The sequence below is a fragment of the Methylobacterium indicum genome, assembly GCF_001043895.1.
GTDB classification, from domain to species: domain Bacteria; phylum Pseudomonadota; class Alphaproteobacteria; order Rhizobiales; family Beijerinckiaceae; genus Methylobacterium; species Methylobacterium indicum.
In genome coordinates this window covers 1-43,641 of sequence record NZ_JTHF01000207.1, presented here as the reverse complement: position 1 = coordinate 43,641, position 43,641 = coordinate 1, and the positions used below count along the sequence as shown (strand labels likewise).

Sequence of the window (43,641 nt, the reverse complement as noted above, 5' to 3'; positions counted from 1 at the left end):
CATTTTCTTCCGAATCCCCCCGGCGGGCGGCGATCCGGCCGCCGCTCAGCGCCGCGCGCGGGCGGGAGACGGGGCCGGCGCCGAGGCCGGACGGGGCGGGACCCGGCCCGCGGGGCGGGGCCGCCGGGCCAGGGCGGACAGGCCCTGCTGGAGCGCGATGAAGACGAACAGCAGGCCCCCGGTGGCGATCTTCGCCCACCAGCTCGACAGGGTGCCGTCGAAGGTGATGTAGGTGCCGATCAAGGCCTGGATCATCACCCCGAGGAAGGTGCCGACCATCAGGCCCTGCCCGCCGGTGAGCAGCGTCCCGCCGATCACCACCGCCGCGATGGTGTCGAGTTCGACCCCGACCGCGGAGAGCGAATTGCCCGACGAGGTGTAGAGCGAGAACACGATCCCTGCGAGCCCCGCCAGCACGCTCGACAGGGTGTAGATCGCGATCGTGGTCGCGCCGACCCGCAGGCCCATGAGACGGGCCGAGACGCGGTTGCCGCCGAGCGCGTAGGCCGCCGTGCCGAAGCGCGTCAGGTGGAGGAGGAGGCCGCCGCCGACGAAGACCGCCAGCATGATCGCCGCCACCACGGTGAGCCGGCCCCCGCCGGGCAGGCGCAGGCTCGCCTCGCCCACCGCCGCATAGAACGGCGCGGTGATCGGGATCGATTCCGTGGAGAGGAGGAAGCTCGCTCCCCGCGCCAGGAACATGCCGGCGAGGGTCACGATGAAGGGGGGCAGGTCGAGGGCGGCGATGATCCAGCCCATCGCCGCCCCGAAGGCGGCGGCGATCAGGAGCGCCAGGGCGAAGGCGGCGAGCGGTGGCAGGCCCCATCGCTCGATCGCGAGGGCGAGGAAGACGCTCGTGAAGGCGATCACCGAGCCGATCGACAGGTCGATGCCGCCCGACACGATCACCACCGTCATGCCGACCGCGACGATGCCGAGGAAGGCGCTGTCGGTGAGGAGGTTGCCGACGACGCGCGTCGACAGGAAGGCCGGGAACTGCACGGCGCAGAGCGCGTAGGCCGCCGCGAAGACGAGGGCCGTGGCGAGGACGGGGAGGTATCGGGTCACGCCGTCCTCCGCCGGACCAGCAGGGACAGGCCGGCGAGCCGGGGCGACTGGACGAGGAGCACGGCGAGGACCACGACCGCCTTGACGAGAAGGTTGAGCTCCGGCGGGTAGCCGGAGAGCAGGATGCCGGTGTTCATCGCCTGGATGATGAAGGCGCCGAGCACCGCGAGCGGCACGCTGAAACGGCCGCCCATGAGCGAGGTGCCGGCGATCACCACCGCCAGGATCGCGTCGAGCTCGAGCCACAGGCCGGCATTGTTGGCGTCCGCCCCCAGGATGTCGGCGGTGGTGACGAGGCCGGCGAGCGCCGCACAGAACCCGCTCCAGACATAGACCGCGAGCGTCGTCGTGCGCGTGCTGACGCCGGCCAGCGCGCTCGCCCGCGCATTGGCGCCGGTCGCCTCGATGAGGAGGCCGAGCGCCGTACCGCGCACGACCAGCACCGTGACGGCGAGAACGACCACGGTCAGGACGACGGGGGCGGGCAGGCCGACAACGGCACCGTTGCTGACGGCAGCGAGCCCCGGGGCGCTGAAGGTGACGATGCGCCCCTCGGTCAGGAGCTGCGCGATGCCGCGCCCCGCCACCATCAGGATCAGCGTCGCGATGATCGGCTGGATGCCCAGCACTGCGACGAGGAACCCGTTCCAGGCCCCGCACAGGATGCCTGCGCCGAGCGATGCCGCCAGTACCACCGGCAGGGCGTGGGTGTCGGCGAGGCTCGCCGCGACTGCGCCGGCGATCGCCATGACGGCGCCGACCGACAGGTCGATGCCGCGGGTCGCCACGACGAGGACCATGCCGATCGACAGGAGCGCCACCGGCGCGCCCCGGTTGAACACGTCGATCAGGCTGCCGAACAGCCGCCCGCCCTGCATCCGCAGGTCGAAGAATTGCGGCGAGACGAGCCAGTCGACGAGCAGGATCGCCGCGAAGGCGAGGAGCTGCGGGGCACCGCGCCGGGGCAGGCGAAGGGCGGGGAGGCGACGGGACGGGGCTTGCATCGATCAGGCGGCCTCCGCGGGCTCGTCGCCGGCGATCGCCTTGAGGATGGCGGTGACGTCGACGGCCTCACCCTCGAGCGTGGCGATCTGGGTCCGATCGCGCATCACCACGACCCGGTCGGCGTAAGTCACGATCTCCTCGAGCTCCGAGGAGATGACGACGAGGGCGAGCCCCCCATCGCAGAGCTGCCGGATCAGCCGGATGATCTCCGCATGCGCCCCGACATCGATGCCGCGGGTCGGCTCGTCGAGGATCAGCACCTGCGGCTCGGTGGCGAGCCAGCGGGCGAGCAGCGCCTTCTGCTGGTTGCCGCCGGACAGCAGGCCGATCGGGCGCTCCGGGTCGGGCGGCCGGATGTCGAGCATGGCGATGTAGCGGCGCGCCAGCGCCTCCTGCTCCCGCCGCGGGATCGGGCGGAACGGCCCGCGCCGGGCCTGGAGCGCCAGGACGATGTTGTCGCGAACGGACAGCTCGGCGATGATGCCCTCCGTCTTGCGCTCCTCCGGGCAGTAGCCGAAGCGGTGGCGGATGGCGTCGCGCGGCGTGCGCAGCCGGACGGGCGCGCCGTCGATGCGGGCCCGGCCCGTCTGCGCCATCTCGGCGCCGAAGAGGAGGCGGGCGGTCTCGGTGCGGCCCGAGCCGAGGAGTCCGGCGAGGCCCACGACCTCGCCGCGCCGGAGCGTCAGGTCGAAGGGCGCGACATAGCCGGGCTTCCCGAATTGCTCGTAGACCGCGATCTCGCTTCCCTCGGTGGCGCCGGATCGGTGCCGGTCGGCGGGCGCCGCCTCGGCCGTGGCCTCGCCGAGCTCGCGCCCGAGCATCGCCTGGATCAGCCTCATGCGCGGAAGGTCTGCGGTCGCCCAGGAACCGACGAGTCGGCCGTTGCGCAAAACCGTGATCCGGTCGGTGACGGCGTAGACCTGATCGAGGAAGTGGGTGACGAAGACGATGCCCAGCCCCTTGGCGGCCAGGCGGCGCATGACGCGGAACAGGATCTCGACCTCGTGCGCGTCGAGGCTCGCCGTCGGCTCGTCGAGGATCAGCACCCGGGCCGACAGGTCGACGGCGCGGGCGATGGCGACGAGGTGCTGCACGGCGACCGAATGGTCGCCGAGCGGCGTGCCGGGATCGATCGCGAGGTCGAACCCGGCGAGGATCGCGGCCGCGCGCCGCCGCATCTCGCCGTGGCGCACGAGGCCGAACCGGGTCGGCTCGCGGTTCAGGAAGAGGTTCTGCGCCACCGTGAGGTTCGGCAGCAGGTTCACCTCCTGGTAGACGGTGGCGAGGCCGGCCGCTTGCGCCGCCTCGCCGGAGCGCGGCGCGATCGGCGTGCCGTCGAGCGTCACCGTCCCGGCATCGCGCGTCACGATCCCCGTCACGGTCTTGATCAGCGTCGACTTGCCGGCACCGTTCTCGCCGAGCAGCGCGTGGATCTCGCCGGCCTCGAGCGTGAAGTCCACGCCTTGCAGCGCCGGGAAGCCCGCGAAGCTCTTCGTGAGCCCGCGGATCGCGAGAAGCGGCGCATCGTTACTGTGTGCCGAAGACATGCAGTCGATCCCGACAAGTATAGCGCGGGTTTCTCCCTCCCCCTCTGCGGGGGGAGGGTGGCGAGCGTCAGCGAGCGCAGCGGGACGAAGTCCCGCCGAGAGGGGCAGCGCGACGATGCCGGGTTTGGCGCCCGTCATCGCGGTCGCGACTTCTCCGGAAGCGTCGCCCCCTCTCCCGCCCGGCGCACGATTGCTTCGCAATCGCAGCCGGGCACCCTCACCCGCAGAGGGGGGGAGGGAGAAACCCGTGCCATCCTTGTCTCTGGACAGCTCTGCCCGAACGGGACGGCGGATATAAACCTAAATTTTAATCGAGAGCCCCGAGCAAAACTCGCCTCAATACCCAAGCCCCTTCTTCGAATCATACACCGCCTGCGGGTTATCGGCGGCGGTGAAGAGCTTCGATTCCGTCTGGATCCATTTCGGCGGGACGGTGCCCTTGGTCTTGTAGGCGATGACGGCGTCGAAGGCCGGGCCGGCCATGTTGGGAGTCAGCTCGACGGTGGCGTTGGCGTCGCCGGCCATCATCGCCTTGAAGATGTCCGGCACGCCGTCGATCGAGACGGTGAGGATGTCCCGGCCGGGCTTCAAGCCCGCTTCCTTCATGGCCTGGATCGCGCCGACCATCATGTCGTCGTTGTGGGCGTAGACCGCGCAGATCGCCTTGCCGCCGCCCTCGGCCTTGATGAAGCTCTCCATCACCTCCTTGCCCTTGGAGCGGGTGAAGTCGCCGGTCTGGCTGCGCACGATCTTGATGGTGGGCGTACCTGTGATCGCCTGCTCGAAGCCCTTCTTGCGGTTGGTCGCGACGCTCGCCCCCACCGTGCCCTGCAACTCGACGACGTTGCAGGGCTTCGACCCCACGGTCTTCGCCAGCCACTCGCCGGCGACTTTGCCCTCGTGGACGCTGTCGGAGGTGACGGCCGTGAGGGTGAGGTCCTTGCCCGAGGGGTCGATGTCGCGGTCGAGGAGCACGACCGGGATCTTCGCCTCCCGCGCCTCCCTCAGCACCGCGTCCCAGCCCGTCGCCACCACCGGCGCCAGGAAGATCGCGTCGACGCCCTGCGCCACGAAGGAGCGGATCGCCTTGATCTGGTTCTCCTGCTTCTGCTGGGCGTCGGCGATCTTGAGCGTGACGCCGCGTTTCTGCGCCTCCGACTTGGTGACCGAGGTCTCGGCGGCGCGCCAGCCGGATTCGGACCCGATCTGCGAGAACCCCACCGTCAGGCCGGCGGCCGAAGCGCCCGGGGCGGCCATGGCCGTGAGGACCGTGGCGGCCAGAAGAAGGCGATGCATCCTGGCAGCGAGCATGGGCGTCTCCCTCGATGTTTTTCGGCGCATCTGCGTGCGTGACTCGAACATGCGGCAGCCCCCATCCGGACGCAATAGTCATATTGTAAGATTTTTGTCGGAGGTTCGCTGGGGAAGGTTCCGGTTGATCGACCGACCGAACGAACAGGGGGCATCCGTTTCTCACGGGCTTCCGGCGCAGCCGGCGCCCGACGCGGCGGACGTCACGATTCCCCACGTGACGAGCGACACACGCTACAGATGATCGCGACTGATTGAGTCGCGTGTTAGACACCTTCGCAAATTGTTGCAAAATGGACACTTTCCCACGGCGAATCCCTTTGATCGATACTCTAATTTAAATTAGATAATTTAAAATTTTTGCCGAAGACGATGCTTTTATCGAAGCTTGGGGGGATCGACAGTTATTTTAATTCATTCTCATCTATAATAAATTAAATCTACAAATTTTCAGGAGATTGCAGTCGAAAACGTGGCCCCATAATCGATCCTATGCCTCTCCCTGACGTTCATGAAGGATGGGGCCCATCGTCACTTCTACCGGGGCTATTCGATGCGTTGGACCCAGTTGGCCGATCGTGCAAGCCTGAGCCTGTGCGCCTCTCTCGTGACGGGAGTTGCCATCGCGGGCCTCGCAGCCGGGTTGCGCGACGCCCAGGCCCAGGCCTCGAAACCGCCCGGGGCATCGAACACGCCGTCCCCGGCCCAGCCGGCCGACGGGGGCGCCATTTCCCTCGACGAAATCACCGTCGCGGCCCAGCACCCGACCTTCGGGACCAACGGCTTCGTCGCGACCCGCTCGACGGCCGGCATGAAGGGCAACGACTCGATCCTCGAGACGCCGGCGACCGTGAGCGTCATCACCCGGGAGGAGCTCGACGTCCGCGGCGTGCAGGACCTCAACACCGCGGTGGCCTACACGCCGAACGTCCAGGGCGTCGATTATCCGGCCGGCCAGGGCGGACCGACCTTCGTGCTGCGCGGCTACGGCGCCAACAACTTCGACAACGTCTACGAGGACGGCCTGCGCTACGGCTTCAACTCGTTCGACCAGAACGTCGAGCCCTACGCCTACGAGCGCATCGACGTCATCAAGGGCCCGATCTCGGTGCTCTACGGCGCCGGCCAGCCCGGCGGCATCATCAACCTTGTCTCGAAGCGCCCGAGCTTCACCCCGTTCAACGAGGTCTTCATCCAGGGCGGCAACCGCAACCGGATCCAGGCCGGCTTCGACCTGTCCGGGCCGGTCCAGGGAGCGCCGGACTTCGCCTACCGGATCACCGGCCTGGTGCGCAATTCCGACACCCAGGTCCGCTACACGCCGGACGACCGCACCTTCCTCGCCCCGGCGATCACCTGGCGGCCGGACGCCGACACCTCGCTCACCGTGCTCGCCAAATACGCCGAGTTCCGCGGTGGCGGCTCCGAGCAGAGCCTGCCGATCATCGGCTCGATCATCCCGAGCGCCCGCGGCTTCTATCAACCGAACGTCTTCGTCGGCCAACCGAACTTCAACACCTTCCTGCTCGAAAACAAGGAGATCGGGTACATCCTCGATCACTCCTTCGCGCCCGGCTGGCTGGTCCATTCGGCGTTCCGGATCTACGAGACCTCGACCAAGGCCGACGTCGTCGGTGCCGTGCCGGGCTTCACGCCGCCGGGCTTCCTCTCGGAAGCGGTCGTCCCCTACCTGCGCCGGCAATCGAGCTACGGCATCCTGGCCGACAACCACGTCGAGGGCCAGTTCGGCACTTTCGGCATCACGCACAGCGTCGTCTTCGGCATCGATGTCCAGGATTACCACCGCGACGATGCCCGGACCTTCCCGCTCGGCTATCCGCTGGCCGCCGGAACCCGTCTGATCGACCTCTACATCCCAGTCTACAATGACAGTTTCAGCTTCCCTAACCGGACGAACATCGCGACGCGCGCTTCGCAACGGCAGATCGGCGCCTATTTCCAGGACCAGATGAAGTGGAACGGCTTCATCTTCACTGGAAGCGTGCGCAACGATTGGGTCGATCAGCAGATCGACACCGTCAACAGCTTCCCGAACCTGCCGCTCGCCGCTGCGAACCGGGCGACCGTCAGCAAGCAGGACTTCTCGGCGCTCAGCTATCGCGTCGCCCTCGGCTACGAGTTCGACGGCGGCGTGGTGCCCTACATGTCCTACTCGACCTCCTTCAACCCGCAGATCGCCGGGCAGCGCGCCAGCGGGGCGGCCCTCGACCCGCGGGAGGCCAAGCAGATCGAAGGCGGCGTGAAGTGGCAGCCCACCGGCACCAACGCGCTCTTCACCGCCTCCTACTTCGACATCACCCAGACCAACATCCCGCTCGCCGATCCGCTCAATCCCGGCTTCTTCGTCCAGACCGGCGAGGCGGTGGCGAAGGGCTTCGAGCTCGAAGGCAAGGCCAGCCTGTTCGAGGGCTTCAACGTCATCTTCGGCTACGCCCATCTCGACACCAAGGTGACGAAGGACACGAATCCGAGGCTCATCGGCAACCGCCTGCCCAATGCCCCGGCCAACACCGTGTCGCTCTTTGCCGACTACGCCTTCCCGCTCGGATCGCCGTTCGGCGGGCTGCGGGCCGGGGCCGGCGTGCGCTACCTCAGCGCGCGGACGGATTCGACCAATGTCGACACCATCCCGTCCTACGCCGTCGTCGACGCCTCGCTCAGCTACGACCTCGCGCGGATCAACCCGGACTGGAAGGGCGCGACCCTGTCGGTCAACGCCACGAACCTGTTCGACAAGCGCTACTACACCTCCGGCTTCTACACCGGCTACGTGTTCGAGGGCTTCCGCCGGAGCGTGTTCGGGACGCTGACCTATCGCTGGTAGGCATCGCGGCCTCCGCCCTGCATCGATCGCGATCGGTGCAGGGCTGTCCGGGGGAAAACCAGTTGAAATCAGAGCCCGGGTCCCCCTCTCCCGTATGGGAGAGGGGGACGGGGAGGGAGAGGGGTGAGGGTGGAGACGGTGCCGCAAGACGACTGAGCCGGCCCACTGCGAGCACGACGCTCCGAATCTGAGAGCCCGCTTGACCTGATCGACAGTCTTCATACCCTCATCGTCATCTCGGGCTCCGCTTTCGCGGTCCTGGAATGACAAGTAGGGCGTCAAGACTGTCGTGCAAATCAAACAGGCTCTGATTGAGAACCATATCACCCTCACGCGGGGTCTTCGATCCCCCGGCCCCTGTCGCATACGGGAGAGGGGAGACGCGCCATTTCTGCCCCGAACAGTCCTGCACCCGCGGCGAGAGGAAAAAATCCCCACCTCTCCTTGAATTTAGACTTCAACCGGAAGTCCTGCTGCCGACGCGGGAAGCCGATGCACCTGTCGGTCGCGAACCGGCGTGACAGCCCCCGCGAGGAGACTCGCGGGGGCATCTGCGCGACCGGGCGTTTGTGCCGCGCCGGGCCCTGATCTCTGGCGTCGGCGAGCCGCACCCCGTCGCTGAGCGAGCGCGAGATCTCGTCGGACCGCACCGCCAGGACGGACACCAGGGTGTCGCTCAGCCCGGGCAAGGCCTCCGAGACGCCCTGCAGGTAGACGTGCGGCTCGACATCCGCGCGGGCCGACCACACGGTGGTCTCGGTCGGGCCCTACAGGGTCCAGGCCCGCACCGGCCCCGCCGATCCGGCGAGGTTCCGGGCGAGGTCGGGAGCCAGAGCCTCCCCGCCGCACCAGCGCCGGCACGACGCCGGCAGGACCCGCCCGCCGCCGAGCGGGCGCCGGGTCGTTGGGGGTGGCCTGCACCACGTCGACGTCTCGTCCCGCACCAGGGCCGCGATCGCGTCCGGGTCGCGGGCCTGCGCGCGCGAGGCGAGCACGATGCGCGCCCACGGTGAGCGGCAGGAGGAGTTCGAGCACGGCGATGTCGAAGGACAGCGACGTCAGCGCCAGCAGTCGCGGGCATAGGCCTGCTCGTTGTGAAGCGGGATGTGCTGGTAGGGCGGGGACTCGGTCGAGGTGTAGACGCCCGACGTCACCTGGCTGCGCGGCGTCGAGCCGAACTCGTAGGCCCGGGCCGATGCGCGAGCGACCCGTCCCCTCGGTCGGGAGGACCGGCAGGCCGGGAGATCGCCCTCGCGGTCACCGCCTCGGCTTCGTTCCGATCAGCGGACGAACGACGACGCCCGACGTTCGGGGCCGGACCCGATCATTCTTCCACGCCGGCGTCCCGCCCCGGGTAGCAGGATCGGGCGCTCCGCCCCCCCCGGTTGTGCGGCAGGGGGTTTGGCCATAAGCCGCCATGCCCGTTCCGGTCCGGTCGACGGCCGGGCGGGGACGGCGGACGGATGGCGGCACCGCGCTCGCCCGGGATGGAGAGGCGGCGTGAGCGACGCGCACGGATCCTCGGCGGATCGCGACCGGGAGAAGCGGGAAGAGGCCCGGGGAGAGGATCGAGTGGAAGCCTTGCTCCCGCACCTCGTCGACGCGATCCCCCTGCGTGCCGGCAGCGTCATCGTCACCCTCTACGGCGACGTCGTCGAGCCGCGCGGCGGCCAGCTGTGGATGGGCTCCATCATCGAGACCTGCGGGGCCCTCGGCCTCAGCGAGACGCTGGTGCGCACCGCCGTGTCGCGGCTCGTGGCCGCCGGGCAGCTCGCCGGCGAGCGCCAGGGACGGCGCAGCTTCTACCGTCTCACGGAGGCGGCGCGGCGCGAGTTCCTGGCCGCCGCCCGGACCCTGTTCGAGCCGCAGCCCGACGCCGGCTGGCGGTTCGTCTGGCTCGGGGCCGAGGAGGCCGGCGAGACGAGTCCGGCCCTGGACCGGGACGGGTTCGTGCGGCTCGCTCCCCACTGGTGGCTCGGCCCGGCCCGGGACCGGCCCGCCGACCCGGCCCACGTGACGTTCGAGGCCGGCACCACCGCACCGCTCCCGATGCTGCAGCGTCTCGTCGCCGCGCACTGGGACCTCGCGGCGGTGGCGGCGGGCTACGACGCCGTCCTGGCGGCCTTCGGGGGCGTCACGGACGCGCTCGATGCCGGGCTTCGCCTCGCCGATGCCGAAGCCCTGCAGCTGCGGCTTCTTCTCGTTCACGCCTATCGCCAGGTCGCCCTGCGCGACCCGCGCCTGCCGGCCGGCACCCTGCCGGAGACCTGGAGCGGTCATCGCGCCCGCCGGCTCTTCGCGGACCTCTACCTGCGCCTCTCCCCCGCCGCCGACCGTCACGTCGGGCGGCACTTCCTCAGCGGGAGCGACGCGCTGCCGCCCGAGACGCCCGACACGCTCGGCCGGCTGGCCTCCCTCGCCCGGATCCGCGACGGCGCCTGACTTCCCGCGATCGGACGGCCGTCGCGAAGCGGCGCCGCAAAGCATCACACATTTTCCGATAATGGCTCTTGAAGTGTGATGCTTCGCCTGTCAGATTAGTGCCAACAGACTGGGCGACGTGCCCGGGCGAGGGCCGGCATCCTCCGGGTACGGCCCCGCCGGCCGGCCCGCGACGCGGCAGGAGGAGACCCGGCATGTACGCGCAGCTGGTGAAGACCGACGCCACCCAGGTCCGCGGTCTCGACGAGATGCCACCCGAGGAGCGCGCCTTCCAGGAGCGGATCGACCGCGGCGAGAAGATCGAGCCCAAGGAGTGGATGCCCGAGGGCTACCGCAAGACCCTGATCCGCCAGATCGGCCAGCACGCCCATTCCGAGATCGTCGGGCAATTGCCCGAGGGCAACTGGATCACCCGCGCCCCGACGCTGGAGCGCAAGGCGATCCTGCTGGCCAAGGTGCAGGACGAGGCGGGCCACGGCCTCTACCTCTATTGCGCCGCCGAGACGCTCGGCGTCAGCCGCGACGAGCTGATGGAGCTGCTCCACGCCGGCAAGATGAAGTATTCGTCGATCTTCAACTACCCGACCCTGACCTGGGCCGACATGGGCGCGGTCGGCTGGCTGGTCGACGGCGCGGCGATCATGAACCAGGTGCCGCTGCAGCGGACCTCCTACGGCCCCTACAGCCGGGCGATGATCCGCATCTGCAAGGAGGAGAGCTTCCACCAGCGCCAGGGCTACGACATCATGACGAAGATGGCCGGCGGGACCCCGGCCCAGAAGCACATGGCGCAGGATGCGCTCAACCGCTTCTGGTTTCCGGCGCTGATGATGTTCGGCCCCTCCGACAAGGATTCGGTCCATTCGGCCCAATCGATGGCCTGGAGGATCAAGATGAACACCAACGACGAGCTGCGCCAGAAGTTCGTCGACCAGACCGTGCCGCAGGCCGAGCGCCTCGGGCTGACGGTCCCGGACGAGGGGCTGCGCTGGAACGAGGACAAGGGCGGCTACGACTTCTCGGAGCCGGACTGGAGCGAGTTCTTCGAGGTCATCGCCGGCAACGGCCCGTGCAACCGCGAGCGGCTCGGCGCCCGGGTGAAGGCCTGGGAGGACGGCGCCTGGTTCCGCGACGGGCTGAAGGCGCATGCGGACAAGGCGGTCCGCGCCAGGATGGCGGTCGCGGCCGAGTGACCGCGACGGGCGTACACCAACCAGCAAGACGCATCGGGGAGGCGGGGCATGTCGAGCGAATGGCCGTTATGGGAGATCTTCATCCGCGGCCAGCACGGCCTGAACCACCGCCATGTCGGCAGCCTGCACGCCCCTGACGCGGAACTGGCGATCAAGAACGCCCGCGACGTCTATACCCGCCGCAACGAGGGAGTGAGCATCTGGGCGGTGCGCTCCAGCGACATCGTGGCGTCGAGCCCGAGCGACAAGGGCCCGCTCTTCGAGCCCTCGAACAGCAAGGTCTACCGCCACCCGACCTTCTACGACATCCCGGGCGACGTGGGGCACATGTGATGCCGTCCCTCCCCGACGTGATGACCCGCGACGCCGCCGCCCTCGCGGCCTCCGCAGCCGCGGCCCGTCCGGCCCCCGACGATCCGGCCGATGAGGTGGGGCGTGAGCCGGTTCATGAACCGACCCGGGCCGCCCTGGTCGAGTTCCTGACCCGTATGGGCGACAACACTCTCGTCCTCGGGCACCGCCTGTCGGAATGGTGCGGCCACGGCCCGGCGCTCGAGGAGGATATCGGCGTCGCCAACATCGCCCTCGACCTGATCGGGCAGACCCAGTTCTGGCTCGGGCTCGCGGGCGAGGTCGAGGGCAGGGGGCGCAAGGCCGACGACCTCGCCTTCCTGCGCGACGTCTGGGAGTTCCGCAACGTCCTCCTGGTCGAGCTACCGAACGGCGATTACGGCCACACGCTGATGCGCCAGTTCCTGTTCGATGCCTGGCACGTCGAGGCCTTGCGGGCGCTCGCCGCCTCGACCGAGGTGCGCGTGGCGGGAATCGCCGCGAAGGCGGTGAAGGAGGCGCATTACCACCTCGAGAAGTCGGCCGACCTCGTCGTGCGCCTCGGCGACGGCACCGAGGAGAGCCGTCGCCGGATGCAGGCCGCCCTCGACGTGTTGTGGCCCTATGCGGGCGAGCTCTTCCTGGGCGACGCCGTGGACGCCGTCCTGGCCGAGGCCGGTATCGCGCCCGATCCGGCAAGCCTGCGCGCCGCCTGGGATGCCACGGTGCGGCCGATCCTCGCCGAGGCGACGCTGCGGGTCCCGGACGGGACCTTCGCCCACAAGGGCGGGCGGCGCGGCATTCACACCGAGCATCTCGGGCGCATGCTCGCCGAGATGCAGTTCCTCCAGCGCGCCTATCCGGGCGCGACCTGGTAGGGGGCCGCCGTGGCGTCCGTGACAGCCCATTCCCCTGCGGAGACGCAGGCCCGTCCGGAGATCGGAACGATCCGGGACTGGCTCGCCGAGGTGCCGGATCCCGAGATCCCGGTGATCTCGATCGTCGATCTCGGAATCGTGCGGGACCTCGCCTGGGAGGACGACACCCTGGTGGTCACGGTGACGCCGACCTATTCGGGCTGTCCCGCCACCGCGGTCATCAACCTGGCGATCGAGGAGGCCCTGCATGCCCGCGGGATCGGGCGCTTGCGCATCGAGCGGTCGCTGACGCCCCCCTGGACCAGCGACTGGATCGCCGCGGAGGCCCGGGAGGCCTTGCGGGCCTACGGCATCGCCCCGCCGATCGACGGGACGGCGGCGGACGGCCGGCTGCTGGGGCGGATCGGCCGGCTCACCGGCGGCTCGAATCTCACCGTGGCCTGCCCGCGCTGCGGCTCGAACCGGACGGAACGCGTCAGCCAGTTCGGCTCGACCCCCTGCAAGGCGAGCTGGCGCTGCACCGACTGTCTCGAACCGTTCGACTACTTCAAGTGCATCTGACCCGTCCGGGGTCGATCCAACCTGCGAGTGCTGGCCGCCATGGCACGCTTCTTTCCCCTCGACGTCGCCGAGATCCGGCGCGACACCCGGGACGCGGTGGTCCTCACCCTGAAGCCGCGCGAGGGCGACGCCGAGGCCTTCGCGTTCACGCAGGGCCAGTACCTGACCTTCCGGCGCGCCTTCGACGGCATCGAGCTGCGCCGCTCCTACTCGATCTGCGCCGGCCGGGACGAGGGCGCCCTCAAGGTCGGCATCAAGCGGGTCGAGGGCGGGGCGTTCTCGACCTGGGCCAACCAGGAGCTGAAGCCCGGCGACGTGATCGAGGCGATGCCCCCGATGGGGGCGTTCCACACGCCGATCGAGCCGGAGACGGCCCGCCACTACCTCGGCTTTGCCGGCGGCAGCGGCATCACGCCCCTGCTGTCGATCCTCAAGACCGTGCTGGCGCGCGAGCCGCACGCGCGCTTCACCCTGGTCTACGCCAACCGGCAGATCTCCTCGATCATGTTCCGGGAGGAGCTCGACGACCTGAAGAGCACCTATCTCGGCCGGCTCTCGATCGTCCACGTCCTCGAGAGCGAGACCCAGGAGATCGACCTGTTCACCGGGCGGGTCGACGCTGAAAAATGCGCCGCCTTGTTCTCGCGCTGGATCGATATCGGCTCGGTCGACACTGCCTTCATCTGCGGGCCCGAACCGATGATGCTGGCGATCGCGGCGTCGCTCCGCGAGCACGGGCTGTCGGACGCGCAGATCAAGTTCGAGCTCTTCGCCTCCGGCCAGCCCGGCCGGGCCCGGGCGCGCGCGGCGTCGAGCGCGGCCTCGGTCGCCGGCGCGCAATGCGAGGCGACGGTGACCCTCGACGGGGCGACGCGCACGTTCCGGATGCCGAAGCAGGGCGAGAGCCTGCTCGATGCCGCGCTCGCCAACACCATCGACGCCCCCTACGCCTGCAAGGCCGGCGTCTGCTCGACCTGCCGCGCCAAGGTGCTGGAGGGCGAGGCCGAGATGCTCGCGAACCACGCCCTCGAGGATTACGAGGTGCGCCAGGGCTACGTCCTGGCCTGCCAGTGCTATCCGACGACGGACACGCTCGTCGTGAGCTTCGACCAGTAGATCACGGGCCGGGAGGACAGCGTGCCGGAGACGATGGACATCGAGGAATATCTCCGGCAGGGCGGCGTCCTGACGAACCCGTCCAACGTCCCGCCGCGCTACCGGGGCGAGCTGCTCCGGCTGATGGCGACCTTCGTCGACAGCGAGCTCGCGGGCTCGGCCGGGTTCGCCGCGATGATCAACGAGGCACCGGGCCTCAAGGCGCGGATCTCGGCCGCGCGGATCGTGCTCGAGAAGACCGACCATGCCGAGCGCGTGCTGACTCTGATGGGGACCTTCGGGGCCGACACCGCCCGCTACGCCGTGCACCATCCCTGGGCGGCCCGCCTCCCGCGCGACGCCGATCTCGGGACGGCGCGCCACCGCTCCGACATGCGCCTCTCGGTGTTCCACTATCCCTTGCAGGGCTGGGTCGACGCGGTGGTGATGAACGTGCTGATGGGCCGGGCCGTCGGCGTCCAGCTGCAGGAATTCTCGCACCTGTCCTACGCGCCGCTCGCCGACATCTTCCGCCAGATCGCCCCGCGCGAGGCGCGGCACGCCGAGCTCGGCGAGGAAGGCCTGGTCCGGATCGTGGCGACCGAGAGCGGACGCGCGGAGGCGAGACGGAGCGTCGCCTTCTGGCGCCCGCGCATCGCCGCGAGCTTCGGCCGCGAAGGATCGGCCCGCTTCGACACCCTCCGCCGCTTCGGCCTGCGCCGCCGCACGAACGAGGACCTGGCCGCCGCCTGGGCGGCGGAGATGGACGCGTTCCTGCCGGCCTTCGGCATGGCGTGACCGCACGCCGGGCCCGGCATCGGCGATCCGGCGAACATTACGGAAGGGCGGGGCCCCCGAGCCGGCCGCAGCACCGAGCCCGAGGGTTTGAGCAGCCGATGACGGTCTCCCGCTCGCCGGACAACCGGAGCGTAAGCCATTCATCGCGTCAGCAGAAGCGTTCCAGCCTCGCCCTCCATCGGTCATTCGCATAAGGATGATTATGGAACTCGATGCGTTTGGCCCGGCATCGGCCTGAACGTCCGATACGGGAAAGGTGCCTGTGGGACAATAACGGGCGCCGCGGACGATCCATCTCGGCCGGATGCGACTCCCGGTCGACACCGGGCCTTGCCGCAGGATCCGCGTACCCCGTGCGCGAGCGGGGCCGGCGACACCCGATTTCCAAGGATCGATAGGATCCAAGCCCGAACCTGCCGACAGACACTCCGAACCCGCCATGTGTCGACCGTGGGCATGTCCGGCATGATTGACGTCGTCCCACGAACCTTGCGACATGACATCGGAATCGACGCAATCTCGCAGGGGATGCACGATGCGCCCCGTGCGCAACAACGGCACGGTTCTGTCGGAATGACGGTTGACCACCCGAGGACGAGATGGGAGGACGAGGGTGACGGTTCCCTTTCGGGGGACGAGAAAGGGAATGCGGTGAGGCGCGAGCCGAATCCGCGGCTGCCCCCGCAACTGTGAGCGGCGAGCCTTCCACCACCTTACGTCACTGGGTGCCTCACACCTGGGAAGACGGTGGCAGGCACTGACCCGCGAGCCAGGAGACCTGCCGTCAGCCGTGGTCACACGCGAAACGCGTCAGACGGGGTGTTCTGATGGGTGTCCGAAGGCCGTTGTCCCGTTGTGGGATGACGGTCGAGGCCTCGTTCGCGGTGACGTGCCACTGCCGTCTCCCGAGGCTCGAAGCCCGTGTCCCGTCCCGTCCGCCCCGCCCTCTGGCGTGCGCTCGCGCTGTCCTGCGCGATCCCCGGCCTGCTCTGCAGGCCCGCCCTCGCGCAGCAGGTCGCTGCTCCCTTCGTCGATGCCCCACCTACGCGTGACGGGACGATCGCGCTCTCCGAAATCACCGTCTCGGCCACGGGTGTGCCGACGCCGATCGCCACCACGGGATCGAGCGTCACCGTGCTCACCTCGGACGTGCTCCAGGCCCAGCAGATCCGCACCGCGCCGGAGGCCCTGCGGCAGGTGCCGGGCCTCACCGTCGTCCAGACCGGCGGTGCAGGCGGCCAGACCTCCGTGTTCATCCGCGGCACCAACTCCAACCACGTCAAGGTCCTGATCGACGGCATCGACGTCAACGACCCCTCGACGCCGAACCGCTCCTTCGACTTCAGCCAGCTTCAGACCGAGGACCTCTCCCGCCTCGAGGTGCTGCGCGGGCCGCAGAGCGGCCTCTACGGCGCCGACGCCATCGGCGGCGTCATCTCCTTCGTGACTAGGCGCGGCGAGGGACCGCCGAAGGTCACGGCGTTTGCCGAGGCCGGATCGTACGGCACGTTCAACCAGGGCGGCCGGCTGTCGGGCGCGTCGGGCATCGTCGACTATGCGTTCTCCGTGCAGCACCTGCGCCAAGCCGATCTGCCGGTCACGCCGTTCGACGTGCTGCCGCCCGGGGTGCCGCTGCGCACCGCCTTCACCGACATCAGATCCGTCTCGACCAAGCTCGGCGCGCAACTCACCGACACCTTCCGCCTGAACTATTTGCTGCGCTTCTCCGACAGCGCCTATCTCGATCAGGCCGATGGCGGCTTTCCCTATCGGCCGACGCCCTACCGCAACCTCAACGACCAGCAGCAGCTCCTGATGCGCGGCGAGGCCGAGTGGACGCCGCTGCCGGGCTTCCACAACGTCTTCGGGGCCAACTACGCCACGTTCGACCGCCTGTTCGCCGGACCGCTCGACCCGCTCGCGCCGCCGACGTCCTCGACCACGCTCGGCGAGCGCACCCGCTTCGACTATCGTGGCGACGTCCAGCTCGCCCCCGGCCACCGGCTGCTGTTCGGGGCCCAGCGCGAGGACGAGCGCTTCCAGGCCACCGGCATCGACAGATCGAACGGGAATACCGGCGGCTTCGCCGAGCTGCAATCGGCGATCACCGACCGCGCCTTCCTGGTCGCCAACATCCGCCACGACGCGAACGACCAGTTCGGCGGCGCGACCACCTTTCGGATTGCGCCGAGCTACACGTTGCCCACCACGGAGACACGCCTGAAGGGCAGCGTCGGCACCGGCTTCAAGCCGCCGACCCTGAGCCAGCTCTACCAGGATTATCCGGACTTTCGGTTCTTCGGGAACCCGGCCTTGCGGCCCGAGGAGAGCTTCGGGTTCGACGCCGGCTTCGAGCAGCCCCTCGGCGAGAGGGTGCTCGTCGGCGCGACCTATTTCGAGACCGATTTCCGCAATCTGATCCAGACCGCGTACCTCCCGACCTTCTCGACAAGCGTGAATGTCGGCCGCGCCGTGGCCTACGGGGCGGAGAGCTTCGTTGCGGTCACGCTCACCGATACCCTGAGCGGCCGGGTCGACTACACCAACACCGTCACCAAGGACGAGATCACCCATCAGGAATTGCTGCGCCGGCCCCGGCACAAGGTCAGCGCCACCGCGATCTGGACCCCGATGCCGCAGCTCACGCTCACCGGCACCCTGGTGGCGATCGGCGCGTTCGTCGACGGTAACCGCGACTTCTCGCTGCCCCGGCTGAAGAACCCGGGCTTCACCCTGGTCAACCTCTCGGCCAATTACGCCTACTCGGACACCCTGACGCTGTTTGCCCGCATCGATAACCTGTTCGACCAGCGCTATCAGAACCCGACCGGCTTCCTCGGCGCGGGCCTTGCCGTCTATGGCGGCGTGCGCGTGACCGCGTTCTAGAGGGCGCGGATGCGGGCCTCGCGCCGCCTCGGGGCCGCGGCCGGTCTGGCCGCCGCCTTCGCCGCCTTTCCGGTCTCGGCCGGGGAGAAGCCGGCCGCGCCGGGCTGGCCGTCGCGCGTCGTCTCGCTGAACCTCTGCGCGGACGAGCTCGTGCTGCGGCTCGCCGACCGGGCGCAGGTCGCGGCGGTGACCGCCTTCGCGCGCGATTCCCGCGGCTCGACCGTGGCGGCTGAGGCCGCCGGGGTGCCGGTCACACGGGGTCTGGCGGAAGAGATCGTCGCCTTGAAGCCCGACCTCGTCGTCGCCGGGGCCTTCACCACCCGCACCACGGTCGGGCTCCTGAAGCGGATCGGCGTCCCGCCGCTCGAACTCGGCGTGCCGGCCGACTTCGACGGCGTGCGGGCCCAGATCCGCCAGGTCGCGGCGGCCGTCGGGCATCCGGAGCGCGGAGAAGCGATGGTGGCGGAGCTCGATGCCACCCTCGCGCACGTCGTGCCGGCGGCTCGCTCCTTGCGCGTCCTGGTCCTGCGCCCGAACGCCTTCACGGTCTCGCCCGGGACTCTCGGCGACGCGATCATCCGGGCCGCCGGTCTCGTCAACGTCGCCGCCGCGATCGGCCGGGACCGGACCGGCTCGGTGCCGCTCGAAGCCGCGGCCCTGGCCGATGCCGATCTCGTCGTGGTCGACGCCAGTGAGACGGGCACGCCGTCCCTCGCCGATGCGCTGCTGCACCACCCGATCCTCGAGAGGCTGCGCGGGCAGGGGCGCATGGTTGCGATTCCCAACCGCCTGTGGACCTGTCCCGGACCGCAGATCGCCGAACTCGTCGCCCGGCTCGCGGCGGCGGCGAGGGAGCGCGCCCCATGACGCCCCCCATGACGCCCCCCGTGACACGCATGACGCCGCAGACCCGCAGCCGGCGCCTCGTCGCGGGCTTGGGCCTCCTCGTCGGCCTCCTCACGCTCGCTTCGGTCGCGGTCGGCTACGCCGCCCTCGATCTCCCGGCCGCCCTGGGCGATGCGTGGGCCGGCCGGCCCACCCTTCCCGCCCTGGTCCTGATGGAGCTGCGCCTGCCCCGCGCCCTCCTCGGCGCGCTCGTCGGCTTCAGCCTCGGCCTGACCGGGGCGGTGATGCAGGGCTACCTGCGCAACCCGCTGGCCGATCCGGGCATCCTCGGCGTCTCCTCGGCCGCCGCCCTCGGAGCGGTGATGGTGTTCCATGGCGGGCTCGCCGGCAGCCTGGCGCTCGCCCTGCCGCTCGGCGGCATCGCTGGGGCCGCCCTCGCGGCGCTCGGCATCGTCGTGCTGGCCGCCCGCGGCACCGGCACGCAGGGGCTGATCCTCGCCGGGATCGGCCTGTCGAGCCTCGCCGGTGCCCTGACGGCGCTCGTCCTCAACCTCGCGCCCAACCCCTACGCCGCCCTGGAGATCGTGTTCTGGCTGATGGGGTCGCTCGCCGACCGCAGCCTCGATCACGTCCGGCTCTGCCTGCCGCTGATGGCGATCGGCTGGGTCCTGATGCTCTCCACCGCCCGCGCCCTCGATGCCCTGGCGCTCGGCGAGGACATTGCGGCCAGCCTCGGCTTCGATCTCGTCTCGGTCCGCCTCCGCATCGTCACCGGGGCGGCGCTCGCGGTGGGCAGCGGCGTGGCCGTGAGCGGGGCGATCGGCTTCGTCGGCCTCGTCGTTCCCCATCTGGTGCGGCCGCTGGTCGGGGCCCGGCCGACGCCGAGCCTGTGGCCGAGCGGGCTCCTCGGCGCGGCCCTGGTGCTCGGCGCCGACCTCCTCGTGCGCCTCGTTCCGACGCGGCCCGAGCTGAAGCTCGGGGTCGTGACGGCCCTGGTCGGGGCTCCGTTCCTGATCGCGCTGCTGGTCCGGCGGGGGGACGGCCGATGAGGGTGTCCGCCGACGATCTCCGGGTCCGGTTGCAGGGCCGCCCCATCCTCGACGGGGTGTCGCTGTCGGTGGGAGAGGGCGAGTTCGTCGGGCTCGTCGGCCCGAACGGCGCGGGCAAGACCACGCTCCTGCGCGCGCTGGCCGGCCTCGTGCCGCCCTCTGCCGGCCGGGTCCTCCTCGACGGCCGGCCCCTCTGCGCGGTCTCCCGGGACGAGCGGGCGCGCCGCCTCGCCCTCCTGGTCCAGTCGGCCGGGATCGGCTGGCCGATGCGGGTCTCGGAGGTCGTCGCCCTCGGGCGCCTGCCGCATCGCCGGGCCTTCGCCGCCTTGAGCGAGGCCGATCACGCGGCGGTCGCCCGGGCGATGGCGCGGGTCGACGTCACCCACCTGCGCGAGCGGACGGAGCCGAGCCTGTCGTCGGGCGAGCGGATGCGGGTGCTGCTCGCCCGCGCCCTCGCGGTCGAGGCCGAGATCCTGCTCGCCGACGAGCCGATCACCGCCCTCGACCCGGCCCACCAGCTCGACGCGATGGACCTCCTGCGGGCGATCAGCCGCACCGGGACCGGCATCGTCGCGGTCCTGCACGACCTCACCCTGGCCGCCCGCTTCTGCGACCGGCTCGTGGTGCTGCATGGGGGCCGGATCGTCGCCGACGCGGCGCCCGCCCTCGCCCTGACGGACCCGCTGCTGCGGCAGGCCTTCGGCATCGCGGTCCTGCGCGGCACCCATGCCGACGGCTCACCCTACATCCTGCCCTGGCATCGCGCGGGGCATACCCGGGAGGACGACCATGACCCATCCGGCCCAGACCCCGTCCGAGCGCCGGACCGTTCCTGACCGCGACGCCGTCGCGGCGCTGCTGCGGGACGCCCTGCGCGATCCCGGCACCGCCTGGAGCCTCGGCAGTTTCGGGGCGATCGCGGAGTTCATGCGCGATCCCGACGAACCGGTCTCGGCCCTGCCCGACGATCGCCTCGGGATGGCGACGGCCCGCGGCGCCATCGCGATGCGGCCCGATCCCGACCTGCGCCCGGTCGCCTACGAGACGGCGAGCGCCTCAAGCTGGAACCACGCCGTGGCGCTCTGCCTGCCCGAAGGGGCCTGCGCCATGAACCGGCGCGGCGTCGTGACGGAGCTCGGCCCCGACCGCGAGGCGGCCCGCCCCGAGGATCGCGACGGGGTGCTGTTCGATCTCGGCCTCGGCCTCCTCGCCGTCGACGCCTGCCTGCGCAGCCGCGACCCCGAGGTCATCGCCTGCCTGCGGGAGGGGGCCGGGCAGCCGCTCTTCTCGCCCGGCAACCCGATCGGGCCGCGCCTCGTCGCCATGTTCGTCGCCATGAGCCCGCACCGGGTCTTCCTCGCGCGGTTCGGCCGCATCGAGGTCTATGCCCCGATCCCGCCTGCCGGCGGCACCAGCCCGGAGGGGCCGCACACCCACGTCCTGCCGAAGCTCCTGCGGAGCGGCCGGACCCATTCGGCGACGACGCCGATCCCCGCCGGCCTCGTGCCCTGCGCCGCCCTGCACCCGGCCCATCCCTGCAAGGACATGCAGGGGCGGCGCATCGCCTTCGATCCGGCGCGCCTGGCGGCGTTCCAGGTCCTGCTCGAGCGCTGGGGCGATCCGGCGCTGGTCGCCATCAAGCACGGGGCGGAGGATCACGGCGGCGTGTCGGGCCGGCACGCGCAGGGCGCCCGGCGGGTGGCCGAGGCGCAGGCCCGCGCCCTCCGCGGCGAGAGCATCGAGACCGGTCCCGACGACGAGGAGGACGAGGGCGCCGACCTCCACGCCTGACCGGATTCCCGATCGTCGCGGGCCATGCCCCGGCGCTCCGTCCGGGGATCCCGGCCCCCTCCCCGCCCGGCGGGGCCGTCCCGGGAGAGGGCGATTGCCCTGCGGGACCGATCTCACGATGGATCGGCCCGGTCCCGCATCACCCCTGCTTGCCGCCGACCTTGTCCTGCGTCTTCGTGTCGAAGTCGCCAGCGTCGTGGCGCTCGTGGAGCTGGTCGGCCGGGTCGCCGGTGAGGCGGTTGACCTTGCGCCCGCGCTGCACCGCCGGCCGGGCGAGGAGCTGGTCGGCCCAGCGCAGGACGTTCCGGTAGCTCTGGACGTCGAGGAACTCGGCCGCCTCGTAGAGCCAGCCCTTCACGACCCCGCCGTACCAGGGCCAGATCGCCATGTCGGCGATGGTGTAGGCGCTGCCCGCCACGAATTCATGCTCGGCGAGGCGCCGGTCGAGCACGTCGAGCTGGCGCTTCGCCTCCATGGCGTAGCGGTTGATCGGGTACTCGAACTTCGTCGGTGCGTAGGCATAGAAATGGCCGAAGCCGCCGCCGAGGAACGGGGCCGAGCCCATCTGCCAGAACAGCCAGGACAGCGTCTCGGCCCGGGCCGCCGGCTCGGTCGGCAGGAAGGCGCCGAATTTTTCCGCGAGGTAGGTCAGGATGGCGCCCGACTCGAAGACGCGAACCGGCGTCGCGCCGCTCCGGTCGACGAGGGCGGGGATCTTCGAGTTCGGGTTGGCCTCGACGAAGCCGGAACCGAACTGGTCGCCGTCGCCGATCCGGATGAGCCAGGCGTCGTACTCGGCGCCCGCATGGCCGAGCGCCAGGAGCTCCTCCAGCAGGATCGTGACCTTCTGCCCGTTCGGCGTGCCGAGCGAGTAGAGCTGGAGGGGATGCCGGCCGACCGGCAGCGGCTTCTCGTGCGTCGCGCCCGCGACCGGCCGGTTGATGCTGGCGAAGCGGCCGCCGCTCTCCTTGTCCCAGGTCCAGACCTTCGGGGGCACGTACTCGGTGCGATCGCTCATCGGGCGCTCTCCCATGTTGCGAAGCAACAGATAGGCGCTCCGCCGGCCCGGCGAGAGGGGGTCGCCCGGAGATCCGTCTCGGAAGCATGGCCGGGCGGTTTCCGGCTTCCCGCCCGGGCCAGCCGCGCAGGGTCGAGAGGTCGTGGGAGACTCGCCTGTCGCATACGCGACACGGCCGGTCCTGCACGGCTAACTCGGCGCGATACGACGGGCGACCGTTTCCCCGATGACGCGTCGCGGTCCGGAGCCACCTTGATCCGGGTCGGATGCCTCCGCCGAGATCGGCGCGGCACGCTCCTCGAAAACCGGACGCGTCGCGCACCCGCCGATGACGATCTCGTCGGGCCGGACGCCGCCCGCATCGTCCGACGCCCGGCGACGACGCCATGCTTCCGACGGCCCGGCCGACGCCACGGCTCGCTGTTCTCTCCAAGCTCCAAGAGACGAAGATCCGTCCTGCTGACGGGATCTCCAGCATCGATGGCGCCACCAGGAGATCTGAGAATTTTCACGATCTAACTTCGGCGTTCAGGAGTCGCGATCAATGGAGATCTTGTTATGATTATCGCAGATGACTTGCATTCGCTCCCACTCTTCGTTTTATGCAATAATTGCTTAAATTCGGTTGGCGCGGCGTGAGGCGGAGCGCATGCCGGAATTGATCTCGATGCGCTGCGATCACCGATTTCACGCTGCACCACGACGCTCCTCTGGCGCCGGTCAAATACGAGGCGCAGCCATAACCGGATTTTTACGATTCAGCGGCACGCTCGAAGGAGGGTGCGGTGCGGGTCTCCGCTTTTTCCGTGAGCCGGACAGGGGTGGGGCTTCCACGTGTTTGCACGAGCATCGACCATGAACCGGCGTGCGCTGTTCGGACTCGGGATCGGCTCGGCCTTCGCCGGCATCGGTGCCGGCTCCTCCTTGTCCGGCTCGACCTTTGCCGCCTCGATGGCCCAGGGCGCAGGCGAGCCGGTGCGTCGCCTCGCCTCGCTCACGACCCCATCCGTCGAAGACCGGCGCGAATATGCGACCTTCGTCAGGCGCTTCGTCGCGCCCGATGGCCGCGTGGTCGATACCTATAACGGGGGCGTCTCCCACAGCGAGGGTCAGGGATGGGGCCTGCTGATGGCCGTGTCCTTCAACGATCCCGCCACCTTCGACCGCATCCACGGCTGGACGCGTCGTCATCTCCGGCGCCCGGCGGACTCCCTCCATGCGTGGCGCTTCCAGCCCCAGGCGAAGACCCCGGTCGACGACCTGAACAACGCCACCGACGGCGACCTCTACATCGCCGGCGCCCTCGCGAGAGCGGGACGCGTGTGGCGGCGCCCGGACCTTTCGGCCGAGGCGGGCCAGATCGGGCAGGACATCCTTCGCCTGCTGGTCCGGCGGGTCGGTCAGCGCCTCGTCCTGCTTCCGGGCGCCTACGGATTCGACCGCGAGGGCGGCGTCATCGTCAATCCGTCCTACTACGCGTTTCCCATGATCCACGAGGTGGCCCAGGTCGCGCCGTCCGGGGTCTGGTCGGCCCTCGAGGCGGACGGCCTGCGCCTGATCGAGGACGGACGGTTCGGCAAGTGGGACCTCCCGCCCGACTGGCTGCGCGTGGACCAACGCACGGGGGCGTTGAGCCCGGCGCCCTCCTGGCCGGCACGCTTCAGCTACGACGCCATCCGCATCCCGCTTCACCTCGCCTGGTGCCGAACGAGGTCGCAGGGGGCGCTTGCGGCGTTCTGGCGGTACTGGGAGGGGCAGCATCCCTTCCCGCCGTCCTGGGTGGATCTGCAGAGCGGGACGATCGCTCCGTATCCGGCGGATCCCGGGACGCGCGCCGTGGCCGCGCTGGCCCTGCGCACCCGCGCGGGGGGCGAAGGTGGGACGCTTCCGTCCATCGGCGAGGAGGATCATTACTACCCCTCGGCGCTGATCATGCTGTCGCGCATCGCCATGCAGGAATTCAGCACGATCACCTGAAGGGGCCGCGAGACTGCGCGATTCAGCGTCGGAGATCTCTCGCCGATCGGATCGCCCGGACGGTGGACACTGAGATCGCATGACTGCGCGGGCAATCACCGATCGGCCGGGGAAACGGTGACTCACCACGGCGTTTCTTGCTCGCATGGCTCGACACGTCAGCATTTGAAACGATCTGTCGATCAATCTGACCATCGCGCGGGTCGAATGGCCTCGCGCAACTCGATCAGGGGCCGAATCGAAGCCGAAGCGCTTGGCTTTCCCAAAGGATGCGATCGACCGAAATCGTTTTTGCTTCTCCGCCGCGGGCGCCAGCCTGCGACGCGCGGAGCCGAACAGGCGGACAAGCACGATGACCACGTATAACGACGTCGATTCCGCGCTCAAATCCTTCGAGATGGTGGGGTTTTCCTATCACAATTTCAAGAATCGAACCGGTCACCTGAAGCGGATCGTCGATCTCGCGCCCGAGAGCGCGCCGGCGAGGGTCGAGGCGGTGCCGGAAGGCCCCTCCCCCGAGATTGCGGCGATCGTGGTGCCGCATGCCGTGGCGGTCGAACCCACGCGTCACGCGCCGGTCGAGGCTCTGATGCGCGACGAGCCTCCGGCGCCCGCGCCGTCGCCCCCGGCAATCCTCCCTCTGCCGGAGGCCGGGCGCTCGCCTCTCACGCTCGAACACGTCTTTCGGCTCCTCTCCTCCCCGGAGCCTCATTGACCGATCCGTGCTCGGCGGCCGATCATCGGGCATGGACCGGGCTGAACGTCCCTGCGACCTGCATCGCAGACGGGGCCGCAGAAGACCTCCCAGCCGGAACCGAGCGGGCTCCGGCAGGTCGAGGCACCAAGCCGGTCATGAGGCGCCCTTCCCCTACCCGGAGCCCGCACCCGCGTGCGGATGCGCTGGCAGCGCGTCGGCGAAATGCCCTCGAGATTGCCACCGGCAACAAGCGCCGCGGATCGCCCATGATTGCCCGCCGGCCTCATCAGGCCGTGAACTTCGCAAGCATGCGCTCGTCTGGATAGGTCGATCACGCCTCGTCCCGATGAAATCAACCAATGCATGCGGCGATGTTTTGATTCAATATAAACATATGAGAGCCTATTTGAGTGATTTTTATATCGCAAAAACTCGGATAACTAAAGATATAATATATCTACCCTCATCCCGAGGTGTTAGCCGATCGAAGATGGACTGACACCTCAGGATGAGATCGTAGGCAGGGTATATCCTGCTGTGTCCCGCTTTATGGAAAACGATCCTGCTCAAACAGGCTCTGACATAAGGCGTATCGGGCGATTTTCCATCCATCTCCATTGTCGGCGAGTTTGTCCCGGTCAGGCAACGAGGCGCGCCCTCGCCGGGCGTGCTCGAACGCGACACGGACGGCGTCGCTCCGCGGCATGATGCGCCCCGACAAACAGAGCACCGGGGAAAATTTCGCGCCCGGCCGCTCCATCGATGCGGGCTGAGCGGATGGTGCGATCGAGGGAACTCAACCTGAGTTAGAGAATAGCCTTGAAATCACCCTGCGGATGCATGCCGAGAACCCTGAGGCATCCACCATCATGCGCGCCGCCAATGTTTTCAGTCTGCTCAAGAGGGTGTTCGCTTCATCGAGATTTCCTAGCAATATCGTCAAATCATGCTCCACTATCCATTTGATGATTTGCTTATGAATCATTAATCAATACCGATTTCTGTCGTGGTTATACCGGTCGACTCCAGACGAAAAGATCGATGTGGCCGATATTTTCAGCCTTCATTTAGAAGTAAACCCTCTCATTCCGTCGATCGGGACGCGCCCACTGCCGCTATCCCGGTTCATGCTCTCGTTGATTGAGTCGTGCCATGAAGTCACACCGATATTCCGGGCGTATCGACCGGCGTTCATTTTGCATGATGGGCGGCTCCGCCCTCTTAGGCCTCACCACGGCGACACCATTTCCCGCATCGGCCGCGGCCTCCGAGGTCGTCGTCGGCAAGGACGGGTGGCTGTTTCCCGCCTTCGATCAGGTCTCGCGGGTCGATTATACGCGGGTGCAGCAGGGTGCGTCCTTCATCAACGACGTCGTCGGCGTCCTCAAGCAGGCGAAGATCCAGACCGTGATCTGCCTGACCCCGGCGAAATCGCGGATCCTGTCCGAGCACCTGCCGGACGGCGTGAAATTCACGCCCGACACCCAGCGCCGCTACGGCGTCGAGCTCGAGGCGTTGCGGCGGAACGGAACGCCGGTCCCGGATCTGCTCGCGGCGATGAGCGCGCAACGCAAGGCCGACCCGGGCACGCCGCTCTTCTTCAAGGCGGACACGCACTGGACGCCGCAGGGTGCGGCCTGCGCGGCCAACGCGGTGGCGGAGGCCATCAAGGCGGGGTCTCTCCTTGCCCCGAGCAGCAAGCCCGGTCCGCGCCTCGGCCCGCCGCGGGACATGGTGCAGAGCAAGAACGATCTCGCCCTCCTGCTGCCGGCGGAGGAGCGCGCGAAGTATCCGTTGCAGCCCTACAAGCTGCCCCAGGCGATCGAGGCCGGCGGCGGCGACCTGCTGGCGGAAGAGGGCGCCGATACGGTGCTGGTGGGCAACAGCTACCTGCACCCGTCCTTCGGCTTCTCGACGGCCCTCGCGAACCGCCTCAACCGGCCGGTCTGGCTCGTGTGGAAGATCCACTCCTTCAGCCCGTACTGGAACCTCCTCGACTATCTCGGCAGCAGCGCCTTCGCGGCGCAACGCCCGAAGGTCGTGGTCTGGGTCTTCCACGAGACGGACCTCACGATCCCGCCGAACAACTCGGCGATCTGGGGCCAGACCGCCATGAAGCCCGACGCGATCCTGACGGATCTGCGCAAGCGCGTCGGAGCCTGACATGGCGGCCCGCCCCCTCGCCAGAACCTGCCTCGCGGCAGCCTGCCTGCTCGCCGCCCCGGCGGCGCGCGCCGAGCGGTCGCTCTACGGTCAGCAGCCCAAGCGCGATGCCATCTTCGTGCGCGTGGTGAACGCGCTGGACACCGAGGTGTCGGTCACCTCCGACCTCCTGCCGCCCCAGACGATCGGCATCCGCGACGAGACCCGCATCGGCAGCTACCTCAACCTCGACCGGACGGATGCGTCCTCCCTTCCCTTGGTCGTGCGGGCCGGGGGCCAGGAGGTGCGCAGCACCGTCGGCCTGAGCCCCGCCACGAAGGTCAGCCTCGTCGTGCGCCGCGACGGCGAGGCGATCCGGGTCGTGGCGATGGCGTCCCGGTACGAGATGAACCAGACGCGCACCTCGCTCTCGTTCGTCAACGCCGCACCGGAATGCGGTCCCTCGTCGCTGAGGCTGGAGCCGGCCAGCACGGTCGTCTTTCCGGACGTCGCCGTCGATACCGAGCGGTCGCGCGGGGTGAACCCGGTGAGCGTGCAGCTCAGCTCGGGCTGCCGCGAAGGGCGGTCGACGACGGCCAAGCCGGTCCAGCTCGAGGCCGGCAACGCCACCAGCGTCTGGCTCCTCGTCCTCCGGAACCAGCCGACGCTGATCGTCGGCAGCGACGCGCTGCCGGCCTGGAAACCCTGAGCGCGATCCCGGCGGCAGGGCCGGCCGTCCGGCACGTCCCTGCCTTCCGCGTCGTGGCCCCGCGGGCAGCCAGGATCGGGCCGGCGCGGGCCGGATCGCATTGCGGCGGGGCCCCCGCACGGTTGAGCGGATCCGTGACGGCCTCCGCCGCGCCGTCCGGCGGTTTCGCGTCGCCCCGATCTATGCCAAGCCCGCGGTCGCGGCGGATCGAGGGACGGCATGCGGACGGAGCGGTGGACTTTCGCGCGACGGGGCTCGCGCCGTCGCGTCCGCGCGGTCGTCCTCGCCCTGGTCCTCGCGGGCGCGCCCGGGCCTTGCGCCGCCGGAGCCTCGGGGGCACCGCCCGCCCCCACCGCCGGGCGAGGCCTGTCGATCGACCCGGCCGCGTGGTCGAGCTTCAAGGATCGCTTCGTGACCCGCGAGGGACGCGTCGTCGATACCGCGAACGGCCGGATCAGCCACAGCGAGGGGCAGGGCTACGGCCTGCTGTTCGCGGCCGCGGCCGGCGACCGCCCGACCTTCGAGCGCATCTGGGACTGGACCCGCCTCGCGCTCAGGGTGCGCAAGGACGCGCTGTTCGCCTGGCGCTGGGAGCCCGACGTCCCGGTGCCGGTCGGCGATCCGAACAACGCGACGGACGGCGACATCCTCATCGCATGGGCGCTGGTGGAGGCGGCGGAGCGCTGGCCGGACGGGCCCTTCCGCCACGCGGCCCGGCGCATCGCCGAGGAGATCGGCGGGCGCCTCGTGCTCTGGGAGGCGGCCGGCGGCCCGCTGATCATGCCCGGCCTCGCGGGGTTCGGTGCCGGCGAGCGGAGCGACGGCCCGGTGGTGAACCTGTCCTACTGGGTCTTCCCGGCCTTCGCCCGCCTGGCGACCGTGGCGCCGGCCTTCCCGTGGGGGCGCCTCGAGGCTTCGGGCCTCGATCTCGTGAGGCGTGCCCGCTTCGGGGCGAGCCGGGTGCCGACCGACTGGATCGCCATGGCGGGCAACCGCCCGCGTCCCGCCGCCGGCTTTCCCGCGACCCTGTCGTACAATGCCGTGCGGGTTCCGCTCTACCTGGCCATGGCGGGGCAGGACGACCGCGCCCTCTACGAGGCCTTCGCGACGGCCTGGAGCGATGGCGATCCCGTCGGCCTGCCCATCGTCGATCCCTTCGCCGGACGGACGGGCGAGCGCATGGGAGAGCGCATGGGAGAGCCGGGCTACGCCGCAATCCGTGCGCTGACCGCCTGCATCGCGTCCGGTGCGAGGGTGCCGGCGTCCTTCGCCACCCCCTCGCCATCGGAAAACTACTATCCCGCCGTGCTCCACATCCTGGCCTTGTCGGCGGCGCGGCGGACATGGCCGGCCTGCCTCGATCGCTGACCCGCCCCCTCCCCCGGGGCGATCGCCGCTAGAGCACGTCACGATCGCGTTGCAATCGCGAAGCTCTCTCAGTCGTTGTCTTGCCGCATTTTCTTCGACGAACCAGCCTCCACTTCGTCGGAAAACGCTCTAGCGCCCGGCCAGGCGGCGGACGTCCTCGGCGATGGCCGCACCCAGGATCGCGTAGCCGACCATCGTCGGGTGCAGGAAGTCGAACATCACGTTGGTCGACAGCCGACCGGCCCCGTCGACCATCGTCCGCCCCGGATTGGCGAAGAACACGGTCTTTCCGTCGGCGCATTGCCGGATCAGCGCGGTCACCTGCGCGTTCGTCGGGCGCTCGGGCGCCGACGCGTCGGCACCGCGGGGCAGAACCCCGAGGATCAGCACCTTCGTCGCCGGGGAGCGGGTCTCGATGAAGCGGACGATCTCGGCGACGCCGAGCGCGGTATCCTCGGGCTTGCTGCGCCAGCCCGCGTTGTTGGTGCCGATCAGGACGACCGCCACGTCCGGCTTTAGGGAACTCGGCCATTGCCCGTTGTGCAGCCGCCAGAGCACGCCCTGGGTGAGGTCGCCCCACAATCCCAGGTTCAGGGGGGCGTAGGAGCCCCAGAACAGGTCCCACATCGTCGGCTCCCATCCCTGCGTGATGGAATCGCCGATGAAGACGACGCGGGTGCCGGACAGGTCCCGCGCCGTGGCCTGCCGGGTGAGTTGGTCGGCCCGCTGGCGCCAGTCCGGGATCGGGACGGCCGTGGGCGTGGCCTCCACCGGGAGGGGCACGCGCGGCGGGATGGCCGGACACCGGGAGGCCGCGAGCGCCTGCCCGCCCAGGGCGAGAGAGAGGGCGAGCGCGGCGAGGCCCCGGGGGCCGGGACGGAAGCGAGCCATGGCTGTCACGTCCCGGTCAGCGCAGGTACGGCGCGATTTTGTTCTTCGACAGGAAGGCGTTCGGCGTGCCGCCGGGCGCGATCAGCCAGACGCTGTATTGCCCTCCTGCATCGAGGGGCCCGAGATCGAGCTCGGCGACGCGCGTCGTGCCGCACGCCGCCCGCATCCGCGGGTTCGGCGCCGGATTGACCGAGCGTCCCCGCATGATGTTGGGGCCGACATCGACCACCACCGGCTGGCCCTTGGGCTCCAGGTACAGACCCGCCGCGGCACAGGACGGCATGGCGTTGTAGAAGGCGAGCCTCGCCTTGGTCTGGCTCAGCTCGGACTGGTCCAGGACGACCCTGGTCCCCAGGCGGCCATCGGCCTTGTCGATGAGCACGGTGTGGATTCCGGCCGGCTTCAGCTCGATCTCGAGCGGCTTGGCGCCCTCGACCTTGACCTCGACCTTGCGCCCGGCGACGCCCTCGACGACGTAATAGGGCGACACCCGCTCCTGCCCGGTCGTGCCGAGGGACATCGGATCGGCGAAGCCGACGGGCTTCAGGTCGAGGCGGTCCGGCGAGGCGTTGGCGAAGCGGACATAGGCGTAGCCGTCCGGCAGCCGGTCCTCGTAGAGCATCATCTGGGCTCCCGCGCCCGGCGCGCCGGCGACCAGGATCGGCAGGCCGAGGAGGGCCGCCAGGAGAACGCCGCGAAGTCGGGATTGGCCGCCCTCGGATGGGCCCGGCCGGCGACGGTGGAGCGGATGGGTCATGGCTGTGCTGATGCCTTCTCAAGACGCCCGGCGGCGGCGCACCGTTCCGACGGCGAGATCGCCGCTCGTCCGTCGCTCGGCCGTTCCATTGCCGGGTCGATCGGCCGGGTTCTACTTGCGCGGAAGAGCCTTCACGGTCTGGTTCGCCAGCATGGCGTCGGTCAATGCGGCGCCCCACTTCTGGTAACCGGCGACCGTGTAGTGCTGACCGTCGAAGGTCGGCCATTCTCCCGGCTTCGAGAGGGCCAGGGAATCGATATACGTGCAGGGCGCCACCGAGGTCGCCATGAAGTCCGAGAATTCCTTCACCCGCGCGAAGGTCTTCGAGTAGGGACCGCCCTCGCTGCCCCAGCCCGGTCCGATCCAGACGCAGGGAAGGTTGTGAGCCTTGATGCGCCCGATCAATTCGTCGACGTTCTCGCGGATCCAGCCCTTCTGCATCTCGCGCTGGTTGTAGCCGGCCATCGGATCGCCGATCCCCACGACGACGACGCTCGGCTTGGTCTGATCGATCAGCGCGTCGATGCTCCAGGACTTGACCTTCGGGGTGCGGTTCTCGACGACGGGGCCCTTGCCGCTGCGGTTCGCGATGCCGCAGGCGACCGGTCGCGGCGCCACCCAGGCCCCGGCGGGCACGCCGCAGGCCCCGAAGGTCTCGACCTGAGCACCTTTGGACAAGAGACCGTCCTGCAGCGTCGATATCAGGTAATTCTTCGTGACGAAGTGGCTATCGCCCACGATGAGGAACGTCAGTCCCGCAAGCACGTTTTGCATGTCGGCTTCCGATCAAAATTCGACAGTCGCCGGCACATCCAGTATCCTGGCGCCGGACATCCATGGTGCGACTGGATGAAGAAACGACTACAACCACAAAGTGCCGCGCGCGACGCTTGAAAGCAACGGTTTACAGCCCGGCGGCGGCGAAACACTGGATCATAGTTATCATTTGCGGTTACTTCAGCTCGGCCAGGGCGCGATCCTGCGCCTGCAGGGGCTTGGACAGCGCCCGCTCGGGGATCTCCCAGACGATCAGGCGCGGAGGCGACTCGGCGAAGGCGCTTCCCCCGAAATAGGTGCTCGCCGCCCCCGAAAAGCCGCCGCCGGCCTCGGCGACGTTGTTGACCGGCGCCCGCAAGGCCTCCTGCAGGCTTCCCTGGAAGTTGGCGTTCGTCGAGTACGAGCTGCCGATGAGCACGACCTGGTCGCCGGGTCCGGTCGCCAGGAGGTCGTCGGCCTCGGCCGGCTTCTCCGTCTGGACGGTGCGGGCGACGAACTGCCGGTCCGAGGCCGGACGCAGCTTGATCCCGAGCGGGGACAGGGTTTCGGGAACGAGGTCGAGGCTCATCAGCCGGAGGAGATCGCCCGGGCCGTCGGTCTCGACCGGTGCCGCTTCCGTCCGGTAGGCGAAGCCCGGATCGAGCGTCGTCGTCACGGCCTCGGCGACGGCCTTGGCGGCGATCGCCGCGCCGCGCTGGTTCCAGTGCGTGTCGGTCCGGTAATAGACCGGTCCCTCCTGCCGCGCCTGCTCCAGCCGCCGGGCGAGATCGAGGCTCGCGATGCGTCGCTCCCGCAGCATCGCCTGGAATATCCCGTAGCGCGCCATCGACTGGGCGGTGCGGGGCGCGTTGCAGAGCGTCGCGCGCTCGATCCGGGCCTTGTCGGGAACGACCGCGACCACGAGCTCGATGCCGCGCCTGGCCAGAGCCGCCGCGACCTGCGCGACGATGTCGGCCCGGGCCGCCAGATTCTCCTCCGCGCCCCGGACGGTCTGGGCCTCCTCGGTCAGGTAGAGCCAGTCGTCGCAGCCGACCGCGACCTGGGGGCCGCCGGAGCCGAACAGCCGCCACCGGAACACCCCGCCGGCGGCCCGCAGGATCGGGTCGGCCGGCAGGTAATGCGCCTCGACGAAGTTGACCGCCGCGGCGGCGCGGCCGTCGAGCAGCGCGTCGAGGCTGCGCACCTGCGCCAGCCGGCGCTGGGCGGCGGGGGTGGCCAGGGCACTGAAGCCCTGCCAAGCGCCGAGGGCCAGAAGCCCGACGACGAGGGCGCCCTGAAGTCTCTCCGAGATGTCGCGGGAGCTGCGGCGCGATCGCGTGTTGGCCACGATGGGCCGATTGAGAGGGGCGTCCATGTTCAGAACTGGAAGTAGAGGAACGGGACGGCATCGCGGCTGTAGAGCATGACGATGGCCAGGGTGAAGGCGGCAAACGGCGAGACGGTCCAGGCGGCGAGACGCAGGCCGCTCATTTCCGGGACGGCCGGGGTGCCCGGGTGGGGATGGGCGGGGCGCGGACGGGACAGCCGGTCGCGCAGCAGCGGGACGTAGACGATCGCGAGTGCCACGGGGATGAACCAGAGGCGGTCCGGCGTGATCTGCCAGAGGAAGTCGTCGGAGAGCCCGATGCCGTTGAGCCCCAGCATGCCGGCATAGACATGCCCGGCGCTCTCGAGGTCCTTGGCGCGGAAGATCACCCAGCCGATCATCACCGCCAGCATCGTCAGGGCGTTGGCCAGCGGATAGGCGAGCGTGGGGGCGCCGGGCGGGCGGCGGCGGCTCCACCAGCGATGCGTGCCGAGCAGCGCGCCCTGCCACACGCCCCACAGGATGAAGTTCCAGCTCGATCCGTGCCACAGGCCGCCGATCGCCATGACCAGCATCAGGTTGACGTAGGTCCGCACCGGCCCGGAGCGGTTCCCGCCCAGGGGAATGTACAGGTAGTCCCGCAGGAACCGCGACAGCGTCATGTGCCAGCGCTGCCAGAATTCCTGGATCGAGCCCGACAGGTAGGGATTGTCGAAGTTCTGCGGGAAGTAGAAGCCGATCATGCGCGCCAGGCCGATCGCCATCAGCGAGTAGCCCGCGAAATCGAAGTAGAGCTGCAGCGTGTAGCTGAGAGCGGCGATCCAGCTGTCGGCCAGGGTCGGCTGGGTCAGCGAGAAGGCGGCATCGACCAGGGGGCTCAGCGTATCGGCGACGGCCACCTTCATGGCGAACCCGATCGCGAAGGTGCGACCGCCGATCCCGAATTGCCGCAGCGAGTGCTCCCGCAGCTTCAGCTCGTTGGCGATCTCCGCGTAGCGCACGATCGGGCCGGCGATGAGCTGGCTGAAGATCGCCTTGTAGGCCGCGTAATCGAGGAGCGAGCGGCTGACCGGCACCGTGCCCCGCCGGATGTCGACGAGGTAGGAGACCGATTGCAGGACGTAGAAGGACAGGCCGATCGGCAGCAGGACCTCGGTCCAGCTCATCAGGCTCAGGCCCATCGCGCCCCGGAGCTGGTTGACCGTCGCCACCCCGAAATTGGCGTACTTGAAGTAGGCCAGAACCCCGAGATTGCCGACGAGGCCGAGGATCATCAGGAGCTTGGCGCGGTCGCTCTTCGGCCCCGCCCGGTCCATCAAGCGTGCGACGGTATAGGTGAACCCCGTCACGGCGATCAGCAACGCCAGGAAGTCGACCCGCCACCAGGCGTAGAAGCCCCACGAGAACAGCAGGATGACCCAGTTCCGATGCCGGAACGGCATCAGGAAGTAGCAGGCGAAGAACAGGGGCAGGAAGAGAGCGAGAAACTCGAACGACGCGAAAATCATGGCGGATGCGCCCATCCCAATTCGTGGTTGCGTGCGACGGCATCGCGCTGACGACGCCGCCTTTCTCGTGTCTCCGAGGTCCGACCCACCGGATCGTGTGCAGCAAGATCCGATCGCGGTCAGACGAGGATCCGCGCCGGAACTTCAGTTTCAGCCTCATTTACCATGAAGAGGCGCTTATCCTTGCCTTGAAGCGCTTACATGCATGGTCGGTCAAAACTATTACCGATCTGTCAAATCAAAGTGGCGCGGCGACAGTCACGAACCGGCGCGACATCCCGCCTCGATCGGGGATATCCCCCGGTTTTCGTGCGATCGGCTTGCGATCGGGCCATGCTTCGGACCTCCAGTTTCGCGAAATTTGCCGTCGCGCCACCGACACCCACTTCGTCGGAGAATGCCGAAGGTTTTCGATGTCTCCGCATTTTCGTTCGGCGAACCGATAACCGCCTCGTCGCGCGGATGGTCTAGGCTGGACTGCCTGTCATCGCCGAATCCTTGCCGTAGGTCAGGACGAGGACGTCCTTCGTGCGGCGTGCCGTGCGTCGCGCCACGAGACCGGGCGCGGCGTGGGGCTGCTGCGCGAGCCAGGACGTGTAGAGGCCTTCGAGCACCGCCGAGAGCCAGGGACCGCGGTGGCCCTCGATCGATCCGATCGTCGGGAGATGCGTGTGGACGATGCTGAGGACGCGCGCGGCCTCGTCCAGCGCGAGGCTGGCCCGGCCCCAGCCCAGATCGCTCAGCACCTCGTTGATCTCGTCCTCGAGGGCATCGAGGGTCGAGACGGGCGGCAGCGCCGCGCCGCGGGCCATGTCGGCGCCGACGTCGCGCAGCAGGGCGTCCCGCTGGTCCGCGTCGAGCACGGAATCGAGCCGGGCGGCGAGGACCCGCAGGAACAGGCGCCAGCGCGGCCGCTGCGCCATCAGGTGGGTATCGGGCGTGCTCATCACTGGATGGTCTCGAACAAGTAGCGGCCGAAGACGACCGCGCTGCCCTCGGAATAGTCGCCCGCGTGCTGGAACGCGGCGCGGCCGCCGACCCTGAACGCCTGGGACAGCCGGTATTCGAACTCTGCGGAGGCCGCGTAGGAGAGGCCGGTTCCGCGCTTGCCCGGAATGATGGCGGGGATCCCGGCATCGGAAGCGCTCAACAGGGCCTGCAAGCCGCGATCGTTCGGAAACACCGCGGCGGAGCGCTGGGCGAAGGATTGGTAACCGATCGAACCCGACAGCGTGTAGCTCAGGTCGGGGAGCGGCTGGTCGCGCCAGGAGACCGGCACCTGGAGGGCGACGTAGTTCTGCGGGCTGAAATAGCCGCCGCTCCCGAACGTGAAGGCGTTCTGGTTCTGCGCGTAGTCGAAATACGGCACGCTCAGGCCGACCCGCAATTCCTGCGGGCCGTCGATGTAGAGGCCGTAGGAGGCGCCGATCGCGGCCTCGACGAAGCGGTTGTCGCGCACGCGCTCGCCGGTGACGACGCCGCCGCCGGCCCCCGCATAGACGAACCAGCGCCCGGGGGCCCATTCCATCTGGGCGTAGCCGCGGTTGCGCACCACGCCGCCCCAGGTCGCCCCCGTGGCGGGATCGCGGGCGCCGCCGTAGGAGAGCGCGCTGTTGAGGATCGCCCGGCGCTCCGCGATCATCCGCAGGCGCAGCTCCGGGGTGAGGAGCGGCGCCGCCTCGATGCCGCCGACGACGTTGGTCTTGACGAAGCCGATCGGCGTCGTCCCGACATCGACCGTGAAGGAGCGGTAGCTGTAGGCGAGGTTGAGGCCGACGCCCTCCTGGGCTTGGGCCGCGGCGATCCCGTTCGGCAGGCCGAGGGCGGCCTGGGCCGGGTTCGTGCCGAAGCGCTGCAGCCGGTCGCCGCGGGGCGTGTTGCCGTCGATGGCCGTCGGCGTGACCTGCACCCGCAGGCGGCCGACGCCGCCGGGCGAGAAGCTCGCATCGATCGGCGCGGTGATCGCGCTCAGGCGGCTCAGGCCGCCCTCGCCGGACCGCCCGAGGAAGCCGAGGCCGACACGCATCTGGGGCGCCACCTCGTCCTGGAGGTCGGCGATGTCGCGGTCGAGGCGGCGCGCCAGGCTGTCGCGCTGGGCGTAGCCGATCTCCCCCAGGATGTCGGGCACGCGGCCGGACGCACCCTCCGCGAGGGGACCGGGACGGAAGGAGTCCCGGCCGCTGGTCCAGCGGGCCCCCTGGGGCACCACCGATGCGGCGCCCGCCGGCGCATCCTCGAGGGCGGCGACGGCCCGCACGTCGCCGTCCGAGCGGCTGAGCGCGCGGGCCGTGCGCAGGTCCTGCATCACCCGGGCCCGGTCGTCCAGGGCCTGCGCGACCAGGGCGGAGATCATGTGGGCGCGCGCATCGCCCGGTGCGCCCTGGACCCCCTCCTGGGCGACCGCATCGGCCCGCGGCAGGTCCCCGACCGCGATCAGGGCCGAGACCGCGGCGCGGCGGACATCCATGTCGGCGGGATCGCGCGCGAGGAGCTCCTGGGTGATCGCCACCGCGCGGCCGAGCTCCATCCGCGAGACGTAGAGCCGCGCGAGCGCCATGTTCAGGGCCGGGCTGTCGGGATCGGCCTCGAGGCGACGGGAGAGCTGCACCAGCGCATCGGCGTAGCGCCCGTCGAGCCGCAGCCGGTCCGCGGCGGCGGCCGTCACCCCGTTCACGGTCGCGCTGACGGCCTTGCGCTCGTCCCGCGGCAGCGTGGCGGCGTCGATCCCGTCGAGCAGCTTCACGGCATCGTACTGGCGGTCCGCCCCGGCCAGCGCGTTGGCGTAGGCGAGGCGCTGCTGCAGCGACGGGGCGGGCGTCGTCGCGAGCGCGGTCGCCACGGCGTCGGCGGCGGCGGCGCGATCGTCCAGCCCGACCAGGGTCTGGGAGATCTCCAGGACGCGGGCGCCCGTCGGATCCGGCGCGGCGGCAAGGCCGAGCATCCGGGTCTTGAAGGCCTGACGGTTCATCTCCCGGGCCGCCTGCGCCACCTCGGCCCGCACCGCGACCCGCTGCTGGAGCGCGACCATCTGGGGCGTACGCTTCCCGGCGGGGACGCGCGCGGCGAAGGCGGCGGCCTGGTCGAGGTCCTTGACCTCGACCGCGAAGTAGAACGCGGCTTCGGGCCCTTGGGGATCCTGCCCGTCGGTGCCGACGGGCGCCATCACGGTCCGGGCGTCGCTGCCGCGGCCCTGGCGCAGCAGCGCCCGGGCGAGTTCGAGGCGCAGCCACGGGTTGGTCGGATCGGCCTGGACCGCCGCCCGGTACAGGCCCGCCTGCGCCACCGGGTCGGCGACGCCGCGGGCCTGGCTGCGCAGCCGCTCGGCCCGCATCCGGCCGAGAGCCCGGGTATCGCCGACCTTGACGTAGAGTGCCTCGGCCTCGCGCTCGCGGCCCTGGCGCAGGAGGACGCCGGCCAGGCCGATGGTCGCCGCCGCGTTGCCGGGCTTCTTCGCCAGGGCCTGGCGGTAGGTCGCCTCGGCCTCCCGCGTCTTGCCGGACAGGGCCTGGATGGCGCCCATCTGGAGATAGTAGCCCCAGTCGGGGTCGGAGCCGCCGAGCCGGCGCAGCAGGGCCTCGGCCTCGGCGTAGCGTCCGCGCCGGGTCAGGCGGGACACCTGGGCGTATTGCGCGCGGATCTCGCGCAGCTGGGCTTCGTCCACGCCCTTACCGCCGGAGACGGGCTCGGTGCTCTTCAGGGCGGACTGGATGCCCTCGGCATCGGTCGGGCCGAGCTCGAGCGCCTGCTTGAGGAGGCGGCGTCCCTCCTCGAACCGGCCCTGCTTGAGCCGCAGGAAGCCCATCCCCGCCGTCGCGTCCGCATCCTCGGCGTTGACCGAGAGCGCCTTCGAGAAGTCCTGCTCGGCCTCGACGTAGAGCTTCTTCTCCAGCTTCTCGAAGCCGGTGGTGCGGGCCTGCCCCCCGACCTCCACGGGGGATTGCGGCGGATTGCGGATCAGCCCCAGCTTCTCGGCGATCTGGGCGTCGTTCGGGTGGCGCGCGGCGTAGGCCTCGACGACCTTCTGGCTGTCGGCCGTGTCCGGCAGCCACAGCAGGGCCTGCTTCAGGGCGCGGTCCGCCTCCTCGCCGGTGGAGGCGTTGCCGGCCAGCCGCGTGAGCCGCTCGATCGCCTCGTCGCGGGTGGCTTCCTGGTAGGAGAGCAGGCGCGCATAGGCGAGCTGGGCCCGCGGATCGCGCGGATTGACGGCGACGATCTGGCCGAGACCTTCGCGGGCCGGCTCGAAGCCCGCGGAGGTGCCGCCGAGGGTCTGGTAGTATTCCGAGGCGTAGCGGGTCGGGGGCGTCGCGCCGTTGAACGCCTGCTGGTAGGCCTGGACCGCCAGGGTCGAGCGGCCCTGCTGGGCGAGGCTGCGGGCCTCCTCGAGCTTGGCGGGGTCGGGCTGGCCGACCTTGAGGTCGTGCTCGATCTCGGCGACGCGGGCATCCTGCGGGTAGGCCGCGCGCAGCCGCTCGAGGGTCTGCCGGGCCTCCCCGGTCTGGCCGGCGTCGATCTGCGCCTTGGCGAGCAGCGAGAGCGCGCCGGCGCTGGGATTGAGCGTGAGGATGCGGTTGAGGCTCTGGATCGCCCGGGCCGGCTGGGACTGGTTGCGCCAGTAGGTGGCCTGCTCGAGGAGGACCTTCTCGGGAACGGAGGGCTCCGGATCCGCCGGGGCCGCCGCGGTTCTCGGTGCCTCGGAGGCCGGAACCCCGGCCGGAGCGGTCTCGGCCGCCGCGGGGGAACTGCCTGCCGGCGGGGGAACCGGCGCGCCGGGGGCGGCCGGAATCCCGCCCAGGATCGCGGGCGGCAGCGCCTGCGCGCGCGCCCCGTCCGAGGGGATGAGCATCGCCGAGAGGGCGACCGAGGCGGCCAGCACGGCCCGGAGGCCGGCTTGGCCGAGCGGGTGCGTGCAGGAGCACCGGCGCGGCGTGGCGGACGAGGGAAGAGCGGGCTGCACGGTGGGACGGTCTCTCTCGTCGAGTTCGGCGAACGCCGCGGCCTGGGCCCGGGACGCCGCTCGGTGCTGGGTGGGGCGGACGAGGTCGGTCATGATGGCGAGCGGTCTCACGACTCGATCTCGCGCATCCGGGCGCGGGCGCGCCGCCGCAGGGCCCGGTAGAGGACGAGGCCGAGCATGGCGGAGCCGATCAGCAGCACGGCGACGAGGCCGAGCGGCGAATCCTGGAAGTACCAGGACGGATAGAGCCAGTACGGCAGGTGCCCGACCGTGTAGGTGTCGCCGACCCGGAAGCTGACCGGCCGGCCATCCGTCATGATGGCGAGGTCGCCCTGGACCTTGGGCGCCTGCTCGGGATCGTTGAGGGTCGGAACGACGCTCTGCAGGGCCTCGGTCCCGCCGGCGACGATCGCGACGAGGCTGCGGCCGCGCGCCAGGGGGCTCTCGGCACCGATGAGCGCGGCGAAGCCGCTGGCGGGCGCGCCCTGCAGGATCGACTGGGCCGCCTCCCGGCGGTCCTCGCGCCCGAAATCGAGCGCCCGCCGCATGTTCTCGATCGGCGAGCTGAGGGCGATGCGGATGCGGTCGCCTTCGAGGCGGACCGGGCTGGTGCGCAGGAGATCCGCGCCGGCCTGGAGCCGGTCGAGGGTGCCGACCACGAGGAGGTCGCGGTTGGAGACGCCGGCGACCTGGTCGGGCCGCACGACGGCGACGCCGGTGGCGGGGTAGCCGGTCTGCGAGCCGAGGCGGCCCATGAGGTCGAGGAAGGCCTGGACCTCGCGCAGATCCGCCCGGGGCGGCATCACGACGGCGGTCTCGCTCAGATCGGCCATGCGGCTGAAGGGGAAGCCGCTGTTCACGAAGAAGGCGAGGTTCGGCAGGCTGGTGATGCGGCGCGCGCGGCTGAAATCGATCGTGCTGTCGGGATCGACGGCCATCCGCAGGTCGCCCGGAACGCCCGCGCAGGCGCCGCGGCCGAGGGGCCGCGTGTCGAAGGTGAATTGCAGGGCGTTCTGCCCGAACACGTCGTAGGCCGGCACGTCGATCCGGCGCGCGGTGCTCGCGTCGCCGCTATTGAGCACCTGGCGCACGTCCTCGCCCTGGAAGATCGAGGGCAGCCACGCGTTCCGGCGGGTCGCGTCCTCGGCGAGCGGCATGCTCGCCAGGTAGATGTTGTTGATCCCCACATCGAGCCGGGACACGGCCAGATCGACGATCGGGCCGGGAGGCGCGCGATAGCGGATCTCGGCGGGGAAGCCCTGGCGGCGCCAGGTATAGAGGTCGGGGGCCGTGCGGAAGGGGACGCGCAGGGCGCCGGGGGCGTAGCCCGTGGCCTGGAGCTCGCTCGGATCGACGAGCTCGCCGAAGCGCACCGGGCGGTCGGTCGGAACCCAGGCCGGCGCGTCGTAGGGCTTGCGCCTGGCGAGGACCGGAGCGCCGACCACGGCCTGCTGGCCGCCGAGCGTCCGGCTGCCGAGGACGAGGGACCGCGCCGCGCTCACGAGTTCCTGCCCGTTGCGGCCCGCGACGAGGAGGAGCGAGCCGGAGGCGTCGTTGGGGTTCGGGACGATCGCGATCGTCGGCCCCTCGATGCGCCCGACGCTCAGGCCCGGAGGCAGGGTGTCGGCGGTCGCCACGACGATGCCGTTGCGGCTTGCCGGCAGCGCCGCCGAGACGGGGAAGCTCGCGCCCCGGAACCCGGCCATCTGGCCGAACCAGGACGAGACGATGCCGGAGCTCTCCAGGACGTCGTTGCCGGGATTCGCCTGGATGACGAAGGGCAGGACGGTCTGCTGCCGGTCGCGGGCCTCGAAGAACGGCAGCGGCAGGCGGCTGAGATCGCGCTGCGGCGGCAGGCGCACCAGCGTGAGCGTGAGCGTGCTGGTATCCGAGACCGTCGACCACAGCAGCCCGCTCAGCGGATCGTTGCAGGTCTCGGCGTAACGGCCGACGAACCGGAAGTTCAGGCGGTTGTCCTCGGCGAAGAACACCGGGTCGACCGGCATCTCGATGCCCTCGAAGCGCGTCTGCCCCTCGGTGGCCGGGATCGTGCCGACATATTGTTCGTTGAGCGTGACGGTGACGTTGCTGAACTGGGCCATCAGCGACGGGGACATCGCGCCGCGCAGCTTCAGGGTCGCCCCGGTGACGACCTCGTCGCTGCGGATCCCGAACTGCACGCCCTGCAATTCGCTCACGCCGCGCAGGGCCAGCGGCCCCTGGGCCCCGAGCTGGCGCAGGCTGAGGACGACCTGCCGGGTCTCCGCCGCCCGGGGGGCCGAGGCCGGTGCCGTCCCCTCGGCCGGCGGGACGGCCGAGGGAAGATCGAGGCTCGAGGCGCGGGGCGTCCCCGCGTCGGCGGACGGCATCGGGACGGACAGGGCGGGGGCGGAGGACCCGGCTTGCGCCTGCCGGCCGGCATCGGGGGTGCGCTCCCGGCCCGCGCCCGGCATCGTCTCGGGTGACGATGGGGCCGCTCCGAGGGCGTGCGCGGTCAAGCCCGAGGTCAGGGCGAGACCCAGAAGGACTCCACGGAACATCACGACTTCATCTCCATCTCGCCAGCCGACGCCTCGGAGGCGACGAACGTCTGCACGGTGGCGCCGCCGCCGGATTTCACGGACAGGCCCCGGCCAGCCGTCGATTTCGCGCCTTCAGGCAGGCGAAACAGGCCGCGAATGCTGACCAAGACCCGCCAAAGGCTGACCATCGGGCGGTCGGTCTTGAAATTCGACCAGTTCGCCCACGCATCCGCCCGGCCAAAGACGACCTGGACGATGCGCATCTCGTCCTCGATGCTTCGGGGCGCCCACATGATCTTGATGACATCCTGATAGCTCCGCAGCACCTGGGCGGGCACGACGAGTTCCTCGCCGCCGAGATGGAACCGGACCTCGAGCGGACAGCCGTTCGGGACGGTTCTGGGCAGGGCGCATTGCAGGTCGGCGCCGGTCTCGCTGAGGTCGCGGGTCGTGCCGGACAGGACCTCGCCGTCCGGAAGCCGCAGCTCGGCGTGGATGCTGGCCCGCACGCGCGCCAGGGCCCGGGTCTGCCGGCGCTCCCGCCCCACCGCCAGGGCCGCCATCACGATGAGGAGCGAGAAGGTCGCCCAGATGCTGTTGAGCAGCAGCGCCTGGAAGGTGACGAGGTCGTTGTCGACGACGATGAGCGAGACGACCCCGCGCGCGATGCCGGCGATGAGCAACGCCGCCAGGACGAGGTTCGGATACACCGCCCCGAGATCGAAGTAGCCCTTCTCGAGCAGACCGCCCTTCGCCGTGACGTTGAACTTGCCGCGGCGCGGATTGACGAGCGTCACCAGGGTCGTGCGTACGAGGAACATCGCCAGGACGGTCTCGTAGATCTCGCTCCAGAACGAGTGCCGCCAGTTCCTCTGCATCCGCGAGTTGACCGCGACCGACAAGGCGATGTGGGGCAGCGCGTAGGCGGTGATCGCCAGCGGGGACGCCGAGACGATGTTCTGCCCGAGGAGAAGGAAGGCCAGGGGCGACAGCAGGAAGATGATCCGCGGGATCGCGAACAGGAAGTGGCCGCCGGCCTGGAGGTAGCAGATGCGCTGGGCCCAGGTGAGACCGCGGCCGAGCACCGGGTTGTCGACCCGCAGGATCTGGATCATGCCGCGCGCCCAGCGGGCGCGCTGGCCGATATGCAGGGCGAGACGCTCCGTCGCGAGGCCGGCCGCGAGCGGCAGCTTGAGATAGGCGCTCTCCCAGCCCTTGCGATGCAGCTTGAGCATCGTGTGGGCGTCCTCGGTCACCGTCTCGACGGCGAAGCCGCCGATCTCGTCGAGGGCCGAGCGCCGCAGGACGGCGCAGGAGCCGCAGAAGAACGAGGCGTTCCAGAAGTCGTTGCCGTCCTGCACCAGGCCGTA

The 43,641-nt window shown here is 70.0% G+C and carries 33 protein-coding genes and 1 riboswitch; of the genes, 18 read left to right on the top strand and 15 right to left on the bottom strand.

Annotated features, from left to right (window positions below; genetic code table 11):
* Positions 1-45: 45 nt before the first annotated feature.
* The 4 genes from yjfF to ytfQ all read right to left on the bottom strand — a co-directional run bounded on the left by yjfF (position 46) and on the right by ytfQ (position 4,916).
* A complete protein-coding gene (gene yjfF, locus QR78_RS23145; RefSeq protein ID WP_048429933.1) occupies positions 46-1,068 on the bottom strand; it encodes a galactofuranose ABC transporter, permease protein YjfF in 1,023 nt (340 codons plus the stop codon).
* Positions 1,065-2,072 carry an ABC transporter permease gene (locus tag QR78_RS23140; RefSeq protein ID WP_048429932.1) on the bottom strand — a complete coding sequence of 336 codons (1,008 nt, stop codon included), beginning with the start codon at positions 2,070-2,072 and terminating at the stop codon, positions 1,065-1,067. The genes yjfF and QR78_RS23140 overlap by 4 nt, the downstream gene beginning before the upstream one ends.
* A gap of 3 nt (positions 2,073-2,075) precedes the next feature.
* Complete coding sequence (locus tag QR78_RS23135) at positions 2,076-3,620, bottom strand: sugar ABC transporter ATP-binding protein (protein ID WP_048429931.1); 1,545 nt, start codon at positions 3,618-3,620, stop codon at positions 2,076-2,078.
* 336 nt (positions 3,621-3,956) lie between these two features.
* Positions 3,957-4,916: a galactofuranose ABC transporter, galactofuranose-binding protein YtfQ gene (ytfQ, locus tag QR78_RS23130; RefSeq protein ID WP_048429944.1), complete on the bottom strand. Its 960-nt coding sequence runs from the start codon at positions 4,914-4,916 to the stop codon at positions 3,957-3,959.
* 568 nt (positions 4,917-5,484) lie between these two features.
* Here ytfQ and QR78_RS23125 point away from each other — a divergent pair.
* Positions 5,485-7,776 carry a TonB-dependent siderophore receptor gene (locus tag QR78_RS23125; RefSeq protein WP_244276419.1) on the top strand — a complete coding sequence of 764 codons (2,292 nt, stop codon included), beginning with the start codon at positions 5,485-5,487 and terminating at the stop codon, positions 7,774-7,776.
* Positions 7,777-8,543: 767 nt separating this feature from the next.
* Here the strand turns inward: QR78_RS23125 and QR78_RS34330 are convergent.
* Positions 8,544-8,771, bottom strand: a complete 228-nt coding sequence (locus QR78_RS34330; protein WP_125901081.1) for a hypothetical protein — start codon at positions 8,769-8,771, stop codon at positions 8,544-8,546.
* Positions 8,772-9,348: 577 nt separating this feature from the next.
* On the opposite strand from QR78_RS34330, the gene QR78_RS23110 reads away from it, so the two are divergent.
* The 12 genes from QR78_RS23110 to QR78_RS23055 all read left to right on the top strand — a co-directional run bounded on the left by QR78_RS23110 (position 9,349) and on the right by QR78_RS23055 (position 21,645).
* On the top strand, positions 9,349-10,218 hold the full coding sequence (locus QR78_RS23110; RefSeq protein ID WP_048429928.1) for a PaaX family transcriptional regulator C-terminal domain-containing protein: 870 nt from the start codon (positions 9,349-9,351) through the stop codon (positions 10,216-10,218).
* A 194-nt stretch (positions 10,219-10,412) separates the two neighbouring features.
* Complete coding sequence (gene paaA / locus QR78_RS23105) at positions 10,413-11,411, top strand: 1,2-phenylacetyl-CoA epoxidase subunit PaaA (RefSeq protein ID WP_048429927.1); 999 nt, start codon at positions 10,413-10,415, stop codon at positions 11,409-11,411.
* A 48-nt stretch (positions 11,412-11,459) separates the two neighbouring features.
* Entirely contained in the window at positions 11,460-11,744 is a 285-nt protein-coding gene (gene paaB / locus QR78_RS23100) for a 1,2-phenylacetyl-CoA epoxidase subunit PaaB (RefSeq protein WP_048429926.1), read from the top strand.
* On the top strand, positions 11,744-12,619 hold the full coding sequence (gene paaC / locus QR78_RS23095) for a 1,2-phenylacetyl-CoA epoxidase subunit PaaC (RefSeq protein ID WP_082171770.1): 876 nt from the start codon (positions 11,744-11,746) through the stop codon (positions 12,617-12,619). Before paaB ends, paaC begins: the two co-directional genes overlap by 1 nt.
* Before the next feature lie 18 nt (positions 12,620-12,637).
* Positions 12,638-13,180 carry a 1,2-phenylacetyl-CoA epoxidase subunit PaaD gene (gene paaD, locus QR78_RS23090; RefSeq protein WP_048429941.1) on the top strand — a complete coding sequence of 181 codons (543 nt, stop codon included), beginning with the start codon at positions 12,638-12,640 and terminating at the stop codon, positions 13,178-13,180.
* 39 nt (positions 13,181-13,219) lie between these two features.
* Positions 13,220-14,296 (top strand): 2Fe-2S iron-sulfur cluster-binding protein, encoded by a 1,077-nt coding sequence (locus tag QR78_RS23085; RefSeq protein WP_048429940.1) that lies wholly within the window; start codon positions 13,220-13,222, stop codon positions 14,294-14,296.
* A 21-nt stretch (positions 14,297-14,317) separates the two neighbouring features.
* Positions 14,318-15,073 (top strand): Phenylacetic acid catabolic protein, encoded by a 756-nt coding sequence (locus tag QR78_RS23080; RefSeq protein WP_048429925.1) that lies wholly within the window; start codon positions 14,318-14,320, stop codon positions 15,071-15,073.
* Between the two features lie 600 nt (positions 15,074-15,673).
* A riboswitch (cobalamin riboswitch) is annotated at positions 15,674-15,873 on the top strand.
* A gap of 121 nt (positions 15,874-15,994) precedes the next feature.
* Complete coding sequence (locus tag QR78_RS23075; RefSeq protein ID WP_048429924.1) at positions 15,995-17,959, top strand: TonB-dependent receptor plug domain-containing protein; 1,965 nt, start codon at positions 15,995-15,997, stop codon at positions 17,957-17,959.
* A gap of 9 nt (positions 17,960-17,968) precedes the next feature.
* On the top strand, positions 17,969-18,826 hold the full coding sequence (locus tag QR78_RS23070) for an ABC transporter substrate-binding protein (RefSeq protein WP_048429923.1): 858 nt from the start codon (positions 17,969-17,971) through the stop codon (positions 18,824-18,826).
* Positions 18,823-19,854, top strand: a complete 1,032-nt coding sequence (locus QR78_RS23065) for a FecCD family ABC transporter permease (protein ID WP_048429922.1) — start codon at positions 18,823-18,825, stop codon at positions 19,852-19,854. Before QR78_RS23070 ends, QR78_RS23065 begins: the two co-directional genes overlap by 4 nt.
* Positions 19,851-20,690 (top strand): ABC transporter ATP-binding protein, encoded by an 840-nt coding sequence (locus tag QR78_RS23060; protein ID WP_048429921.1) that lies wholly within the window; start codon positions 19,851-19,853, stop codon positions 20,688-20,690. Before QR78_RS23065 ends, QR78_RS23060 begins: the two co-directional genes overlap by 4 nt.
* Entirely contained in the window at positions 20,644-21,645 is a 1,002-nt protein-coding gene (locus QR78_RS23055; protein ID WP_082171769.1) for a DUF6925 family protein, read from the top strand. Before QR78_RS23060 ends, QR78_RS23055 begins: the two co-directional genes overlap by 47 nt.
* 139 nt (positions 21,646-21,784) lie before the next feature.
* On the opposite strand, the gene yghU is transcribed toward QR78_RS23055, so the two are convergent.
* Positions 21,785-22,663: a glutathione-dependent disulfide-bond oxidoreductase gene (gene yghU, locus QR78_RS23050; protein WP_048429920.1), complete on the bottom strand. Its 879-nt coding sequence runs from the start codon at positions 22,661-22,663 to the stop codon at positions 21,785-21,787.
* An 855-nt stretch (positions 22,664-23,518) separates the two neighbouring features.
* Between yghU and QR78_RS23045 the strand changes: the two genes are divergently transcribed.
* The 5 genes from QR78_RS23045 (at position 23,519) to QR78_RS23025 (ending at position 29,556) form a co-directional block, all read left to right on the top strand.
* Complete coding sequence (locus QR78_RS23045; protein ID WP_053221054.1) at positions 23,519-24,640, top strand: family 8 glycosyl hydrolase; 1,122 nt, start codon at positions 23,519-23,521, stop codon at positions 24,638-24,640.
* 253 nt (positions 24,641-24,893) lie between these two features.
* Complete coding sequence (locus QR78_RS23040) at positions 24,894-25,355, top strand: hypothetical protein (protein ID WP_125901079.1); 462 nt, start codon at positions 24,894-24,896, stop codon at positions 25,353-25,355.
* Between the two features lie 1,182 nt (positions 25,356-26,537).
* Entirely contained in the window at positions 26,538-27,500 is a 963-nt protein-coding gene (locus QR78_RS23035; RefSeq protein WP_048429918.1) for an alginate O-acetyltransferase AlgX-related protein, read from the top strand.
* 1 nt (position 27,501) lies between these two features.
* Positions 27,502-28,188 (top strand): alginate O-acetyltransferase AlgF, encoded by a 687-nt coding sequence (locus QR78_RS23030; RefSeq protein WP_048429917.1) that lies wholly within the window; start codon positions 27,502-27,504, stop codon positions 28,186-28,188.
* A gap of 411 nt (positions 28,189-28,599) precedes the next feature.
* Positions 28,600-29,556, top strand: coding sequence for a family 8 glycosyl hydrolase (locus QR78_RS23025; protein ID WP_244276418.1), 957 nt, complete (start codon positions 28,600-28,602; stop codon positions 29,554-29,556).
* 129 nt (positions 29,557-29,685) lie between these two features.
* On the opposite strand, the gene QR78_RS23020 is transcribed toward QR78_RS23025, so the two are convergent.
* From QR78_RS23020 to QR78_RS22980, 9 genes are all read right to left on the bottom strand, one after another.
* Complete coding sequence (locus QR78_RS23020) at positions 29,686-30,447, bottom strand: GDSL-type esterase/lipase family protein (RefSeq protein WP_048429915.1); 762 nt, start codon at positions 30,445-30,447, stop codon at positions 29,686-29,688.
* A gap of 16 nt (positions 30,448-30,463) precedes the next feature.
* Positions 30,464-31,204 carry a hypothetical protein gene (locus QR78_RS23015; RefSeq protein WP_053221053.1) on the bottom strand — a complete coding sequence of 247 codons (741 nt, stop codon included), beginning with the start codon at positions 31,202-31,204 and terminating at the stop codon, positions 30,464-30,466.
* Positions 31,205-31,315: 111 nt separating this feature from the next.
* Positions 31,316-31,978, bottom strand: a complete 663-nt coding sequence (locus QR78_RS23010) for an SGNH/GDSL hydrolase family protein (RefSeq protein WP_048429914.1) — start codon at positions 31,976-31,978, stop codon at positions 31,316-31,318.
* A 178-nt stretch (positions 31,979-32,156) separates the two neighbouring features.
* Positions 32,157-33,308 carry an alginate O-acetyltransferase AlgX-related protein gene (locus tag QR78_RS23005; protein ID WP_202972692.1) on the bottom strand — a complete coding sequence of 384 codons (1,152 nt, stop codon included), beginning with the start codon at positions 33,306-33,308 and terminating at the stop codon, positions 32,157-32,159.
* 29 nt (positions 33,309-33,337) lie between these two features.
* Positions 33,338-34,795 (bottom strand): MBOAT family O-acyltransferase, encoded by a 1,458-nt coding sequence (locus QR78_RS23000; RefSeq protein WP_048429913.1) that lies wholly within the window; start codon positions 34,793-34,795, stop codon positions 33,338-33,340.
* Positions 34,796-35,262: 467 nt separating this feature from the next.
* On the bottom strand, positions 35,263-35,742 hold the full coding sequence (gene bcsD / locus QR78_RS32075) for a cellulose biosynthesis protein BcsD (protein ID WP_053221052.1): 480 nt from the start codon (positions 35,740-35,742) through the stop codon (positions 35,263-35,265).
* On the bottom strand, positions 35,742-39,860 hold the full coding sequence (locus tag QR78_RS22990; protein ID WP_048429912.1) for a cellulose biosynthesis protein BcsC: 4,119 nt from the start codon (positions 39,858-39,860) through the stop codon (positions 35,742-35,744). The genes bcsD and QR78_RS22990 overlap by 1 nt, the downstream gene beginning before the upstream one ends.
* Positions 39,857-42,289: a cellulose biosynthesis cyclic di-GMP-binding regulatory protein BcsB gene (gene bcsB / locus QR78_RS22985; protein ID WP_082171766.1), complete on the bottom strand. Its 2,433-nt coding sequence runs from the start codon at positions 42,287-42,289 to the stop codon at positions 39,857-39,859. Before bcsB ends, QR78_RS22990 begins: the two co-directional genes overlap by 4 nt.
* On the bottom strand, positions 42,289-43,641 hold a 1,353-nt coding region (locus QR78_RS22980; RefSeq protein ID WP_141657949.1), incomplete at its 5' end, for a glycosyltransferase family 2 protein. The genes bcsB and QR78_RS22980, both read right to left, overlap by 1 nt.

Coding starts and splice junctions, on each gene's coding strand:
- QR78_RS23035 (WP_048429918.1), top strand. CDS start 26,538: ATGATGGGCGGCTCCGCCCTCTTAGGCCTCACCACGGCGACACCATTT.
- QR78_RS23085 (WP_048429940.1), top strand. CDS start 13,220: ATGGCACGCTTCTTTCCCCTCGACGTCGCCGAGATCCGGCGCGACACC.
- bcsB (WP_082171766.1), bottom strand. CDS start 42,289: ATGTTCCGTGGAGTCCTTCTGGGTCTCGCCCTGACCTCGGGCTTGACC.
- QR78_RS23140 (WP_048429932.1), bottom strand. CDS start 2,072: ATGCAAGCCCCGTCCCGTCGCCTCCCCGCCCTTCGCCTGCCCCGGCGC.
- QR78_RS23010 (WP_048429914.1), bottom strand. CDS start 31,978: ATGCAAAACGTGCTTGCGGGACTGACGTTCCTCATCGTGGGCGATAGC.
- ytfQ (WP_048429944.1), bottom strand. CDS start 4,916: ATGCATCGCCTTCTTCTGGCCGCCACGGTCCTCACGGCCATGGCCGCC.
- QR78_RS23020 (WP_048429915.1), bottom strand. CDS start 30,447: ATGGCTCGCTTCCGTCCCGGCCCCCGGGGCCTCGCCGCGCTCGCCCTC.
- QR78_RS23135 (WP_048429931.1), bottom strand. CDS start 3,620: ATGTCTTCGGCACACAGTAACGATGCGCCGCTTCTCGCGATCCGCGGG.
- QR78_RS23070 (WP_048429923.1), top strand. CDS start 17,969: ATGCGGGCCTCGCGCCGCCTCGGGGCCGCGGCCGGTCTGGCCGCCGCC.
- paaC (WP_082171770.1), top strand. CDS start 11,744: ATGCCGTCCCTCCCCGACGTGATGACCCGCGACGCCGCCGCCCTCGCG.
- yghU (WP_048429920.1), bottom strand. CDS start 22,663: ATGAGCGATCGCACCGAGTACGTGCCCCCGAAGGTCTGGACCTGGGAC.
- QR78_RS23055 (WP_082171769.1), top strand. CDS start 20,644: ATGACCCATCCGGCCCAGACCCCGTCCGAGCGCCGGACCGTTCCTGAC.
- QR78_RS23060 (WP_048429921.1), top strand. CDS start 19,851: ATGAGGGTGTCCGCCGACGATCTCCGGGTCCGGTTGCAGGGCCGCCCC.
- QR78_RS23065 (WP_048429922.1), top strand. CDS start 18,823: ATGACGCCCCCCATGACGCCCCCCGTGACACGCATGACGCCGCAGACC.
- QR78_RS23000 (WP_048429913.1), bottom strand. CDS start 34,795: ATGATTTTCGCGTCGTTCGAGTTTCTCGCTCTCTTCCTGCCCCTGTTC.
- QR78_RS23045 (WP_053221054.1), top strand. CDS start 23,519: ATGAACCGGCGTGCGCTGTTCGGACTCGGGATCGGCTCGGCCTTCGCC.
- QR78_RS23015 (WP_053221053.1), bottom strand. CDS start 31,204: ATGACCCATCCGCTCCACCGTCGCCGGCCGGGCCCATCCGAGGGCGGC.
- paaB (WP_048429926.1), top strand. CDS start 11,460: ATGTCGAGCGAATGGCCGTTATGGGAGATCTTCATCCGCGGCCAGCAC.
- paaA (WP_048429927.1), top strand. CDS start 10,413: ATGTACGCGCAGCTGGTGAAGACCGACGCCACCCAGGTCCGCGGTCTC.
- QR78_RS23125 (WP_244276419.1), top strand. CDS start 5,485: ATGCGTTGGACCCAGTTGGCCGATCGTGCAAGCCTGAGCCTGTGCGCC.
- QR78_RS23030 (WP_048429917.1), top strand. CDS start 27,502: ATGGCGGCCCGCCCCCTCGCCAGAACCTGCCTCGCGGCAGCCTGCCTG.
- bcsD (WP_053221052.1), bottom strand. CDS start 35,742: ATGAGCACGCCCGATACCCACCTGATGGCGCAGCGGCCGCGCTGGCGC.